Source organism: Pseudooceanicola sp. (assembly GCF_041987405.1).
Taxonomy (GTDB): domain Bacteria; phylum Pseudomonadota; class Alphaproteobacteria; order Rhodobacterales; family Rhodobacteraceae; genus Pseudooceanicola.
The window spans coordinates 224,007-271,713 of sequence record NZ_JBHIWR010000005.1; the positions used below are offsets into that span (position 1 = coordinate 224,007).

At 65.2% G+C, this 47,707-nt stretch carries 52 protein-coding genes, 1 tRNA gene and 1 riboswitch (1 of these 54 running past the window's edge); of the genes, 26 read left to right on the forward strand and 27 right to left on the reverse strand.

The window, feature by feature from the left end; translation table 11 throughout:
* Positions 1 to 31, forward strand: partial view of a sulfotransferase family protein gene (locus ACFC2Y_RS14395; RefSeq protein ID WP_375175966.1) — the end only. 788 nt of this gene lie to the left of the window's left edge; only the last 31 of its 819 coding nucleotides appear in the window; its start codon lies off the left edge, out of view; its stop codon occupies positions 29 to 31.
* A 2-nt stretch (positions 32 to 33) separates the two neighbouring features.
* On the opposite strand, the gene ACFC2Y_RS14400 is transcribed toward ACFC2Y_RS14395, so the two are convergent.
* Genes ACFC2Y_RS14400 through ACFC2Y_RS14410 form a run of 3 tightly spaced genes read right to left on the reverse strand, consistent with a single transcriptional unit; the run spans position 34 to position 2,321 of the window.
* Entirely contained in the window at positions 34 to 1,140 is a 1,107-nt protein-coding gene (locus ACFC2Y_RS14400; RefSeq protein WP_375175897.1) for a CaiB/BaiF CoA transferase family protein, read from the reverse strand.
* Positions 1,140 to 1,802 (reverse strand): DsbA family protein, encoded by a 663-nt coding sequence (locus tag ACFC2Y_RS14405; protein WP_375175896.1) that lies wholly within the window; start codon positions 1,800 to 1,802, stop codon positions 1,140 to 1,142. Before ACFC2Y_RS14405 ends, ACFC2Y_RS14400 begins: the two co-directional genes overlap by 1 nt.
* Before the next feature lie 12 nt (positions 1,803 to 1,814).
* Entirely contained in the window at positions 1,815 to 2,321 is a 507-nt protein-coding gene (locus tag ACFC2Y_RS14410) for a DUF721 domain-containing protein (protein WP_375175895.1), read from the reverse strand.
* A 105-nt stretch (positions 2,322 to 2,426) separates the two neighbouring features.
* Between ACFC2Y_RS14410 and ACFC2Y_RS14415 the strand changes: the two genes are divergently transcribed.
* Positions 2,427 to 3,512, forward strand: coding sequence for an A/G-specific adenine glycosylase (locus ACFC2Y_RS14415; RefSeq protein WP_375175894.1), 1,086 nt, complete (start codon positions 2,427 to 2,429; stop codon positions 3,510 to 3,512).
* Positions 3,513 to 3,515: 3 nt separating this feature from the next.
* Positions 3,516 to 4,643, forward strand: a complete 1,128-nt coding sequence (locus ACFC2Y_RS14420) for an alkane 1-monooxygenase (RefSeq protein WP_375175893.1) — start codon at positions 3,516 to 3,518, stop codon at positions 4,641 to 4,643.
* Positions 4,644 to 4,751: 108 nt separating this feature from the next.
* Here ACFC2Y_RS14420 and ACFC2Y_RS14425 read toward each other — a convergent pair whose 3' ends face one another.
* The 3 genes from ACFC2Y_RS14425 to ACFC2Y_RS14435 all read right to left on the reverse strand — a co-directional run bounded on the left by ACFC2Y_RS14425 (position 4,752) and on the right by ACFC2Y_RS14435 (position 7,253).
* The gene (locus ACFC2Y_RS14425; RefSeq protein ID WP_375175892.1) at positions 4,752 to 5,843 is read right to left on the reverse strand and encodes a site-specific DNA-methyltransferase; all 1,092 of its coding nucleotides are present in this window, start codon (positions 5,841 to 5,843) and stop codon (positions 4,752 to 4,754) included.
* 134 nt (positions 5,844 to 5,977) lie between these two features.
* Positions 5,978 to 6,595, reverse strand: coding sequence for a ribonuclease HII (locus ACFC2Y_RS14430; protein ID WP_375175891.1), 618 nt, complete (start codon positions 6,593 to 6,595; stop codon positions 5,978 to 5,980).
* Between the two features lie 196 nt (positions 6,596 to 6,791).
* The gene (locus ACFC2Y_RS14435; RefSeq protein WP_375175890.1) at positions 6,792 to 7,253 is read right to left on the reverse strand and encodes a hypothetical protein; all 462 of its coding nucleotides are present in this window, start codon (positions 7,251 to 7,253) and stop codon (positions 6,792 to 6,794) included.
* 63 nt (positions 7,254 to 7,316) lie between these two features.
* Here ACFC2Y_RS14435 and ACFC2Y_RS14440 point away from each other — a divergent pair, with 63 nt between their 5' ends.
* From ACFC2Y_RS14440 to ACFC2Y_RS14450, 3 genes are all read left to right on the forward strand, one after another.
* Positions 7,317 to 7,673 carry a hypothetical protein gene (locus ACFC2Y_RS14440; RefSeq protein WP_375175889.1) on the forward strand — a complete coding sequence of 119 codons (357 nt, stop codon included), beginning with the start codon at positions 7,317 to 7,319 and terminating at the stop codon, positions 7,671 to 7,673.
* A gap of 4 nt (positions 7,674 to 7,677) precedes the next feature.
* Positions 7,678 to 8,391, forward strand: coding sequence for a transcriptional regulator (locus ACFC2Y_RS14445; protein ID WP_375175888.1), 714 nt, complete (start codon positions 7,678 to 7,680; stop codon positions 8,389 to 8,391).
* A gap of 139 nt (positions 8,392 to 8,530) precedes the next feature.
* Positions 8,531 to 9,223, forward strand: coding sequence for an NnrU family protein (locus ACFC2Y_RS14450; RefSeq protein ID WP_375175887.1), 693 nt, complete (start codon positions 8,531 to 8,533; stop codon positions 9,221 to 9,223).
* 72 nt (positions 9,224 to 9,295) lie between these two features.
* Here ACFC2Y_RS14450 and ACFC2Y_RS14455 read toward each other — a convergent pair whose 3' ends face one another.
* The 6 genes from ACFC2Y_RS14455 to ACFC2Y_RS14480 form a co-directional block, all read right to left on the reverse strand.
* Entirely contained in the window at positions 9,296 to 10,285 is a 990-nt protein-coding gene (locus ACFC2Y_RS14455) for an ABC transporter ATP-binding protein (RefSeq protein WP_375175886.1), read from the reverse strand.
* Positions 10,278 to 11,285 carry an ABC transporter ATP-binding protein gene (locus ACFC2Y_RS14460; protein WP_375175885.1) on the reverse strand — a complete coding sequence of 336 codons (1,008 nt, stop codon included), beginning with the start codon at positions 11,283 to 11,285 and terminating at the stop codon, positions 10,278 to 10,280. The genes ACFC2Y_RS14455 and ACFC2Y_RS14460 overlap by 8 nt, the downstream gene beginning before the upstream one ends.
* Before the next feature lie 10 nt (positions 11,286 to 11,295).
* Positions 11,296 to 12,261 (reverse strand): ABC transporter permease, encoded by a 966-nt coding sequence (locus ACFC2Y_RS14465; protein WP_375175884.1) that lies wholly within the window; start codon positions 12,259 to 12,261, stop codon positions 11,296 to 11,298.
* 10 nt (positions 12,262 to 12,271) lie between these two features.
* The gene (locus tag ACFC2Y_RS14470; protein WP_375175883.1) at positions 12,272 to 13,258 is read right to left on the reverse strand and encodes an ABC transporter permease; all 987 of its coding nucleotides are present in this window, start codon (positions 13,256 to 13,258) and stop codon (positions 12,272 to 12,274) included.
* Between the two features lie 166 nt (positions 13,259 to 13,424).
* A complete protein-coding gene (locus ACFC2Y_RS14475; RefSeq protein WP_375175882.1) occupies positions 13,425 to 15,002 on the reverse strand; it encodes an ABC transporter substrate-binding protein in 1,578 nt (525 codons plus the stop codon).
* Positions 15,003 to 15,309: 307 nt separating this feature from the next.
* Positions 15,310 to 15,385, reverse strand: a tRNA-Lys gene (locus tag ACFC2Y_RS14480).
* Positions 15,386 to 15,548: 163 nt separating this feature from the next.
* Between ACFC2Y_RS14480 and dapF the strand changes: the two genes are divergently transcribed.
* From dapF to ACFC2Y_RS14500, 4 genes are all read left to right on the forward strand, one after another.
* Positions 15,549 to 16,385 carry a diaminopimelate epimerase gene (gene dapF, locus ACFC2Y_RS14485; RefSeq protein ID WP_375175881.1) on the forward strand — a complete coding sequence of 279 codons (837 nt, stop codon included), beginning with the start codon at positions 15,549 to 15,551 and terminating at the stop codon, positions 16,383 to 16,385.
* Positions 16,385 to 17,638, forward strand: a complete 1,254-nt coding sequence (mtaB, locus tag ACFC2Y_RS14490; protein WP_375175880.1) for a tRNA (N(6)-L-threonylcarbamoyladenosine(37)-C(2))-methylthiotransferase MtaB — start codon at positions 16,385 to 16,387, stop codon at positions 17,636 to 17,638. The genes dapF and mtaB overlap by 1 nt, the downstream gene beginning before the upstream one ends.
* 99 nt (positions 17,639 to 17,737) lie before the next feature.
* Positions 17,738 to 18,358, forward strand: a complete 621-nt coding sequence (locus tag ACFC2Y_RS14495) for an FMN-binding negative transcriptional regulator (protein WP_375175879.1) — start codon at positions 17,738 to 17,740, stop codon at positions 18,356 to 18,358.
* A gap of 70 nt (positions 18,359 to 18,428) precedes the next feature.
* Complete coding sequence (locus ACFC2Y_RS14500; RefSeq protein WP_375175965.1) at positions 18,429 to 19,034, forward strand: glutathione S-transferase; 606 nt, start codon at positions 18,429 to 18,431, stop codon at positions 19,032 to 19,034.
* Between the two features lie 57 nt (positions 19,035 to 19,091).
* On the opposite strand, the gene ACFC2Y_RS14505 is transcribed toward ACFC2Y_RS14500, so the two are convergent.
* A complete protein-coding gene (locus ACFC2Y_RS14505; RefSeq protein WP_375175878.1) occupies positions 19,092 to 19,754 on the reverse strand; it encodes an outer membrane protein in 663 nt (220 codons plus the stop codon).
* Between the two features lie 245 nt (positions 19,755 to 19,999).
* On the opposite strand from ACFC2Y_RS14505, the gene petA reads away from it, so the two are divergent.
* Genes petA through ACFC2Y_RS14520 form a run of 3 tightly spaced genes read left to right on the forward strand, consistent with a single transcriptional unit; the run spans position 20,000 to position 22,711 of the window.
* Complete coding sequence (gene petA / locus ACFC2Y_RS14510) at positions 20,000 to 20,572, forward strand: ubiquinol-cytochrome c reductase iron-sulfur subunit (protein ID WP_375175877.1); 573 nt, start codon at positions 20,000 to 20,002, stop codon at positions 20,570 to 20,572.
* A 12-nt stretch (positions 20,573 to 20,584) separates the two neighbouring features.
* Positions 20,585 to 21,904, forward strand: a complete 1,320-nt coding sequence (gene petB, locus ACFC2Y_RS14515) for a cytochrome b (RefSeq protein WP_375175876.1) — start codon at positions 20,585 to 20,587, stop codon at positions 21,902 to 21,904.
* Between the two features lie 15 nt (positions 21,905 to 21,919).
* Positions 21,920 to 22,711 (forward strand): cytochrome c1, encoded by a 792-nt coding sequence (locus ACFC2Y_RS14520; protein ID WP_375175875.1) that lies wholly within the window; start codon positions 21,920 to 21,922, stop codon positions 22,709 to 22,711.
* Positions 22,712 to 22,889: 178 nt separating this feature from the next.
* Here ACFC2Y_RS14520 and ACFC2Y_RS14525 read toward each other — a convergent pair whose 3' ends face one another.
* The 3 genes from ACFC2Y_RS14525 to thiB are packed head-to-tail and all read right to left on the reverse strand — an operon-like array spanning position 22,890 to position 26,054.
* Complete coding sequence (locus ACFC2Y_RS14525; RefSeq protein ID WP_375175874.1) at positions 22,890 to 23,582, reverse strand: ATP-binding cassette domain-containing protein; 693 nt, start codon at positions 23,580 to 23,582, stop codon at positions 22,890 to 22,892.
* On the reverse strand, positions 23,569 to 25,101 hold the full coding sequence (locus ACFC2Y_RS14530) for a thiamine/thiamine pyrophosphate ABC transporter permease ThiP (RefSeq protein ID WP_375175873.1): 1,533 nt from the start codon (positions 25,099 to 25,101) through the stop codon (positions 23,569 to 23,571). Before ACFC2Y_RS14530 ends, ACFC2Y_RS14525 begins: the two co-directional genes overlap by 14 nt.
* Positions 25,077 to 26,054 carry a thiamine ABC transporter substrate binding subunit gene (thiB, locus tag ACFC2Y_RS14535; RefSeq protein WP_375175872.1) on the reverse strand — a complete coding sequence of 326 codons (978 nt, stop codon included), beginning with the start codon at positions 26,052 to 26,054 and terminating at the stop codon, positions 25,077 to 25,079. Before thiB ends, ACFC2Y_RS14530 begins: the two co-directional genes overlap by 25 nt.
* A gap of 42 nt (positions 26,055 to 26,096) precedes the next feature.
* A riboswitch (TPP riboswitch) is annotated at positions 26,097 to 26,193 on the reverse strand.
* A 216-nt stretch (positions 26,194 to 26,409) separates the two neighbouring features.
* Here thiB and aroC point away from each other — a divergent pair.
* The 3 genes from aroC to ACFC2Y_RS14550 all read left to right on the forward strand — a co-directional run bounded on the left by aroC (position 26,410) and on the right by ACFC2Y_RS14550 (position 28,798).
* Positions 26,410 to 27,513: a chorismate synthase gene (aroC, locus tag ACFC2Y_RS14540; RefSeq protein WP_375175871.1), complete on the forward strand. Its 1,104-nt coding sequence runs from the start codon at positions 26,410 to 26,412 to the stop codon at positions 27,511 to 27,513.
* Between the two features lie 3 nt (positions 27,514 to 27,516).
* Positions 27,517 to 28,464 carry an AEC family transporter gene (locus ACFC2Y_RS14545; protein ID WP_375175870.1) on the forward strand — a complete coding sequence of 316 codons (948 nt, stop codon included), beginning with the start codon at positions 27,517 to 27,519 and terminating at the stop codon, positions 28,462 to 28,464.
* Between the two features lie 73 nt (positions 28,465 to 28,537).
* A complete protein-coding gene (locus ACFC2Y_RS14550; RefSeq protein WP_375175869.1) occupies positions 28,538 to 28,798 on the forward strand; it encodes a hypothetical protein in 261 nt (86 codons plus the stop codon).
* On the opposite strand, the gene ACFC2Y_RS14555 is transcribed toward ACFC2Y_RS14550, so the two are convergent.
* The 8 genes from ACFC2Y_RS14555 to ACFC2Y_RS14590 all read right to left on the reverse strand — a co-directional run bounded on the left by ACFC2Y_RS14555 (position 28,755) and on the right by ACFC2Y_RS14590 (position 35,401).
* Positions 28,755 to 29,165 (reverse strand): thioredoxin family protein, encoded by a 411-nt coding sequence (locus ACFC2Y_RS14555; RefSeq protein WP_375175868.1) that lies wholly within the window; start codon positions 29,163 to 29,165, stop codon positions 28,755 to 28,757. The genes ACFC2Y_RS14550 and ACFC2Y_RS14555 overlap by 44 nt on opposite strands.
* A gap of 15 nt (positions 29,166 to 29,180) precedes the next feature.
* Positions 29,181 to 29,894 (reverse strand): cytochrome c biogenesis CcdA family protein, encoded by a 714-nt coding sequence (locus tag ACFC2Y_RS14560; protein WP_375175867.1) that lies wholly within the window; start codon positions 29,892 to 29,894, stop codon positions 29,181 to 29,183.
* A gap of 78 nt (positions 29,895 to 29,972) precedes the next feature.
* On the reverse strand, positions 29,973 to 30,854 hold the full coding sequence (locus tag ACFC2Y_RS14565) for a DMT family transporter (RefSeq protein ID WP_375175866.1): 882 nt from the start codon (positions 30,852 to 30,854) through the stop codon (positions 29,973 to 29,975).
* Positions 30,855 to 30,948: 94 nt separating this feature from the next.
* Positions 30,949 to 31,236: an HU family DNA-binding protein gene (locus tag ACFC2Y_RS14570; protein ID WP_375175865.1), complete on the reverse strand. Its 288-nt coding sequence runs from the start codon at positions 31,234 to 31,236 to the stop codon at positions 30,949 to 30,951.
* A gap of 129 nt (positions 31,237 to 31,365) precedes the next feature.
* Positions 31,366 to 32,829: an AMP nucleosidase gene (locus ACFC2Y_RS14575; RefSeq protein WP_375175864.1), complete on the reverse strand. Its 1,464-nt coding sequence runs from the start codon at positions 32,827 to 32,829 to the stop codon at positions 31,366 to 31,368.
* Positions 32,830 to 33,062: 233 nt separating this feature from the next.
* Positions 33,063 to 34,010, reverse strand: coding sequence for an adenosine kinase (locus ACFC2Y_RS14580; protein WP_375175964.1), 948 nt, complete (start codon positions 34,008 to 34,010; stop codon positions 33,063 to 33,065).
* A 32-nt stretch (positions 34,011 to 34,042) separates the two neighbouring features.
* Entirely contained in the window at positions 34,043 to 34,687 is a 645-nt protein-coding gene (nth, locus tag ACFC2Y_RS14585; protein ID WP_375175863.1) for an endonuclease III, read from the reverse strand.
* 45 nt (positions 34,688 to 34,732) lie between these two features.
* Positions 34,733 to 35,401: a GNAT family N-acetyltransferase gene (locus tag ACFC2Y_RS14590; RefSeq protein WP_375186451.1), complete on the reverse strand. Its 669-nt coding sequence runs from the start codon at positions 35,399 to 35,401 to the stop codon at positions 34,733 to 34,735.
* Positions 35,402 to 35,656: 255 nt separating this feature from the next.
* Here ACFC2Y_RS14590 and ACFC2Y_RS14595 point away from each other — a divergent pair, with 255 nt between their 5' ends.
* The 4 genes from ACFC2Y_RS14595 (at position 35,657) to ACFC2Y_RS14610 (ending at position 40,871) form a co-directional block, all read left to right on the forward strand.
* Positions 35,657 to 36,508, forward strand: a complete 852-nt coding sequence (locus ACFC2Y_RS14595) for a methylated-DNA--[protein]-cysteine S-methyltransferase (RefSeq protein ID WP_375175861.1) — start codon at positions 35,657 to 35,659, stop codon at positions 36,506 to 36,508.
* A 101-nt stretch (positions 36,509 to 36,609) separates the two neighbouring features.
* A complete protein-coding gene (locus tag ACFC2Y_RS14600) occupies positions 36,610 to 37,284 on the forward strand; it encodes an OmpA family protein (RefSeq protein ID WP_375175860.1) in 675 nt (224 codons plus the stop codon).
* Positions 37,285 to 37,483: 199 nt separating this feature from the next.
* Positions 37,484 to 38,836: an aminotransferase class III-fold pyridoxal phosphate-dependent enzyme gene (locus ACFC2Y_RS14605; protein WP_375175859.1), complete on the forward strand. Its 1,353-nt coding sequence runs from the start codon at positions 37,484 to 37,486 to the stop codon at positions 38,834 to 38,836.
* Positions 38,837 to 38,978: 142 nt separating this feature from the next.
* Entirely contained in the window at positions 38,979 to 40,871 is a 1,893-nt protein-coding gene (locus tag ACFC2Y_RS14610; RefSeq protein WP_375175858.1) for a tetratricopeptide repeat protein, read from the forward strand.
* A gap of 1 nt (position 40,872) precedes the next feature.
* On the opposite strand, the gene ACFC2Y_RS14615 is transcribed toward ACFC2Y_RS14610, so the two are convergent.
* On the reverse strand, positions 40,873 to 41,718 hold the full coding sequence (locus tag ACFC2Y_RS14615) for a TIGR00730 family Rossman fold protein (protein ID WP_375175857.1): 846 nt from the start codon (positions 41,716 to 41,718) through the stop codon (positions 40,873 to 40,875).
* Positions 41,719 to 41,823: 105 nt separating this feature from the next.
* On the opposite strand from ACFC2Y_RS14615, the gene ACFC2Y_RS14620 reads away from it, so the two are divergent.
* The 3 genes from ACFC2Y_RS14620 (at position 41,824) to ACFC2Y_RS14630 (ending at position 44,003) form a co-directional block, all read left to right on the forward strand.
* A complete protein-coding gene (locus ACFC2Y_RS14620; RefSeq protein WP_375175856.1) occupies positions 41,824 to 42,648 on the forward strand; it encodes a hypothetical protein in 825 nt (274 codons plus the stop codon).
* A gap of 86 nt (positions 42,649 to 42,734) precedes the next feature.
* Positions 42,735 to 43,562, forward strand: a complete 828-nt coding sequence (gene dapD / locus ACFC2Y_RS14625) for a 2,3,4,5-tetrahydropyridine-2,6-dicarboxylate N-succinyltransferase (RefSeq protein ID WP_375175855.1) — start codon at positions 42,735 to 42,737, stop codon at positions 43,560 to 43,562.
* A gap of 189 nt (positions 43,563 to 43,751) precedes the next feature.
* On the forward strand, positions 43,752 to 44,003 hold the full coding sequence (locus ACFC2Y_RS14630) for a GlsB/YeaQ/YmgE family stress response membrane protein (protein WP_375175854.1): 252 nt from the start codon (positions 43,752 to 43,754) through the stop codon (positions 44,001 to 44,003).
* A 53-nt stretch (positions 44,004 to 44,056) separates the two neighbouring features.
* Here ACFC2Y_RS14630 and ACFC2Y_RS14635 read toward each other — a convergent pair whose 3' ends face one another.
* Positions 44,057 to 44,452 carry a rhodanese-like domain-containing protein gene (locus tag ACFC2Y_RS14635; RefSeq protein ID WP_375175853.1) on the reverse strand — a complete coding sequence of 132 codons (396 nt, stop codon included), beginning with the start codon at positions 44,450 to 44,452 and terminating at the stop codon, positions 44,057 to 44,059.
* A gap of 157 nt (positions 44,453 to 44,609) precedes the next feature.
* Between ACFC2Y_RS14635 and ACFC2Y_RS14640 the strand changes: the two genes are divergently transcribed.
* From ACFC2Y_RS14640 to ACFC2Y_RS14650, 3 genes are all read left to right on the forward strand, one after another.
* Positions 44,610 to 44,957, forward strand: coding sequence for a hypothetical protein (locus tag ACFC2Y_RS14640; RefSeq protein WP_375175852.1), 348 nt, complete (start codon positions 44,610 to 44,612; stop codon positions 44,955 to 44,957).
* 128 nt (positions 44,958 to 45,085) lie between these two features.
* Complete coding sequence (dapE, locus tag ACFC2Y_RS14645) at positions 45,086 to 46,228, forward strand: succinyl-diaminopimelate desuccinylase (protein WP_375175851.1); 1,143 nt, start codon at positions 45,086 to 45,088, stop codon at positions 46,226 to 46,228.
* Positions 46,228 to 46,896 (forward strand): DUF2064 domain-containing protein, encoded by a 669-nt coding sequence (locus ACFC2Y_RS14650; RefSeq protein ID WP_375175850.1) that lies wholly within the window; start codon positions 46,228 to 46,230, stop codon positions 46,894 to 46,896. Before dapE ends, ACFC2Y_RS14650 begins: the two co-directional genes overlap by 1 nt.
* Here the strand turns inward: ACFC2Y_RS14650 and ACFC2Y_RS14655 are convergent.
* A complete protein-coding gene (locus ACFC2Y_RS14655; RefSeq protein ID WP_375175849.1) occupies positions 46,891 to 47,613 on the reverse strand; it encodes a sulfite exporter TauE/SafE family protein in 723 nt (240 codons plus the stop codon). The genes ACFC2Y_RS14650 and ACFC2Y_RS14655 overlap by 6 nt on opposite strands.
* Positions 47,614 to 47,707 lie beyond the last annotated feature (94 nt).

Sequence of the window (47,707 nt, forward strand, 5' to 3'; positions counted from 1 at the left end):
GGACGAGGTGCACGCCAAACTGGGCGAATAGGCTCAGCGCGGCAGTTTCGGCGAGGCCCGGTCCAGCTTCAGTTCCGCGTCCGAAAAGCGGAAGGGCGCGCGGACGCCCGGCACGCCATCTGGGTCGATCCGCATCTTGCGGGCGATGACCTGCGGGTCCTCGAACACTTCGGCCATATCGTTGATCGGCCCGGCGGGGATCCCCTTGTCCTCGCATTGCGCCAGCAGCTCTGCCTTGGTGAAGCGCAGGCAGGCCTCCGACAGGCGGCGGATCATCTCCGGCCGGTTGGCGACGCGATCGGAATTGATGAGGTAGGCGGGGTCGTCCTTCATCTCCGGCAGGCCCAGCACGTCGCAGAGGCGGCGGTACTGGGCATCATTGCCGGTGGCAATGATGATATGGCCATCTGACACCTCGAAAACCTGATAAGGCGTGAGGTTCGGGTGGTAGTTGCCGGTCCGCGCCGGGGGCGTGCCGGTAGAGAGGTAGTTCATCGCCTGGTTGGCAGTGACAGAGACGGCGCAGTCCAGCAGGGCCATGTCGATATGCTGGCCCCGTCCGGTCACGCCGCGCTGGTGCAGGGCGGCGAGGATGGCGGTGGTGGAATAGACCCCGGTGAAGAGGTCGGTGATCGCAACACCCGCGCGCAGCGGTTCGCCCTCCGGCTCGCCGGTCAGCGACATCAGGCCGGACATGCCCTGGATGATGTAGTCATACCCCGCGCGATGTGCATAGGGCCCGTCCTGGCCGAACCCGGTGATGGAACAGTAGATCAGCCGCGGATTGATCGCGGCGAGGCTCTCGTAGTCCAGCCCGTATTTCTTCAGACCGCCGACCTTGAAGTTCTCGATCAGGATGTCAGCGTCCTTGACCAGGTCACGGACCTGCGCCTGCCCCTCTTCGGTGCGGAAATCACAGGTGATGCAGGTCTTGCCGCGGTTGCAGGAGTGGTAGTAGGCAGCGGTGTGATCCTCGTCCCGGTCGATGAACGGCGGGCCCCATTTGCGGGTGTCGTCGCCATCGGGGCTTTCGACCTTGATGACCTCGGCACCGAGGTCGGACAGAGTCTGACCGGCCCAGGGGCCGGCCAGGATACGGGCGAGTTCAACGACCCGAAGGCCTTGCAGTGGGGTCGTCATCAGCTCTCCAGCTTGGCGTCCAGGATGACCTTGAGATCGTCATAGGTCATGTTCGAGTGCTTCTCGCCGTCGATGAACAGCGTCGGCGTGCCGGTCACGTCATCCTCGGTCGCGTTTTCCTGGAACCAGGCGACGAGGGCGCGGGCGTTGTCCTCGTCGGAGAGGCAGGCTTCGAGTTGGTCGTTTTCGAGGCCTGCGACACGGCCGATCTTGCGCAGGCGTTCAGCGATACCCGCCGGGTCGCCGTTGCCGATCCAGGTCTTCTGCTGATCATACAGCATGTCGGAAATGCCGAAGAACCGGGTCGGTTCGCAGCGCGCGATCATCGCGGCCCAGAGGCCGAACTGATCGAAGTAGACGTCGCGGTAGATGAACTTCACCTTGCCGGTGTCGATGTAGTCCTTCTTCAGGTCCTTGAAGACGGCCTTGTGAAAGCTGGCGCAATGCGGGCAGGTGAAAGAGGCGTATTCCATCATCGTCACCGGCGCGTCGTCGCTGCCCAGGGTCATCTCGACGATCCCGGTGGTATCGGCGCCCTCGGCAGAGGCGGGGGTGATGTTGGCGATACTGGTCTGCGCGGGCTTCTGCGAAACGTACCACGCCCCGCCTGCGGCCACGATCGCGGCAGCGGCAGCGCCGGTCATGAGAGTTCTGCGGTCCATGAATGGTCCTTCCTACTTGTCGTGTTTGCTTAGAACATTCCGGGCCAGCGCCTCAAGCGCCGATCGGAGGCTGTCATCCCCCACACCATCGGCCACATCGCGCGCGCGGCTCAGCACTTCGGGCGCGGGGGGCTGTTTGGGTTGCGGGGCGGATTTCATCGTGAAGTCGACCTGACCCTCGGCAAAGCCGGTGGCGGCGGTCTGGGTCACGCGCACGCGCGAGATGGCATTGTAGCCGTAGACGGCGTTGACCTTCCCGCGCAGGGTTTCCTTCTGCATCTCGACCATCGGCGCCATGGGGCCGGTGGTCAGCAGGGTCAGCGTGGCGCCGAAACCCTGGCGACCATAGGTGACATCGACCGGGCGCGCCATCGTGGCGAGATCACCGGCGATCTCCTCCCAATGCGTCAGAAGGCGCGTCACCGCGAAGCCTCGGGTTTCCCCGGCCTGGCGGATCCGGGTTTCCAGCAGCTTGGACGCGCTCTTGAAACCATATGTCGATGTATTGCGACGGGTCATCTTTTGCCTTTCAGCGTTGCGCCCTATCCTAGTGGGATATTCGGCGGGGACCAGAGGGCCCGTTGGATCATAAACAAAGCGTGACGAGAGCGATTCAGGGGCGATATGGGCGAGGCGAGGGCAGGCGATCTTCTGGCGTGGTACGACCGGCATGCGCGCGATCTGCCCTGGCGGGTGCCGCCTGGGGCGAATGTGCGTCCCGATCCCTACCGCATCTGGCTGTCAGAGGTGATGCTGCAACAGACCACCGTTGCGGTGGTGAAGGACTATTTCACCCGGTTCACAACGCTCTGGCCGACGGTTGGCGATCTGGCCGCCGCGCCGGATGCGCGGGTGATGGGGGAATGGGCGGGCCTCGGCTATTACGCCCGGGCGCGCAACCTGCTGAAATGCGCGCGGGTCGTGGCGCATGAGTTGGGGGGCGTCTTTCCCGATACGGAGGAGGGGCTGCGCGCCCTGCCCGGCATCGGCCCCTATACGGCGGCGGCGATTGCGTCCATCGCCTTTGACCGCAGCGCTGTGGTGATGGACGGCAATGTAGAGCGGGTCATGGCGCGGTTGCATGACATCCACACCCCCCTGCCCGGTGCCAAGCCGGTGCTGAAGGCGGAGGCGGAGGCGCTGACCCCCGCCGTGCGGCCCGGGGATTACGCCCAGGCGGTCATGGACCTGGGCGCGACGATCTGCACCCCGCGCAGCCCCGCCTGCGGCATCTGCCCCTGGCGCGATCCCTGTGTGGCGCGGGCGGCGGGCACGGCGACGGAGCTGCCAAAGAAGACCCCGAAGAAGGCCAAGCCGGTGCGCCGGGGGATCGCCTATCTGGGTCGCACGCCCGAGGGGGGCTGGCTGCTGGAACGGCGGCCGGACCGCGGGCTTTTGGGCGGGATGCTGGGGTGGCCGGGCTCCGCCTGGGCCGAAGAGGTACCGGAGGAGACCCCGCCCCTGCCCGCCGATTGGCAGGACGTGGGGGCTGAGGCACGGCATACCTTCACCCATTTCCACCTGCGGCTGGCGCTGCGTGTGGCGGTCATCGACCCGGCAGCGGTGCCGGGCAACAGCGCCCTCCATGTGCTGCCGCAGTCGGAGTTCCGCCCGTCCGATCTGCCGACCGTGATGCGAAAGGCATTTGACCTCGCTCAAGGCACGGCCGACACTCTTGTCGACACTCGCCCGCATCGCGAGACGGAGTAAACCATGACCGCCAGACCTATCGCCAGTTTCAGCAGCGCCCTGCCCTTCTGGATGACGCTGGTCAATGTGCCGCTGGCAATCCTCGGCACGCTCTGGGGCGGGTGGTGGCTGCTGCTGCTTCCGGCCTACGGGCTGGTGACCGTGTCGATCCTCGACCGGCTGGCCGGGCTGAACGAGGAGAACCCGGATACCGATACCGAGGAGGCCGATCTTTTCTGGTATCGAGCGGTGACCATGGTCTGGGTGCCGGTGCAGTTCGTGCTGCTGTTCTGGATCATCGGCTATGTCGCCGCCAACCGGCACCTTGGTGTGCTGGAGGTCATCGCGCTGCTTTACGGTGTCGGCATCATGACCGGCGCGGCGGGGATCGTCTATGCGCATGAGCTGATGCACCAGAAAAGCGCGCGCGAGCGGTGGCTGGGGGACATCCTGCTGTCGATGGTGCTCTATTCGCATTTCCGGTCGGAACACCTGCTGGTCCATCACGTCCATGTCGGCACCCCGCGCGATGCGGTGACGGCGCGGTACAACGAAAGCTTCCTTCGGTTCTTCCCCCGGGTTCTTGTAGAATGCCTCGGCTCATCCTGGCGGGCAGAGGTGGCGCGGCTGAAACGCAAGGACCTCTCGGCCTTTGACCGGCGCAATCCGTTCTGGCGCTACGCGGCGCTGCAATTGGGCATGATCGCCATGGCGCTGATCGTCGGGGGGTGGTTCGGGCTGCTGTTGTTTGTCGGGCAGGCCTTCTTCGCGATCTGGCTGCTGGAGCTGACGAACTACGTCGAGCATTACGGGCTGACACGGAAATACCTTGGCAATGGCAAGTTCGAGCACGTCAAGCCGCAGCATTCCTGGAACGCGGCGCACAGGGTGTCGAACTGGATGCTGATCAACCTGCAGCGCCATTCGGACCACCACTACAAGCCCGACCGCCGCTTCCCCCTGCTGCAGACCTATGGCGAGGACGAGGCGCCACAACTGCCCCACGGCTATCCGTTGATGACCACGCTGGCGATGATGCCACCGGTTTGGCGGCGGATGATGAACCCCAAGGTTCGAAAGTGGCGGGCGATGTATTATCCGGAGATCACGGATTGGACCCCCTACAAGCGCGGGGTGCATGAGGGGCTGTGACCCCCGGGCATCGGTGCGGCCCCAAGAAAAAGCCCCGCCACTATGTGGACGGGGCATGAGTTAGGCTCCGCTGAAAGCGGTGTGTGGCGGAGCCAGGCGTTCCTTGGATCAGTTCATTTCGGCGCGGATCTGCTGACGCAGCAGGTCGATCGGGATGGTCTTGCCGTCCTTCTTGAAGTGCCAGTAAGTCCAGCCGTTGCAGGAGGGCGCGTTTTCGATATGCGCCCCGACCTGGTGGATCGACCCGTTGAAGCCGTCGGTGGCCAGCGTGCCATCGGCGCGCACTCGGGCGGCCTGGCCACGCGTGTTCACCAGCATCTCGCCCGGGCGCAGCATGCCGCGTTCGACCAGCTGGCCAAAGGGCACGCGCGGCTCGGCCCGCTTGGAGGTCGAGACCATCAGCGCCTCGCGGTCGAACTTGCGGACCTTGGCAATGCGCGCCTCGGCGACCTTGCGATAGGCCTCCTCGCGTTCGATCCCGATGAATTCGCGGCCCAGCATCTTGGCCACCGCGCCTGTCGTGCCGGTGCCGAAGAAGGGGTCAAGCACCACGTCGCCCGGGTTGGTCGAGCCGACCAGAACACGGTGCAGCAGGCTTTCAGGTTTCTGCGTCGGATGCGCCTTGTCGCCATTGGCATCCTTCAGCCGCTCGCCGCCATTGCAGATCGGCAGAACCCAGTCGGAGCGCATCTGCACGCCCTCGTTCAGGGATTTCAGTGCCTCGTAGTTGAAGGTGTATTTCGCCCCCTCGCCTTTCGACGCCCAGATCATCGTCTCATGCGCATTGGTGAACCGCTTGCCCCGGAAGTTCGGCATCGGGTTCGACTTGCGCCAGACGACGTCGTTGAGGATCCAGTAGCCCGCATCCTGCAGCGCCGCGCCAACACGGAAGATGTTGTGGTAAGAGCCGATCACCCAGATCGCGCCGTTCGGCTTCAACAGACGCCGCGCGGCGGCCAGCCAGTCGCGGGTGAAGCGGTCATAGGCGGCAAAGCTGTCGAACTGGTCCCAATGGTCATCCACCGCGTCGACCTGGGAATTGTCCGGACGATGCAGCTGACCCTTGAGCTGAAGGTTATAGGGCGGGTCGGCAAAAATGAGGTCCACGGAGGCCTCGGGGAGGGAATTCATCACCTCGATGCAGTCGCCTGCAACAATCGTATTGAGCGGCAGAAATGCCTTCGGATCGGTTCGTTTCATCCTGGTCGTGACCTTTGCTTGGGCACCGATTCTCGGGCATGTAGGCACCGTTTCTCGGTGCTCGCTGCGTTGCCCAAAGGATGATTCAAGAGTGATTCGCGGTCAATTTCTTTTTTGATTCAGTGACTTAGAAATCAGGCTTTACACAAGATATTGTGGACCGGCTTGAAGGATTTCCTATGGTGTGGGGTCACACCTAGGGATTGAAGCGCCGAAATATGGCTTTTTGACGGATACCCGGCGTTGCTGTCCCATCCGTAGCCGGGAAACTGTTGCGCCAAATCCCGCATGATCGCGTCCCGCGCCACCTTGGCCGCGATCGAGGCTGCCGAGATCGACACCGAACGCGCGTCGCCCTTGATCACGGCGGTGGCGGGGATGCTCAGGCCCCGGGGGATCAGATTGCCGTCGATCAGGCAATGGTGGGGCCGGGTCCGCAGACCGGCGATCGCGCGTTCCATCGCCAGGTGGCTGGCGCGCAGGATGTTGATCTCGTCGATCTCCTCGACCGTGGCATGGGCGACGCAGACATCCGCACTCGCCATGATCTGCTCCAGCAGGGCGAGGCGGCGTTTTTCGGTCAGCTTCTTGGAATCGTTCAGCCCTTCGGGAATGCGGGCAGGATCCAGGATCACCGCCGCCGCAGTCACCGGCCCGGCCAGGGGGCCCCGGCCCACCTCGTCGACACCGGCAATCCGCGGCATCCCTCGGGCGATCAGCCCAGCTTCGAACGAGAAATCAGGTCCATCCATGATCCCGACGTAACGGGCCACGCAGGTGTTGAAAAGCCGCCAGTTTCTTTTTGCGGCAAGTATCCCGGGGGGTCAGAAGGACGGGGCGCGCCCCCTGCGATGACAATCCCCGGGTCCACAGAAAAAGGGGGAGGGTTTCCCCTCCCCCCCTGCCCGATCCGCCGGGGTGTGGGGCCCCGGCAGGCTCAGCTCTCGCTCAGGCGTTGAAGCCGTTCCGGCGCAGGCAGTGCGGCGAATAGAAGAGGCGCGGGCCCTGGGCGTAGTTGCGGCGGACGCAATCGCTCGGCAGGGTGGCGCGGGTGGTGCGCTGTGCGCAGCGGACGGCATAGCCCTCGGTCCAGCCACGTTGACCACGCACGCTCATCAGGCACTCGCGCGACACGGTGCGGCGATGCTGCTGTTTCTTCCAGTGCGGTTTGTTGTGGTGATTGTTGCCGTAATGCTGCCGGTACCCCTGGTTATGCGGGCGGGTGGTGTAGGTGGTCACCTGGTTCTTCTTGCGCTGTTCGGCGGCGAGGGCGCTGCCGATGATGGCCAGGGCGGTGGCGCCGACGATGATGCGGGCGACATCGCGGTCTGCGGCCTGGGCGGTGCCGACGTTGACAGAGGTGACGGCGAGCGCGGCGGCGACGATGGTGGCAATCAACTTGCGGGTCATGGGGTGCTCCTTTCGGGGGCAACTTGAAATTCAGGATGAACCCGGAAGCGGGTCCGACGAGGTATGATCCAAGCCTCCCCCCGATTGCCGAAATCGGGCAATAACAGCCGCCGGTTATTCGATAACAGCCCCGCCAAGGGCCTATGGTTATTGAATGTCAGCCCTGTTGCGCGCAATGTCGCCGACATGACACGCACAGCTTTCATGACCGCACTCGCGGCCTTATTCCTTACCCTCCCAGCAGCTGCGGAGGCGGCCTGCATCGCCGAGTTCAAGGCCAAGCAGGACAATCCGCTGCGCCTGCAGCACGGGGAAATGCAGGTGTCCTCCTGCGACCGGTCCGCCGCCACCGAAGAGGTGCGCGCGAGGCTTGCGCAGCAGGGGTGGATTCTGCTCAAGATCGTGGCGTTGAAGGGATGACCATGTGAGCGCACCGACAGACAGCACGGAATTCGCCAGCGACCTGCGCCGGATCGGCACGCGGGTCGTCGCGCTTGGGATCGGGGCGATTGCCGGGCTGCTGCTGATCGGGGGCATCGTGCTGTTCCTGACCCTGCCGGATGCGGATGTCTTCAACCAGCGAGTGGAGCGGCTGTTTGTCGAGAATGACACGCTGACCGGGGATGCGGAAATTAAGCTGCTGGAGATCCTGGCCCAGTCCGGCACTGCCTTTTCCGAAACCCTGGCCAGCTACCGCATCGTGATCTTCATCCTGCTGGTCTTCGCCACCGCGATGCTGGTGGCGGCGCTGGTCTTTCTGGTGATCCTCATCACGCTGAACCGCCGCATGGCACAGATCGAACGGGCGGGGATCGAGGTGAACTCCCTGCTGATCAGCCGCGAAGAGAAGACCGTCTATCTCAACAACCACGGGTTCAAGCTGACAGATGCAGCGATGGAAACGCTGTCGATCCTGGCGGAGGCGCGGCTGGATGACGAGATGCTGTCCGGGGCGGAGATCGAGGCGATGATCTCCGGCCGACGGGTCGAGGATTGCGAGGAGGCCGCCGGGGCGACGCGGATCAAGCGGCTGCGTGATACGCTTGGCAATCAGCTGGTCAGCGAGCTGCTGGTGCGCAATATCGCGCGGCGGGGCTATATGCTGTCGGTCGGCAAGGATGTGATCCGGGTGATCTGAAACGCGGTCCGGCGTTCTGAATGGGCTGGCCAGTCCACACGCCTAAACAGTCCCTCCTCCGAGGGCTGGTCATCCGTCTGTTGCCCCCCTATGCCGTCGCCTGTCACATTGCCCGAGAGATGGAGAAGGCAGAGCGCGCATGACCGGATGGGCCGAATATGTCCTGGCTCTGGCCATCTTTGTGGCCAGCCATTTCCTGCCGCGCATCGGCGGGATGCGGGAAAGGCTGATCCGCGCGGTCGGGCGGCGGGTGTATTTCTCGGCCTATGGGGCGGTCTCGCTTGGCCTGCTGGTCTGGGTGATCGTGGCCGCGGGTCGCGCGCCCTATGTCGAGCTCTGGCCGCAGATGCCGTGGATGAGGTGGGTGCCCAACCTCGCCCTGCCCCTCGCCACCGTGCTGGTTACCTGTGGGGTGGGCCTGCCCAATCGCCATACGCTCGGCGGCCGTCGCCACGCTGCCTTCGACCCCGGCGATCCGGGTTTCGCAGCGATCACCCGCCATCCCCTGTTCCTGGCCCTCGCCCTCTGGGCCGGGGCGCATCTGGTGCCGAACGGGGATCTGGCGCATGTCGTGTTGTTCGGCAGCTTCACCGTGATGGCCCTCGCTGCCATCCCCGCCTTTGACGCCAAGGCCCGGCGCGAGTTGGGGGCGGAGGCCCCGGTGTTCTTTGCCGCCAGCGCGCTCCTGTCGCTGCGGCCGCTGACCGACAGGGGCTGGCTGGCCCGGAACGCTCGCCCGATGATGATCCGCCTCGCCATCGGACTGGCCCTGTGGGCTGCGGCGTTGCATCTGCACGGGCCGGTGATCGGCGTCTCGCCGCTGCCGGTGTGAAAGACCCAAAAGACGACGGGCTTGTAGGCGGCGCCTCATGCTCACAGCAGGATTGTCGGCTCTACATGCGCCTCAGGCCGGGATCGCCTCGTCCAGCGCGTGGCAGGCCGCCTGCCCGATCGGCGTGGTTCGGGGCTGTGGAATATCGACCCTGCAGCGGTCGAAGGCCAGCGGACAGCGCGGATGGAAGGCACAGCCCGGCGGGGGGGAAATCGGGTTGGGGATCTCGCCCTCGACCGGGCGACGGCGGCGGCCCGAGAGGGCAAGGTCCGGCACCGCATCCAGAAGCATGCGGGTGTAGGGGTGCTGCGGCTCGGAGAAGAGGCGCTTGCCCTGCGCGACCTCGACCAGACGGCCGAGGTAGAGCACACCGATCCGCGTCGCCATGTGCCGCACCACCGACAGGTCGTGGCTGATCAGAAGATAGGTCAGGCCAAACTCGTCCTGCAGGTCGCGCATCAGGTTCAGGATCTGCGCCTGGACCGACACATCGAGGGCCGAGGTCGGCTCGTCGCAGACGATGAATTCCGGCTTGGACGACAGGGCGCGCGCAATGGCGATCCGCTGTCGCTGTCCACCGGAAAACTCGTGCGGGTACTTGGTCACGTCCGAGGCCGACAGGCCCACGACCTCCAGCAGGCGCGCGGCCTCGGCGCGGGCGTCGGTGGCGTTCATCAGCCCGAAGGTGCGGATCGGTTCGGAGATGATCTCGCCCACGCGCCAGCGCGGATTGAGGCTGGCGAAGGGATCCTGGAAGATCATCTGGAACCGGCGGCGCAGGCTGCGCGGAATGCCCGCGCCCGCGTCGATCTTTTGCCCGTCGAAGGTGATCGTCCCGGCGGACGGCGGCAGCAGGCCGACCACCATCTTGGCGATCGTGGACTTGCCCGAGCCGCTTTCTCCCACAAGCGCAAAGGTCTCGCCCTTGGCGATCTCGAAACTGACATCGGCGTTGGCGGTCAGGTATTGCTTGTCGTCCCGCTCGATCACCCGGTTAAGCCAGGGTTTCGAGACGTCAAAGCGTCGGGTCAGGCCGTCTACCTTCAGAAGCGGGTCAGGCATCGTGGGTCTCTCCTGTCCGGGCGGGGTCATAGAGCCAGCAGGCGACCTCGCGTCCGCTGCCCTGGTCCATCAGGTCGGGGCGGATCTCGCGGCAGGGGGCAAAGGCCCGGTCGCAGCGGGGGTTGAAGGCACAGCCCGTCGGGATGGCATGCAGTCGGGGCATGGAGCCGGGGATCTGCACCAGGCGGTCCGTCTCTTGCGTCAGGGTCGGGATCGAGCCCATAAGGCCCGCAGTATAAGGGTGCAGCGCCTCGGTGATGACCTCGCGCACGGGGCCGACCTCGGCCATCCGTCCGGCGTAGAGGACGGCGACGCGGTCCGCGGTTTCCGCGATCACACCCATGTCATGGGTAATCAGCATGACCGCCGCGCCGCGTTCGGCGCAGATGTCCTTGAGCACCTCGATGATCTGCGACTGCACCGAAACGTCGAGGGCGGTTGTCGGCTCGTCCGCGATGACCAGCTCCGGCTCGGCGCAGAGGGCCAGCGCGATCACCACCCGCTGTCGCATCCCGCCGGAGAAATGGTGGGGATAGTCGTCGATCCGGCGGGCGGCGGCGGGAATGCCGACACGGTCGAGCAGGGCAATAGCCCGCTTGCGCGCCTCGCTTTCGGAGACGTCCATATGCGTCCGGATCGTTTCGATCAGCTGCTGCGCCACAGTGTAGAGCGGGTTGAGCGAGGTCAGCGGATCCTGGAAGACCATGCCGATCCGCCGCCCGCGCACCTTGCGCATCGCTTCGGGGCGCAGGGTGTCGATCCGTTCGCCCTTGAGCCGGATCTCGCCGCTGGCGATGCGGCCCGGCGGTTCGATCAACCCGATGATCGAGGCCCCGGTGATCGACTTGCCCGCGCCGGATTCGCCCACCATGCCCAGCACTTCACCCGGCATGATGTCGAAACTGACACGATCCAGCGCGCGCAGAACGCCGCGGCGCGTCGGAAACTCGACCACGAGATCGCGGACGGAGAGGAGGGGTTGGGTCTTTGTATCGGTCATCTTCGGTCCCCTATCGCAGCCGCGGGTTCAGCGCATCCCGCAGCCAGTCGCCCAGAAGATTGACCGACAGCGCCAGCGCCAGAAGGGTCACCGCCGGGAACAGCAGGATCCACCACTCTCCCGAGATCAGGAAGCCCTGGCCGACGCGGATCAATGTCCCGAGGCTGGGCTGGGTCGGTGGCACGCCGACGCCGAGGAAGGACAGTGTTGCCTCCGCGATGATTGCCAGCGCGAGGCTGATGGTGGCGATCACCAGTACCGGGCCCATGACATTGGGCAGGATGTGCCGGAACATGATCTTGAGCGGATGCGCCCCGATCACCTGCGCCGCCTGCACGTATTCCTTGTTCTTCTCGACCATGGAGGCGCCACGCACCACGCGGGCGAACTGTACCCAGTCGGAAAGACCGATGGCGACAATCAGCACCCAGATGGCCAGCTGGTCGCGCAGGTTGTCAGGAATGAAGCCGCGGGCAATGCCGAAGACCAAGAGCGCGATCAGGATCGCCGGGAAGGCCAGCTGTACATCGGCGATTCGCATCAGCGTGCTGTCTACCCAGCCCCCGCGCCAGCCGGCGAAAAGCCCGATGGAGATGCCCATGACCATGGCGAAGAGCACCGCCATCGCGCCGACGAACAGCGAGGTGCGCGTGCCGTACATGATGGTGGAAAGCATGTCGCGGCCCTGCCCGTCGGTCCCGAGGAGGAAGACCTCGCCGGTGAAGGCGTTCGGCTCCATCGGCGGGGTGAAGCCGTTCATCAGGTTGAGCGCGGCGGGGTTGTAGGGGTTCATCGGCGCGATCAGCGGCGCGAAGACAGAACAGAAGACCACGACCAGCACCACTAGCGTCGCCACGATGGCCACGGGCGCCGTGCGGAAGGCATAGGCCAGGTCGCTGTCCCAGGCGCGGTAGAGGCGGCCTGGGGCCTTTGTCTCGGGGATCTGCGCCTCGGGGATTTGTGTTTCGGGAGTCATGGGTGGCTCCTCAATGGCTTTGCGCTGCGCGGTCGACGCGCAGACGGGGATCGACAGCATAATAGAGCAGATCGACGATCAGGTTGATGATCACGAAGATCAGCGCGATCATCATCAGGTAGGCGGACATCACCGGCACGTCGACAAAGCGGACCGAGCTGATGAAAAGCGCCCCGACACCGGGCCAGTTGAACACGGTCTCGGTGATGATCGCGAAGGCGATGATCGACCCGAGCTGCAGCCCGGTGATGGTGATGACCGGCACCAGCGTGTTCTTCAGCGCGTGGCCGAAGTTCACCGCCCGGGCGGATAGACCCCGGGCACGGGCGAACTTGATATAGTCCGACCGCAGAACCTCCAGCAGTTCGGCCCGCACCAGCCGCATGATCAGCGTCATCTGATAGAGGCCAAGCGTGATGGCCGGCAGGATCAGCGCCAGCCGTCCGGATGTGGTGAGGAAGCCGGTCGTCCACCAGCTGCCCAGTTCCACCACCTGGCCCCGGCCGTTGGAGGGCAGCCAGCGCAACTCCACCGCGAAGACCCAGATCAGCAGGACGCCGATCAGGAAGGTGGGCAGCGACACACCGATGAGCGAGCCGGTCATGATGATGTTCGACAGCACACCCCGTCGTCGCAGCGCCGTGTAAACGCCGAGGCCAAGCCCCGTGACGAAGGCCAGCGTGCCCGAGACCAGCGCCAGTTCCAGCGTCGCAGGAAGGCGCTGCATGATCAGTTCGGTCACCGGCATCTGCAGCCGGTAAGAGATCCCGAATTCGCCCTGCAGGGCGCCGCCGATGAAACGCCCGAATTGCGTGAGGATCGGATCGTTCAGCCCGAGGCTGTCGCGCAGTGCCTGCCGGTCGTCGATCGAGGCTTCCTGACCGACCATCGAACTGATCGGATCCCCGACGAAGCGGAACAGCGCGAAGGACACCGCGGCGACGGCGACCATCACGATGATCGACTGCAGCAGGCGGCGGATGATGAAGGCTATCATTGTGCTGTCCCGTCATGTTGCGCGCGTGGCGGGGATTTGGAATTCGGGGCGGTCCTGTCCGGTCCGGGCGATCCGGACGATCGGGGAGGACTGCCGCAGGGTACCACGATTGCAAACGCCCGGCCGACGGTTATGGTCGGCCGGGCGCAGATCAAGGCTGGTCCGGTCAGTCGAAGGTGACCGTCCACATGGTCGGCGAGTTCTCGGGGTGGACCTCGATGTTGACCCCATCCTTCACCGCGTAGGCCAGCAGCTGGTTGTGCACGTTCAGGAAGACGCGGTCCTCCATCACCTGATCCCAGATCTCGCCGATGACGGCGTTGCGGGCTTCCAGATCGGTCATCGTGGCGATCTGCTCGATCTTCGCGTCAACCTCGGCGTTGGAGTATTTGCCGCCGTTGTACGCCCCGTAGGAATCCCCGCGGGTGTGCACCAGGAAGTTGAAGATATAGGCGGAGTCGAAGGTCGGCACGCCCCAGCCCAGCAGGTAGAAGTCGGTTTCCCAGTTCTCGATCAGCGGGAAGTGCAGCGAGCGCGACTGCGCGTTCAGCGACACGTCGATGCCGATCTGACCCATCATGCCCACGACGGCCTGGCAGATCGCCTCGTCGTTCAGATAGCGGTCGTTCGGGCAATCGAGCTGCACCGAGAAGCCGTCGGGATAGACCGACTTCACCAGTTCGGTCGCGCGGGCGATATCCGGCGCGTCGTAGCTGTGCATCTCTTCCGTCCAGCCGTTCACGAAGGGCGGCAGCGGCGCGGCGGAGGGCTGCGACTGACCGCGCATCACGACCTGCTGGATCGCGTCGCGGTTCAGCGCGAGCGCCATGGCTTCGCGGATTTCCGGGTGCGAGAACGGGTTGTCGTCGACATTGGAGGACCGCAGCTTTTCCGACGCCATGTCGTAGGAGAAGAAGATGTTGCGGTTCTCGGGGCCGGTGACGACTTTGACACCATCGGTCTGTTCAAGACGTGCGATGTCCTGCACCGGCACATCCTGCACGAAGTCGACTTCGCCGGACAGAAGCGCGGCAATACGCGTCGCGGCTTCGGGGATCGGCTGGTAGATCACCTCGGTCGCGGCGGGTGCGTCGCCCCAGTAGCCGTCGAATGCCTCGAGCACGGTCCGCACTTCGGGGTCGCGGGAGACCAGCTGATAGGGTCCGGTGCCGTTGGTGTTGCGGACCGCGAAGTTCTCCTCGCCCGCGGCGAAGTTCTGCGGCGCGACCACGTCGTTGGCCTCGGCCCAGTCCTTGTCGACGATGAAGAAGTTGGTCAGGTTGTTCGGATAGAGCGGTGACGGGCCGGACATCTGAACGTGCACCGTATAGTCGTCGATCGCCTCGGCGCCCTGAACGTCGGCATGGATCGCCCGGAAGCCCGAGCTTTCATGAAGCACGCGCTCGTAGGAGAAGACCACGTCCTCGGCGGTGAAGGCCGCGCCGTCCTGGAAGGTCACGCCTTCGCGCAGCTTCAGAACCCAGACCGACGGATCGTCAGGGTGGATTTCCCAGCTGGTGGCGAGGTTGGGTTCAAGCGTGCCGTCGACATTGCGCGACACGAGGGTGCTGTAGATGTGGCGCAGCAGGGCCAGGGTCGGCCCTTCGTTCTGGCTGTGCGGGTCCAGCGTCAGCGCATCGGCTACGCGGGCCCATCTGAGGGTTTCGGCCGAAGCTGTTCCGGCGGCCAAAGCCAGCGCAAGGGCCGAAGCCGAAAGGCTCAGCGCGCGTGTAAGCTTGGTCATGGTCGTCTCCTGTTGGTAATTTGTCCGTCTGTGCGGGCAATGGAATGGAGCAGACACAGGTTTGACCATCAAGTCAATTATTGCGCAAAGTAAGGCTATCTTCACGAAGCCGTGATTGCATATTTAGGGCCCGCTGCCCGCCGGTTCGCCGTCTGCTGGTCACTGACGGGATGAGGGCAGGGAACGTCTGTCGCGGAGCAGTCGCGACCTCCGGACGAATGCCCTATGGAAGAAGGAGGCACCCCTGTCGAAGAGGAATATCCTCTCGCGCGCACCGCGCGGGAAAATTGGCAATCTGTTGATTTAGTGGTGAGCCGTGCAGGATTCGAACCTGCGACCCACTGATTAAAAGTCAGTTGCTCTACCAACTGAGCTAACGGCCCACTAGAGCCGCCCTATTAGATAGGGACCGGCAGGGGGTCAACCCCGTTTTCCCGGTTTTTGGCGCGATTTTACGCGGGGTTGTCCGAGACCCGGGGGCTGGCCGTGTCGCACCGTCTTTGCTCGGGCTTTCCTCGGGCGGTCCGGGGCCTTATATGCGCGGGCATGGAACCGCGCGCGATCCCTTCTGACGGCCTTGCCTTTCGCAAGATGCATGGGGCCGGAAACGACTTTGTCATCCTCGACAGCCGGGGAATGGCCGCTGTCTGCACGCCCGCACTGGCGCGGGCCGTGGGGGACCGGCATCGCGGTGTGGGCTTTGATCAGCTGGCCGAGATCCGGAACGGGACGGATACGGATATCATCCTGGATTTCTGGAACTCCGACGGCAGCCGGGCGGGGGCCTGTGGCAATGCCACGCGCTGTGTCGCGGCGGAGTGGATGGCCGAGACCGGGCGCGATGCGGTGACGATCCGCACCACCCGGGGCGTGCTGCGGGGCGAGATGCGGGGCGAAGCTGTCTGGGTCAACATGGGCGCGCCGGTGCTGGACTGGCGGGTGATTCCCCTCGCCCGGGATGTGGAGCTGCTGCACCTGCCGATCGCGGGCGATCCGGTGGCCGTCGGCATGGGCAACCCCCATGCGGTCTTTTTCGTGGACGACATCGCGACGGTGGATGTTGCGGCGCGCGGGGCGGAGGTCGAACATAACCCGCTCTACCCCCAGGCGACGAATGTGGAGTTTGTCGAGGTCCGGTCGCGCGACGAGGTGCGGATGCGGGTCTGGGAGCGGGGCACGGGGATCACCCTGGCCTGCGGCTCCGGCGCCTGTGCGGTGGCCGTGGCGGCGCATCAGCGCGGGCTGACGGAGCGGCATATCCGCATGGAAGTCGACGGCGGGTGGCTGGAACTGGACTGGTGTGAGGATGGTGTGTGGATGACCGGGCCGGTGGCCCGGGTCTTTGACGCGCGGCTCACGCCGGAGTTTCTGGACGGGTTGTGATGAGTCAGACCCCGATCTTTGCCACGCTCGGTTGCAGGCTCAACGCCTATGAAACCGAAGCGATGAAGGAACTCGCCGCCGAGGCCGGAGTGGAGAACGCCGTCGTTGTCAACACCTGCGCCGTGACGGCGGAGGCGGTGCGCAAGGCGAGGCAGGATATCCGGCGGCTGCGGCGGGAAAACCCGCAAGCGAAGATCATCGTGACCGGCTGTGCCGCACAGACGGAGCCCGAGACCTTCGCCGCGATGTCGGAGGTCGACCATGTGGTCGGCAATTCGGAAAAGATGCAGGCGGAGACCTGGAAAGGATTTGCCCCCGACCTGATCGGCGAGACCGCGCGTGTGATTGTCGATGACATCATGTCGGTGACGGAAACCGCCGGTCACCTGATCGACGGCTTCGGGCGGCACCGGGCCTATGTGCAGGTTCAGAACGGCTGCGATCATCGCTGCACCTTCTGCATCATTCCTTATGGCCGGGGCAATTCACGCTCGGTCCCTGCCGGTGTCGTGGTCGATCAGATCAAGCGGCTGGTGGATCGTGGGTTCAACGAGGTGGTGCTGACAGGGGTCGATCTGACCTCCTGGGGGGCGGACCTGCCGAGCGCGCCGCGTCTGGGCGATCTGGTGCGCCGGATCCTCAAGCTGGTGCCGGACCTGCCGCGGCTGCGGATCTCCTCCATCGATTCGATCGAGGCGGACCCCGCGCTGATGGAGGCCATCGCGACCGAACCGCGTCTGATGCCGCATCTGCACCTGTCGCTGCAGGCGGGCGATGACATGATCCTCAAGCGGATGAAGCGGCGGCACCTGCGCGACGATGCGATCCGCTTCTGCGAGGAGGCGATATCGCTGCGGCCCGGGATGACCTTTGGCGCGGATATCATCGCGGGTTTTCCGACCGAGACGGAGGCGATGTTCGAGAACTCGCTGCGGCTGGTCGAGGACTGTCATCTGACCTGGCTGCATGTCTTCCCCTATTCGCCCCGCCCGGGCACCCCCGCCGCGCGGATGCCGCAGGTGCGCGGACCGCAGATCAAGGATAGGGCGGCGCGGTTGCGGGCGGCGGGCGAGAGCCGCGTGACGGCGCATCTGGAGTCGCAAGTCGGGACCCGGCAGGCGGTGCTGATGGAGGGGCCGCGCATGGGCCGGACCGAACAGTTCGCCGAAGTGCGGTTCGATGCGGATCAGCCCGAGGGGCAGATCATAAGCGCCGTGATTACCTCGCATGACGGAATGTCATTGCGCGCGTGATCTTTGACCGGGACAGCGCGCTTCTTCTGACCTAGCCTCGGGTCCAGTCGTCGGATGCCTCCGGCGGGAGTATTTCTGGCAAGATGAAGGGGCAAAGGCGTGCATCCCAATCCGATTTACCATGTGGGCAGTCGCGAGGATTGCCTGGGTTTCGCGCGGGAGACCGGGTTTGGCGTGCTGGCCATTTCGGACCCCGGCGGGGCGCCGCATCTGGCGCATGTGCCCTTCGTGCTGGACGGCGAGCGGGTGGAGATGCATCTGATGCGCTCCAACCCCGTGGCGCGGGCGGCGCGGGACGGGGTGGCGGCGCGGCTGGCGGTGCAGGGGCCACATGGCTACATCTCGCCCGACTGGTACGGGATGGAGGATCAGGTGCCGACCTGGAACTATGTGGCGGTGCATCTGACCGGAACGCTGTGCCCCCTGCCCCAGGAGGCGTTGCGGGGCGCGCTGGAGCGGCTGTCGGATACTTATGAGGAGCGGCTGGCCCCGAAGCCCGTCTGGAAACTGGACAAGGTGCCGGAGGAGGTGGTGGAGCGTCTGATGCGGATGATCCGGCCTTTCGAGCTGCGGGTCGAGGAGGTCGACGGCACCTGGAAGCTGGCGCAGAACAAGCCGGAAGCGGCGCGGATGGCTGCCGCCGACGGGATGGCCGCGGCGGGGCTGGGGGCGAAGACCGATGCGCTGGCCCGGTTGATGCGGGCGGCGACGGGTGTCTGAGACGGGCATCTGACAGGATGGACAGTCGCGCGGGCCGGACCTAGGGTTCGCCGCAACAGGGAGACCCATGATGAAGCTATTCTTTTCGCCCGCCTCGCCCTTTGTCCGCAAGGTTCATGTCGTGATGCATGAATGCGACCTCCTGGACCGTGTCGAGCTGATCAATACCGCGACCACGCCGATCGCAACGGACCCGGCGCTGAAGGCCTCGAACCCGCTTGGCAAATTGCCGGCGCTGGTGCGGGAGGACGGGCCGACGGTCTATGACAGCCGGGTGATCACCCGCTATCTCAACGCCGTGGCGGACGGGCCGCTGTATCCGGAGGCCAATATCTGGGACGTGCTGACCCTGGAAGCGACGGGCGACGGGATCATGGAGGCCGGCGTGCTGATGGTCTACGAGCGCCGGGTGCGGCCGGAAGACAAGGTCTTTGACGACTGGATCGAGGCGCAGTGGGGCAAGGCCATGGGCGCGGTGCAGGCGGTCAACGATCGCTGGATGGGTCATCTGAACGGCCCCGTCGACGCGGGGCAGATCGCCGTGGGCTGTGCACTTGGCTATCTGGATTTCCGGCATGGGGATCGCGACTGGCGGGCGAGCTGCCCGGAGCTGGCGGCCTGGTACGCGGCGTTCTCCGAGCGACCCTCGATGGCGGCCACCGCACCGCAGGGCTAGATCAGATTGATCGGGCGGACCGGGCTGTTGCCAGCCCGGTCGGATCAGCCAGTCACATCAGAATGTGAAGCCGACCCCGACGTTCACTGCGTTGGTGATGATCCGCGTGCTCAGGCTGCCGCCACCGGCCAGGTCGGCGGTGTTGTCGGACCAGGTGAACTGGTATTCGCCGAAGATCGACCAGTTTTCGTTCAGCTTGTAGCTGGCCCCGGCGGTCAGGCGCGCCGCGGGACCTGTCAGCTGATAGCCAAAGGTGCGGTTGGTGCCCTCGGTCACATCGACATGCGGCAGTGCGATGCCAAGGCCGCCGCTGACATAAGGGGTGACACCCACGCCCCATTTGTCGGTCCAGCGCTTGGACACATTCGCGGTGATGATGTTGTGGCCGTCGGTGAACTCCAGCCGCGTGAAACCTGCGGGCATTTCCGCGCCGGGGGCGTAGGCCTTTTCGTGGCTGAACTCGATCCCGAAGCCGATGTCGTTCGGGCGCCACCAGGTGGCGCGAACCCCATAATAGGGAGGCATAGAGAAGCTCTTGCCCTGCCAGCCGATCAGGTTGTCGAAGGGCGTGCTGCCCGAGGAGGCCCCGCGCGTCCCCGTCACACGGCTGTGCGGCGAAGTCTGGTAACCGGTATAGACACCCAGTTCGAATTCGGCGGCGGCGGGCTGTGCGCCCAGGATCACGGTGGCCAGTGCAAGGCCGGGGACAAGGTTCTTCATAGCAATCAGCACCTTCGCCTTTCAGGGTTCGGAACGCAACTGTCCCGCGCATTTCCACACCCAACTATGCATGGAATATGCCCGACACAAGCGCGACACAAGCGCACCCTTGTGCAAAGACGCCTATTGTATGCTGGACGGCACGAAAAACCGCCGTTAAACACCGGCTCGGACCGGCAGGGCCTCTCATGGCCCGGCCCCTGAGTCGTATCAGGCCACCCCGGCCGAAGAATGGAGCTTACCTCGTGTCCCACGCAGAAGATCACGCAGGCACCCGGAGGGATTTCCTCTACTACGCCACAGCAGGCGCCGGTGCCGTCGCGACCGGTGCAGCCGTCTGGCCGCTGGTGAACCAGATGAACCCCTCCGCCGATGTGTCCGCCTTGTCGTCCATCCGTGTCGACGTTTCGGGTGTCGAACCCGGCACGCAGCTGACCGTCAAATGGCTTGGCAAACCGGTGTTCATCCGCCGCCGTACCGAGGACGAAGTGGCCGCCGCCAATGATGTGGACGTGTCCAGCCTGCCCGACCCGGAGGCGCGCAACGCCAATATCGAAGCGGGTTCCCCGGCGACGGACGTGAACCGCGCCCTGAAACCCGAAGGCGAAGACACCGAGGAATGGCTGGTCATGATGGGCGTATGCACGCACCTCGGCTGCGTTCCGCTTGGTGACGGCGCCGGTGATTTCGGCGGATGGTTCTGCCCCTGCCACGGGTCGCACTACGACACCGCCGGCCGCATTCGCAAAGGCCCCGCGCCAACAAACCTGCCTGTTCCGACTGCCCGCTTCGAGGGCACCGAGATCGTTCTGGGCTGAGGGAGGTAACTGATGTCCGGCATTCCCCACGATCACTATGAACCGAAGACCAAGGGCGAGAAGTGGCTCCACTCCCGCCTGCCGATCGTCGGTCTTCTCTACGACACGCTCTTCATCCCGACACCGAAAAACCTGAACTGGTGGTGGATCTGGGGCATCGTCCTGGCCTTCTGCCTGGTGCTGCAAATCGTGACCGGTATCGTCCTGGTCATGCACTACACGCCGCATGTCGATATGGCCTTTGCCAGCGTCGAACACATCATGCGGGACGTGCGCGGCGGGCATTTCCTGCGCTACCTGCATATGAACGGCGCGTCGCTCTTCTTCCTGGCCGTCTATATCCACATCTTCCGTGGTCTCTTCTACGGGTCCTACAAGGCCCCGCGCGAAGTCACCTGGATCGTCGGCATGATTATCTACCTGCTGATGATGGCCACCGGCTTCATGGGCTATGTTCTTCCCTGGGGTCAGATGTCCTTCTGGGGGGCTACGGTGATCACCGGGTTGTTCGGCGCGATCCCGTTCATCGGCGAGACGCTGCAGACCTTCCTTCTGGGCGGGCCGGCCGTGGACAACGCCACGCTGAACCGCTTCTTCTCGCTGCACTACCTGCTGCCCTTCGTCATCGCGGCGCTGGTGATCGTGCACATCTGGGCCTTCCACACGACCGGCAACAACAACCCCACGGGTGTTGATGTCCGCAAGGGGTCCAAGGAAGAGGCCGAGAAGGACACCCTGCCCTTCTGGCCCTACTTCGTGATCAAGGATTTCGTCGGCCTGGCCATCGTGCTGCTGGTGTTCTTCGCGATCGTCGGTTTCATGCCGAACTATCTGGGCCACCCCGACAACTACATCGAGGCGAACCCGCTCTCGACCCCGGCGCATATCGTGCCCGAATGGTACTTCCTGCCGTTCTACGCGATCCTGCGGGCCTTCACGGCCGACGTCTGGGTCGTGATGCTGGCCAACTGGGTGACCGGCGGGATCATCACGGCGAAGTTCTTCGGCGTGCTGGCGATGTTCGGCGCGATCCTGGTGATGGCGCTGGTGCCCTGGCTCGACACCTCCTCGGTGCGCTCCGGTCGCTTCCGTCCGATGTTCAAATGGTGGTTCTACCTCCTCATCATCGACTTCATCGTCCTGATGTGGTGTGGCGCGATGCCGGCTGAGCCGCCCTATTCGACCATCTCGCTGATCGGGTCGGCCTACTGGTTCGCCTACTTCCTGGTGATCCTGCCGCTTCTCGGCGTGATCGAGAAACCGCTGCCGCAGCCTGCGACCATTGAAGATGACTTCAATGCGCATTACGGCCCGAAAACGCCCGCCGAATAAGAAAGGACAGAGATAATGTTCCGCAAGTTCACACTCTCTGCCCTCGCAGCACTGGCCATGACGGCCGGTGCCGCCACAGCGGCAGGCGACCAGGGTCACATCCACGACGTGGATTTCTCCTTCGAGGGGCCCTTCGGCACCTTTGACCAGAACCAATTGCAGCGCGGTCTGCAGGTCTACACCGAGGTCTGCGCGGCTTGCCACGGTCTGCGCTACGTGCCGATCCGGACGCTGGCCGACGAGGGCGGCCCGCATCTTCCCGCCGATCAGGTGCGCGCCTATGCGGCCCAGAACTTCGAAGTCTTCGATGAAGAGCTAGACGACTTCCGCCCGGCCAAGCCGCAGGATCACTTCCCGATGTCGGGACTTGAGAACGCGCCGGACCTCAGCCTGATGGCCAAGGCCCGCGCCGGGTTCCACGGCCCCTACGGCCTGGGCATCAATCAGTTCTTCCAGGGCATCGGCGGCGCCGAATACATCGTCAACATCCTGACCGGCTACACCGGTGAGGAGAAGGAAGAAGCCGGGACCACCTATTACGAGAACACCGCCTTCCCCGGCGGCTGGATCGCGATGGCGCCCCCGCTCTTCGAGGACCAGCTCGAGTTTGCCGACGGTCACTCCAATGATCCGCATCACGTGGCAGAGGATGTCGCGGCCTTCCTGATGTGGGCGGCGGAACCGAAGATGATGGCGCGCAAACATGCGGGCTTTGTCGCGGTGATCTTCCTCGTCGTGCTGGCCTCGCTTCTGTACCTGACGAACAAGAAGCTCTGGGCCCCGCACAAGGGCAAGAAACACGCCTGATCCGGCTGACGGACAGACATGGAAGACCCCGCCCTCACCGGCGGGGTTTTTTCATGTGCAGCGGCACAGCCCGAAACGATCACGCGCGCGACGCTGCCGGTCATTGAAACCATCGGGACTGGGGTCCCCTCTCCCCTCCGGGGGGAGGGACAGGGAGGGGGGCCGCCCAAGTGAAAGGCTACCCGAGGTAGTCGCGCAGCGCCTCTGTCGGGTTAGCGAAAAGGGCCCCGGTTTCCACCGGCGCGGCGGCCCGCCCCTCGGCCACGACAGAGGTCAGTCCTGCAATCCGCTGTGCGTCGCCGGGATCGTGGCTGACCATGATGAGCGTCGTACCGGTCTCCCCCGCCATCTCGGCGACGAGGTCCAGCATCTCCGCCCGCATGGCCGGACCTAGGGCAGCAAAGGGTTCATCCAGCAAGAGCAGCGGACGGTTCATCACCAGCACCCGAGCAAGGGCCGCGCGGCTTTGCTGGCCGCCGGAAAGGTTGCCGGGTTTGCGATCTGCCAGCCCCTCCAGCCCGACACGGGCCAGGGCGGCGCAGACGCGGTCGCGCTCCGCCCCGGACAGGCGCAGGTCGGGGCGCAGGCCAAGGCCCACGTTCCTTTCGATACTGAGGTGAGGAAAGAGGTTGCCGTCCTGAAACAGCATGGCGACCGGGCGTTTGCCGGGTGCGATAGGGGTGATGTCATCCTCCTGCCAGAGGATGCGGCCCCGCTCCGGCGGCAGGAAGCCCGCGATCCCGGCCAGCAAGGTGGACTTGCCCGCGCCTGACGGGCCGATCAGCGCCAGACGCGCGCCGGGGGCGAGGCTCCAGTCGGCGGTCAGCGTGAAATCCCCCTGGCGGAGGGCGAGGTGGTCAAGTCTCAGCATGGCGGCCGATCCTGTCGAAAAGGGCGAAAATCCCGAAGCTGAGCACGACCAGCAGAAGGCTGGCGGCGGCCGCCGCCTCCATCCGGTAGGCGCCCATCAGGCGGTAGATCTGCAGCGGCAGCGTCGCGCTGTCGGGCGGGGGAAAGAGGGCGATCACCCCCAGATCCCCCATGGAAAGGGCGGCGGCCAGCCCGGCGGCAAAGCCGAGCGGGCGGCGCAGGCGCGGCAGGATCAGCCAGCGCAGGCGCGACCAGCCGGTGAGGTCCAGGCTGTCGCCCAGACGGCCATAGCCTTGCTCCACCGCCGCCAGATCCGGGCCTAGACTGCGCAGGACAAAGGGCAACGCGGCCGCCGCATTGACCAGCGCCGTCAGGGCCAGGACGTGATCGCCGGGAAAGGCCACGGGGCGGATCAGCAGAAAGAGCCCCGTCCCCAGCACGAGGGGCGAAGCGGCCAGGGTCATCATTCCCAGACTGTCGGTCAGGGCATGGCGCGGCAGGGCCAGGGCAAAGCCCAGAACCACCGCGATCACGGTGGAGGCCAGCGCGACAGCGATGGAAATCCCCGCCGCCTCCCAGACCTCCGCAGGCATGAGCGGCAGGGAGGACAGCCCGCGGATCAGCAGGAGCAGGATCGGTGCCGTGACGAAGAGGCAGGCCGCGATCAGCACCGCCGCATCCATTGCCTTCAACGACAGGGTGTCGTCCCATCTCTGTACCAACCGGTCCAGCCCGGTGCCCAGCCCGTCCGACCGCGCCACCCGCAGGGCGAGAAGGGCGGCCAGGCTGACCAACGCCAGTTGCAGCAGGGCCAGGGTGGCGGCGCGGGCCAGGTCGAACTCAAACGTGAAGGCCTGGTAGATCGCCAGTTCGATGGTCGTGGCCGCCGGGCCGCCGCCCAGGACCAGAACGACCGCAAAGCTGGACAGGCAGATGGCAAAGATTACCGCCATGACGCCGGGCAGTCGCTGGCGCAGCATGGGCCATTCCAGCAGGCGGAAGACCGTAGCCGGGGGCAGGTTCATCTGCGCGGCGAGGCGGAACCGTTCGGCCGGAATGGCCCGCCAGCCCTCCAGCAACAAGCGGGTGGCCAGCGGCAGGTTGAAAAAGACATGGGCCAGCAGAACGCCATGTAGACCGAAAATCTCGATCGGCGGCAGACCGAGGGAGATGAGGCCCGCATTGATCACCCCGTTGCGCCCGAACAGCATCAGCAGACCGGTGATTGCGGCGATGACAGGCAGGATGAAGGGGGCGCCCATGGCCAGGATCAGCAACCCGCGCCCCGGAAATCGGCGGCGTGCCAGGGCGCGCGCGACGGGGATCGCCAGGATGGCACTGAAGAGGGCCGAGAGCGCGGCCTGAAGCAGGGTGAACCGAACGGCGGACCAATCACCCGGGGTCGGCCAGCCCGCCCCGCCCGCGCGCAGGAAGACCGCCGCCAGCGGCGCAAGGATCAGCGCGGCCACCAAAAGGGCCGCCGCGCCACCCGCTCTTATTGCGAAAGCGCTGCGCGCCATTCTTCCAATGCCGCGTCCCGCGCGGTCGGCACCTCCGCCTCGGGGATCAGCAGGGCGGTGTCCGGTGTCACGAGATCACCAAAGCCCTCCGGCAGACCGCCCTCCGGCAGGACAGCGGGGTACATCCAGTTGGTCGTCGGAATGACCTGCTGCGCGGCGTCGGAGGTGAGGTAGGCGAGGAAGTCCTTCGCCAATTCCGTCTGCTGCGAGCTGCCGACGACGCCCGCCACTTCGATCTGCATGTAGTGACCTTCGTCGAAGGGCAGCGCGACCTTGCTCTGATCCTCTTCGGCGATGACGTGATAGGCCGGCGAGGTGGTGTAGGACAGGACCAAGTCCGCCTCCCCGTCCAGGAACATGCCGTAGGCCTCGGACCACCCGGGGGTGACGGTGACGATATTGTCCTTCAGCCCGTCCCAGATCGACGCGGCCTCCTCTCCATAGGCCGCCTTGACCCAGAGCAGCAGGCCCAGCCCGGGGGTGGAGGAGCGCGGATCCTGGATCACGATACGCCGGTCGCTCTCGGCCAGGGCGCGGAAATCGGTCGGATGCTCTTCGCCCTTGTTGCCGACGAAGGCGAAATAGCCCCAGTCGAAAGGCACGAAGGTGTCGTCCGTCCAGTCCACGGGCAGGTCGAAGTCAGCGGTGACACCATGCTGCGCAAAAAGACCGGTGTCACGTGCGGCGGCGGTCAGGTTGGTGTCGAGGCCTAGGACCACATCGGCCTTTGTCCCCTCGCCCTCCAGTCGCAACCGCGACAGGAGCGAGGCCCCATCGCCCGCCGTGACCCATTGCAGGTCACAGCCGCAGCTCTCCTCGAACCCCTGTTCGATGGCCGGGCCCGGGCCCCATTCGGTGGCAAAGCTGTCGTAGGTGTAGATTGTGAGAACGGGTGTCTCGGCCACGGCCTGCGTGGCGAGGACAATACCCGTGGCGGTGATCAGATGTTTCATAGACATCCTCCATTGCGACGGGCGAAAGGAGGAGTGCGGATTTTGGGACCGCGTGACCTTCCCTCCGCCGGTTCTAGCCGGTTCAGGTTCAACGGGTTCGCTTGCGCATCTCAGCCCTGAGGCACCCCGAGGTGGGGCGAGTCGTAGTGCGGTGGCGGGGGGAAGGCAAGGGGCGCTATGCCTGGCCCGGCATGGGCGGCGGGCTGCGCCTCCGGCGGGAGTATTTCGGGAAAGATGAAGGGATGGCCGTGAACGCGACGCGGGGTTTGATCGGGGCGGGAGGCATCAAAGCTGGAATTGCACCTGCACAGGGGATGGGTTAGGCCCTTGCCAACAGTATTCAAAGGGCTTTGCCATGTCTCTCAACAGCTTCGGCCACCTGTTCCGCGTCGCCACCTGGGGTGAAAGCCATGGCCCCGCCCTGGGCGCGACCGTGGATGGCTGCCCCCCGGGCGTGGCGGTGGATGCGGATATGCTGCAGCGCTGGCTGGACATGCGCAAACCCGGGCAGAACCGCTATACCACGCAGCGGCAGGAACCGGACCAGGTGGAGATCCTGTCGGGCGTTTTTGAAGGCAAGACCACCGGCACGCCGGTGCAACTGATGATCCGCAACACTGACCAGCGATCAAAGGATTATTCCGAGATCGCGGAGAAATTCCGCCCCGGTCACGCCGATATCACCTACTGGCAGAAATACGGCATCCGCGACTATCGCGGCGGCGGGCGGTCTTCGGCCCGGGAAACTGCCGCGCGGGTCGCGGCGGGCGGTCTGGCCCGGGCGGCGCTGGCCGCGCTGGCGCCCGAGGTGGAGATCAAGGGCTACATGGTCCAGATGGGGCCGCACCGGATCGACCGGGACCGGTTCGACTGGGACCAGATCGACGAAAACCCCTTCTGGGTGCCGGACGCCAAGGCGGCGGAGGACTGGGCCGGGTATCTCGACGGGCTGCGCAAGTCGGGCAATTCCGTCGGCGCGGTGATCGAGGTCGTGGCCCGGGGCGTGCCCGCAGGGCTGGGTGCGCCGATCTATGGCAAACTCGACACCGACCTGGCGGCGGCGATGATGTCGATCAACGCGGTGAAGGGCGTGGAGATCGGCGAGGGCATGGCGGCGGCGGAGCTGACGGGCGAAGCCAATGCGGACGAGATCTTCATGGGGAACGACGGCAAGCCGGTCTATTCCTCGAACCATGCGGGCGGCATTCTGGGCGGGATCTCCACCGGGCAGGATGTGGTGGTGCGCTTTGCGGTGAAGCCGACCTCGTCGATCCTCAAGCCGCGGCAGACAATCACCAAGTCCGGCGAGGCAACCGAGATCGTCACCAAGGGACGGCATGACCCCTGCGTCGGCATACGCGCCGTGCCCGTGGGCGAGGCGATGATGGCCTGTGTGATCCTCGATCATCTGCTGCTGCATCGCGGGCAGATCGGGGATGCGGGCGGGCGGATCGGCTGACCCTTGCTGGACGTCCTTTCGATCACGCTGCCGGTCTTCGCGATCATCGTGGTCGGCTATCTGGTGGTGCGCTTCGGCCCGCTGACCCGGGGCACGATGAAGGCGCTTGGGGATTTCACCATGATGGTCTCCCTGCCCTGCGCGTTGTTTGTCGCCGTGGCCTCGCGCGACTTCGCCGAGGTGGTCAATGTCGATTACCTGCTCACGCTTGCCCTGGCGGGGGTCGCGACACAGACGGTCATGTGGACGATCCTGCGACTGCAGGGCACGGGGCCGAAGCGGCGGGGGCTGGCCGTGCTGGCCGCCGCCACGCCGAACACCGCCTTCATCGGCTTTCCCATATTCCTGCTGGTCATTCCGGAATACGCCGGGCCCGTGGTGGCGATGAACCTGCTGGTCGAGAATGTCGTGCTGACGCCGATCGGGCTGACCCTTCTGGGGCGGGCCGGGGCCGAGGGAGAGAAAGTGTCGCAGATCCGTCTGCTCGGGCGGATCCTGCTCTCGGTGATCCGGCGGCCGCTGATCATCGGGCTGGCCCTCGGCTTTGCCGTCGTGCTGTCGGGTCTGCCCGTGCCCGGGGAGGTGATGCGCTTTGCCGACACACTCGGTCAGGCGGCCACACCTGTTGCGCTGATCGTGATCGGCGGGTCGCTTTTCGGGCTGAACCTGCGGGGCGATCTGGGGCTGGCCAGCCAACTGGTCCTGGTCAAGCTGCTGGTGCATCCGGCGCTGGCTGTGGCGACACTGACGGCTCTGTCCGCGCTTGGTCTCGCGACGCTTGGACCGGAACTGACCATCGGCCTGATCCTGACCGGCACCCTGCCGATGTTCGCGATTTTCGTGCTCTTCGCGCAGGAAAACGGGCATGAGGGGCTGGCCTCCCTCGCGCTGATGATCGCGACCCTGCTGTCCTTCGTGACGGTCAACCTGGCCCTGCTGCTGATGCTTTGAGACCCTGGTTTGGTTGACGGTATCTTTACCTTCCTAAGCCACCCTGCCGCCGTCCCGGAGAGGAGGGCTGCGGATGCAGTATCTGGATCATCATCAATCGCTTGGGGCCGGGCTGGCCACCGTCGCTGTCTTTGCCGGGGTGCTGGCCATGGTCATGGGCTGGGTCTCCGTGCCCGTGCAGATCATGGGCGGTGCGGCACAGGATCCGCCGCCTGCGTGGTTCGCCCCGCCGCAGGCGGTCACGGTCATGCCCTTGCCGGATCGGGTGGCCGACGGATCTGACGCTCAGGTCAGGCGCTGGCCGCCGCCAGGGCGGAATCGAGCAGTTCCTTGATCTTGGCCTCACGCGTTTCGGCAACAAGGCGGCCGATCTCGGCATCGCCTTTCAGAACCACGAGGGTGGACCGGCGAGGGATGCGCAGGCGTTGCGTGAACTGGGCCTTGCGATAGGTATCCCAGTCGACATTCACGAAAGTAATGACATTCTCATAGGCCGGGTTCTCCGCCTTGAGCTTGTCGAGAACGCGTTCCTGCGCGGCGCAGGTGCTGCACCAGCTGGCCTTGAAATCGAGGAAGACGGTTTCACCGGCGTTCAGCCGCTGTTCCACCAGGCCGGGGGTGTAGTCGATGGCCATAGCGCTGGCAAAGCTGGGCAGGGTGAGGCCTGCGGCGGAAAGGGCGAGGAAAGAGCGACGGTCCATGGTGGGTCCTTTCGGTCAGAAGGTAACGGAAAGATCGATCAGCCAGGCGGGCAGTGCCTGAACGGCCCAGGCTTCGATCATGTGGTGGATACGGAAGAGGATGGCGAGGCCGGTGACAAGGAAGACCGCGCCAAGCAGCGGTCGGGAGATTTCGGCGAGGCGGCGCATCAGCGGTTGGTGGCGTTGCAGCAGGCCGCGCGCGCCATAGCCCAGGGCCAGGACGAGGGTGGCCACGCCGAGGGCGAAGGCCACCATGATCGCGGTCGCGCGGGTCAGGCTTTCGCCTTGACTGGCCAGCGAAATCGCGCCGCCAAGGGTGGGGCCGACACAGGGGCTCCACACCGCGCCGAGGAGCAGCCCGCCCAGGAACTGCCCCCGCGCGCCGGTGCTGTCGATCCGGTCGATCCGGCTGTCGGCGCTCGCGGCGATCCCGGCGGTGGCGGTGGAAAAGGCGGCGCTGAAACGGGGGACGAGAAGGATCAGGCCAAAGCCGATCATCAGCACGGCGCCGCCCTGCGCGATCTGTTCGGGATCAAGGCCCAGGGCATAGCCGAAGGCGGCCACGCCAACCCCCAGCACCACAAAGCTGAGCGCCATGCCCGCCGCCAGGGCGAGCGGCCCGCGCGGGCTGGCCTGCAGGGCCGATCCCAGGACCAGCGGCAGGACCGGCAGGACGCAGGGATTGATGAGGGTCAGCAACCCCGCAAGATATCCGAAGATCAGCTCCATGCCATCTGGATGCCGCCTGCCCCCGTTTCTGTCATCTGACGAAACCGTGAAACAGGTCACGAGCCCGCCAGAAATGTTTCACGCCGGTGCGGGTTTCACCACCTGTTTGGAGAGCTGCACGGCGAGGATGCCCACGGCGATCACGACCGCACCGGCCACGTCCAGCGGGGTGACGCCCTCGCCGAGGACGGCCCAGGCGATCATCACGCCGAAGAAGGGGTTGAGGAAGTGGAAGGTCGCGGCGCGCACGGCCCCGATGCGGTTGACGAGGACGAACCATGTCACCGTGGCCAGCAGGCCGGGGATCAGCGTGGTGTAGATGAAGGCGAGGATCATGCGCAGGGACCAGGTGACCTCCCATGTCTCCAGCAACAGCGCGGCCACGGCCAGGGCCGCCGCACCGATCAGCATCTGAAGTCCGACGATCATCAGGACATTGCCGCCCGAACTGGCCCCGCGCACCGACAGTGTGGCCACCGTCAGGGCCAGCGTGCCGATGATGCAGAGGATCAGGCCCAGCCCGTCCGCCCCGCCGCTGAGCCTGCTGCCCATGATCAGCGCCACGCCGCCAAGGCCCAGGATCAGCCCGATGATCGCCATGGGGCGCAGCCGATCGCCAAAGACGATCCAGCCGAAGAAGCCGACGAAGAGTGGCATGGCGGCGGCGATGATTGCGGCCAGCGAGGCCTCGATCCGCTGCATGGCGACGAAGAAGAGGCCAAGGTAAAGCGCGTTCTGACACAGGCCGAAGATGAAGGTCGAGCGCCACTGCACGCGGGTCAGCGTCCAGGTCTGACCCATGGCCCGGGCTACGGCGATGCCGAGCAGGCCGGAGATCAGAAATCGCAACGCCAGTGCCGTCAGAGGCGGCGCATCGGCCACGATCATTCGGGCGGAGGTGAAGGCAGAGGACCACATGAAGGCAAAGGCCAGCCCCAGTCCGATCGCGCGCAGATCCATGAGTGTCGTCTCCGGGCGGCAAAAGGAAAGGGCCGCCGTTGCGGGCGACCCTTTCGAATTCCTGTCCGGGGGGCAACCCCCGATCAGCGTAAGATCAGGAGTTCACGCTGTCCTTGAGTGCCTTGGCGATGGTCACCTTGACCACCTTGTCGGCCTCTTTCTTGATCTGCTCGTTGGTAGCGGGGTTGCGCACCATGCGCTCGGGGCGCTCACGGCAGTAGAACTTGCCCACGCCGGGGATCGCAACTGCGCCGCCGCCGGACACTTCCTTGGTGATGACGTTTGCAATGGCATCGAGAGCCGCGCTTGCAGATTTCTTGTCCGAGCCCAGTTCTTCGGCCAGAGCAGCCACCAGTTGGGTCTTGGTCATCGGTTTTGCCATTTCTGGTCTCCTTGCATGTGCCCTGTCGTTTGGGCTTGGTCTACTGAATTTAACTTGATGTAGTGGTCTCACACAAGAAATTGTAAGGCCGTTTTCCCCATGAAATGCGGGTTTTTTGCGTTTTTTCGCTCAAAGGAAGGCTGTTTCGTCGAAAGACCGCAGTTTTCGGGAGTGGATTCGCTCCAAAGGCATGTCTCTAAGGCTCTCCATGGCGCGAATCCCTATCATCAGGTGACGCGACACCTGGGTCTTGTAGAAATCGCTCGCCATGCCGGGCAGTTTGAGTTCGCCGTGCAGCGGTTTGTCGGAGACGCAGAGCAGCGTGCCATAGGGTACGCGGAAGCGGAATCCGTTGGCGGCGATAGTGGCGCTTTCCATATCCAGCGCGATGGCGCGGGATTGCGACAGACGCTGTACGGGACCGGATGTTTCGCGCAGTTCCCAGTTGCGGTTGTCGAGGGAGGCGACGGTGCCGGTGCGCATGATCCGTTTCAGGTCGTAGCCCTGCAGCGCTGTCTCGGCCTCCACCGCGTCTTCCAGCGCGACCTGGATTTCCGCCAGCGCGGGAATCGGGACCCAGACAGGCAGATCGTCGTCCAGCACCTTGTCCTCGCGCAGGTAGGCATGGGCCAGGACGAAATCGCCAAGCGACTGGGTGTTGCGCAGGCCCGCACAGTGGCCGACCATCAGCCAGGCGTGGGGCCGCAGCACCGCGATATGGTCGGTGGCGGTTTTCGCGTTGGAGGGGCCGACGCCGATATTGACCAGCGTGATCCCGGCGCTGCCCTCGCGTTTCAGGTGGTAGGTCGGCATCTGCGGCATCTTGGGCGAGGGCGGCAGATCGCCCAGGGCATCGGTGATCTCGGCGTTGCCGGTGGAGACGAAGGAGGTGTAGCCGCTGTCGGGATCGGCCAGCATGCGGCGGGCGAAGGCCTCGAACTCGCTGACGTAGAACTGGTAGTTGGTGAACAGCACGTGGTTCTGGAAGTGATCCGGGTCCGTGGCCGTGTAATGGGCGAGGCGCGCCAGTGAATAATCGACGCGCTGCGCGGTGAAGGGGGCCAGCGGCAAGGGGTCGCCCGGGGCGGTGATGTGGGTGCCGTTGACGATATCATCGTTGGTGGTGTCGAGGTCGGGCACGTCGAAGACATCGCGCAGTGTGAAGGAGGCCGCGCCTTCCTGCGGCACCGTCACCTCGCCCGACCGGGCCACGGCAAAATGCAGCGGCATGGGGGTTTCGGACGGGCCGATCACCACCGGCACGTCATGATTGCCGAGAAGCAGGCCGATCTGCTGTTCCAGGTAGTGGCGGAAGAGATCGGGCCGGGTGATCGTCGCCGCATAGGTGCCCGGCGCGGGGACATGGCCAAAGGCCAGGCGGCTGTCGACCTGGGAATAGGTCGTGGTGGTGATCCGGACCTCGGGGTAATAGGCGCGGATGCGGCCTTCGGGGCGGCCGTCTCGCAGGGCGCGGGTAAACTCGGCTTGCAGGAAGTCCGTCGCCTGATCGTAGAGCTGGTTCAACCGATCCACTGCCGCGCGCGCGTCACGAAAGGCTTCGGCAGCGGGGGCGTCGGGGGTCTGGATCTTCATGTCGGTCTCCGCTCTTTTGCCCATCTGTGGGGGAAGAGGCGGGGAAGGCAAGGGGGACGCGCCGTAAAACATGGGGTTTCCGGCGGGTTTCAGGCCCTCCGACGCGGGTTTTCGGGTCCGGACCTAGGTGCAGCGGCCAGGCGGAGGGCTGTCTGCCCCCGACCAACACTCCCAAGGCGCGAGACGGCCCCCGGGGACAGTTCAGACAAGAAGACGCCGGGTCCGGAGAAGGCTCAGATCAGCCCTTCCTTGGCGAAGAGCGTCTTCAGGTCTGCTTCGGGGCGGGCACCGTAATGCGAGATCACCTCGGCCGCGGCGACACAGCCCATGCGGCCCGAGGTCGCCAGATCCGCGCCGGTCGCCAGGCCGTAGAGGAAGCCGGCGGCAAACTGGTCGCCCGCGCCGGTGGCATCGACGGGGGTGATTTCCCGGACCGGGGCTGTGGCCTGCTCCGTCCCGCTGACCAGCACCACGTCGTTGCCCGACCGGGTGCAGACGATCAGCCCGCTGTCGCTGGCGGCCGTTTCCAGTGCGGTCGACAGATCCTCGGTCTGATAGAGGGACAGCCACTCGTGCTCGTTGCCGATCACGTAGTCGAGCTCCTTCACCAGCTTCCGGAAGTCGTCACGGTGGCGGTCGACGCAGAAGGGATCGGAGAGCGCGATGCCCGCCTTGCCTCCCGCGTTGCGGGTCAGACGTGCGGCGGTCTCGAAGGCCTGTTTGCCCTTGGGCTTGTCGTAGAGATACCCTTCGAGGAAGAGGATGCGCGCCTCATAGCAGACCTCTTCGGGCACATCGTCAGGGCCAACCTCCGAAGAGATGCCGAGATAGGTGTTCATCGAGCGTTCGCCATCGGGCGAGACAAAGATCATCGAGCGGGAGGAGGGCAGATGCCCGCCCGCCACCGGATCGTTCGGGCAATCGGTGCCGTCTGCGCGGGTGCCCTCGACATAGGCGCGGCCGATCTCGTCATCCGTGACCTTGCCGATAAAGGCGGTCCTGAGGCCCAGGTTGCCACAGCCCGCGACCGTATTGGCGACCGAGCCGCCGGGGATCTGATGATGTTCGCCCATGGCGTGATAGAGCATGTCGGAGCGGTCCAGTTCGACCAGTTGCATGATCCCCTTCTGGATCGACATTTCCGACAGAAAGAAATCATCCACCGGGGCGATCATGTCCATCACCGCATTGCCGATACCGATCACGTCATATCTCACAGGGTCTTCTCCTCGAATTCACAGAGATCGCGGATGATGCAGGCCGCGCATTTGGGTTTTCTCGCCACGCAGGTATAGCGTCCGTGCAGGATTAGCCAGTGGTGGGCATGGCGCTGGTATTCGGCCGGGACGTTGTCCTCGATGGCGCGCTCGACGGCATCCACATCCTTGCCAGGCGCGATGCCCGCACGGTTGCCGACGCGGAAGATATGCGTATCGACGGCCTGTGCCGGGTGCCCCCACCACATGTTGAGAACCACATTCGCCGTCTTGCGCCCGACCCCCGGCAGGGATTGTAGCGCCGCACGGGAGGAGGGGACCTCCCCGCCGTAGTCATCCACGAGGATGCGGGCGGTCTTCATCACGTTCTTGGCCTTCTGGCGGTAGAGGCCGATGGTCTTGATATGTTCGATCAGCCCCTCTTCGCCGAGGTCGAGCATCTTCTGCGGCGTGTCCGCGATCTTGAACAGGTCCCGCGTGGCCTTGTTCACCCCGGCGTCTGTGGCCTGCGCCGACAGCGCCACCGCCACGACGAGGGTATAGGCGTTGACGTGCTCCAGCTCTCCCTTCGGCTCGGGTTCGGCCGACTGGAAGCGGTGGAAGATCTCCTGAAGGGTCTGATAGGGCAGTTGTTTGGCCATGGACGGGGTTATGGCCGTGCAACCGGCAACCCGCAACATAAACCATTACTTGGTGATCCGGTCCGCCGCGAAGACGCTTGGATCAATGGCGGTGACAATGACCTCCGACTGACGAAGGCCGAGTTTCGTACAAAGCTTCTCCGAAGCTGTATTGCCGGGCCGGACACCCGTGCGGGCGACACGCAGGCCGTGGCGGTCGACCATCTTCGTCAGGGACATAGCACCCAGGGTCATAGCTATCCCCTGCCCGCGACGCGCCGGGTCCGTGGCGAGCATACCCCAGAAAAATGTATGTCCCATGGGACTGTCGGCACTGTAGATCCCAATGGCGGATGTACAGCCGACGATCTCCCCGTCTTTGTCGGTCGCGACGAGGCAGACGGCGGGCATGGCCTCTCCGCACAGGAAGGGGCGAATTGGCAGCAGCACTCCGCTCGCCTGGGCGAAGGTGTCGAGACGAACGATCTCTTTGTGTGGTGTGGTGGTGTCGATTTCTGTCACGGTCAGGTCGTCGGGCAAGCGGGCATGGGCAAGATGCGCTCGACAGGCCTCGATCGCATCGGTCCCGCCGCACCAGCGGTTGTTCAGGTCTATACCAAGACCGGCCGCCGTGAGCGCGGCGATGCGGGTTTCGGCCATCTCCGGCGGCACGCATTCTGCAGGGGCCACGCCCTGAATTCGTGCCAGGGAGATCTGTCGGTCAAGGCAGTCCATCGTGTTACCTGTCAGCCCCACTGACCGGCCGTAACAGTTCACATCCCGAAGATGGCCCAGCAACGTCCAGAGGTGCCAAGCCCGGCGTTGCATCGCGCGCTGTTCGTCAGATCCGAAGACGTCATGATCAAGTAGGTCCATCCCTTACAAAAGGCTTAACTCTTCGGCTCCGTCAAGATCGTTGGATTTGCCGCAGGTTCCGGGTCGCGCAGCCCCCTGCCCTGCCTTAGATTGGGCGGCGAAAGGACCACCGCCATGCTGCAAACCGATGTTGAACAGGGCTACCATTATCATGTCATCCGCCGCGCGATCGAGGAGATCGACGCAGCCGAGGCACCGCTGTCGCTCGATGCGCTGGCGGATCGCATGGGTATGAGCCCCGCACATTTCCAGAGGCTCTTTTCCACCTGGGCCGGGGTCAGTCCGAAACGGTTCCAGCAGTACCTTGCGCTCGGCCATGCCAAGGCGCTGCTGAAGGAACGGTTTTCGACATTGGAGGCCGCGGCGGGGGCGGGCCTGTCGGGGTCCGGTCGGCTGCATGACCTGTTTGTCAGATGGGAAGCGATGAGCCCGGGCGATTTTGCCAAGGGCGGGGCCGGGCTGACGATCCGCTACGGCTGGCTCGACAGCCCATTTGGCGAGGCGCTGGTCATGGGGACAGGGCGCGGCCTTTGCGGCATCGGCTTTGTCGAGGAGATGGGGCGCGCGGCGGTCTGGGACGATCTGACCGCGCGCTGGCCAGACGCCACATTGGTGGAGGACGCCCGTGCGCTGCGTCCCTGGGCCGAGGCCGCCTTTGGCCAGAGCGGCGAGGCAAGGGTGCACATGATCGGCGCGCCCTTCCAGATCAAGGTCTGGGAAGCCCTGCTGCGCATCCCCTCGGGCCATGTCTCCACCTATGGCGAGATTGCCAGGAGCATCGGGTCACCCCGCGCGGTGCGGGCGGTCGGCACGGCGGTCGGGCGCAACCCGGTCAGCTGGCTGATCCCGTGCCACCGCGCCATCCGCGCCAGCGGCGGGCTAGGCGGCTATCACTGGGGCATACCGGTCAAACGGGCGATGCTGGCCTGGGAATCCGCCCGGGCCAACGGGTTGGAGGCGGGATAGGCGACAGATCGCTTGGAACCAAATCGTGACTCAAATCGTTTTGACTTAGGCGTGGAGATCGTACTCTGTGCCATCGATTGATTGACCAACCGAGGTTCACGATGACCGCATTGACCACCGCTATCACCAACCGCAGCCGCCTGACGCGCCCGATGCTGGGCCTGACCGCAGCCGCGATGCTGTTGACCACCGCTTGTACCGAAATGAATGACGGTCGCCAGAACACCCGAGAGAACGCCGCCGGAGGTGCTGCGCTTGGCGCGGTCGCCGGGGCGATCCTGTCGCGCGACAAGGCCAAGGGCGCGGCCATTGGCGCCGCAGTCGGCGGTATCGCGGGCGCGGCCTACGGCGATTACCTCGATCGTCAGGAAGCAGCTCTGCGCGGGCAACTGGGCAACAACGTCCAGATCGTCAACACCGGCGACCGGCTGATCGTGACCATGCCGCAGGACATCCTGTTTGCCACCGACAGCGCGACCCTGCGCCCCGACCTGACCTCGGACCTGGCGGTTGTGGCCCGCAGCCTCAACGAATACCCGCGGTCCACCGTGCAAGTCATCGGGCATACCGACAACACCGGCGACGCGGCCTACAACCAGCAGCTTTCGGCGCGCCGCGCCAACGCTGTCGCCTCGATCCTCGTCAACAATGGCGTGTCCAGCGGCCGCATCCAGAGCTTTGGCCGCGGCGAGGATCAACCGCGCGCGTCCAACCTGACCCCCGAGGGGCGTCAGCAGAACCGTCGCGTGGACATCGTGATCCTGCCGACCGCCTGACGTCTCGGAACACATCAACATTCAAACGCCCCGCCCGATCCGGCGGGGCGTTTTCTTATCGACGATCGCTTCGCCCTCCCGTGCGACGCAAACCCGCCTTCGCAAGCGGCTGGCGCATTTCCCTTCGGTACGCGCACGCATGGCACTGGACACCGGCCAGCTTCGGCGTAGCCTGAGAGGACAGACGGAGGTGACCCCCATGAAAGACGACAATTTCCTCAAAGAGCATAACGCAAGGGCGCTGTGGCATCCCATGGGCGCGCCGGGCGACAGCCTGGCCACGCCTCCGACCATCATCACCCGGGCCGAGGGGTCGCGGATCTTCGACATCGACGGCCATGCCACGGTGGACGGCGTCGGCGGGCTGTGGTGCGCCAATCTGGGCTACTCCAACGATGCGGTGAAGGAGGCGATCTCCAGGCAGCTCTATGATCTGCCCTATTATTCTGCCTTTGCCGGATCGACCAACCCGACAGCGATCGAGGCCTCGGTCGCGGTGCAGGAATTCTTTGCGGAAGACGGGATCGGCCGGGTCTTCTTCACCTCCGGCGGGTCGGATTCGGTGGAAACCTGCCTGCGCCTGTCGCGGCAGTATCACCGGATCAAGGGGAAACCGCAGCGCACCAAGTTCCTGTCGCTGAAGAAGGGGTATCACGGCACGCATTTCGGCGGGGCCAGCGTAAATGGCAACGCCCGGTTCCGCACCGCCTATGAGCCGTTGCTGGCGGGCTGTTTCCACATGACGGCCCCCTACCCCTATCGCAACCCCTACGACGAGACCGATCCCGCCGCGCTGGCGCAGAAGATCGCGGCAGAGATGGTCGACGAAATCGAATTCCAGGGCGCCGACACCATCGCGGCCTTCATCATGGAGCCGATCCTGGGTGCGGGCGGCGTCATCGTGCCCGACGCTTCGTTCATGAAGCTGATGCGGGAGATCTGCACCAAATACGGCATCCTGATGATCGCGGATGAGGTGATCTGCGGTTTTGGCCGGACCGGCGACTGGTCGGGGTCGCGCCACTGGGGCGTGAAGCCGGACATGATGTCGGTGGCGAAGGGCATCACCTCGGCCTATTTCCCGGTCGGCGCGGCGCTGATTTCCGAAGAGGTGGCGGAGGTCTTTGAACAGGCCGACAGCGCCGCTGCGGGGATCTACCACGGCTACACCTATTCGGCCCACCCCGTCGGTGCCGCCGCCGTCACCGCCTGTTTGAGCGAGACGCTGCGCCTGGACACCAAGACCAATGCGGCGGCGCGCGGTACGCAGCTTTATCAAGGGTTGCTGGGGTTGAAGGAGAAATACGACATCATCGGCGATGTCCGCGGCGGGCATGGGTTGATGACGGCGATCGAGTTCGTCTCCGACCGCGCGAGCAAGACGCCGATGGATGCCGCGACCGTCAAGAAGATCCAGAAGGGCGTCTACGAGGCCGGTGCCATGGTACGCCCGGCCCCGCCCAATATCATGATGTCACCGCCGCTCATCATCACCGAGGCAGAGGTGCAGATCATGATCGACGCCTTCGACACGGCGATCGGGGCGGTGTGATCCGGGCAGGTCTTCCGGACAGGGCGGCCATCGGTGCCGCCCTTTCACGGTCCGGAACCCCGGGAACGGCGGGTGAGGCAGAGATGGGCCGAAACGCGATTTCCGCGGTGATGCGTCTCTCCGATCATCGGGAGACGGGGGGATGAGCCGGGAGGCGCCGCCAGAGACCATCGAAGTGCTCATGGCGCTCTGCCGTCAGGGGCAGTTCGCGCAGGCTGTCGAGGCGGGGGAACCCTTGGTCGAGGCGTTTCCGAAATCCTTCGCGCTATGGACAATCCTCGGCGGTGCCAGCCTCCGGATCGGGCAACTGGACCGGGCTGAAGCTGCCTTTCAAAGCGCCATAGGGATCGAACCGGGACATGCGGGAGCGCAGTACAACCTCGGCCTCGTCCTGCAGGCGGCCGGGCGTCTGCAGGAGGCGAAGACCGCTTATGCCCGGGCCCTGCGGCGCGATCCCGGTCACATCGAGGCCCACATCAACCTCGGTAATGTGCTGATCCAGCTAGGGCAGCCCGAGAAGGCCGAACAGTCTTATCGGCAGGCTTTGGCGCTGCGACCTGAGGATGCGAATACGTTGAGTAACCTGGGTGGCGCGCTGCGCGAGTTGGGGCGGCAGGCAGAGGCGCTGGAAGTCTGGACCCGCGCCTTGCAGATCGCTCCGGACCATGATGTTGCGCGGAGCCAGAAACTGCGCCTGCAATGGGAGAGCTGCGACTTCAGCGCCCATGACGACTTTCAGGCGCAAGCCGAGCGTTTGGGGATCACAGGGTCCGCCGTGCCTCCGTTCCCCTTCCTGTCCGGCGAAGATGATCCCGCACGCCAACGTTCGAGGTCGGAAAAGTGGGCGCACCAATTCATAGCGCAACCCCGCCCGAACTGGACGATCCCTGACGCGCGGCCCGCGAAACTGCGGATCGGGTATTTTTCAGGCTGTTTCCACGACCACCCCACACTGCGCCTGATGACCGGTCTGCTGCGTGAGCATGACCGCGCACGGTTCGAGGTCTTCGTCTACAGCTTCGGCCAACAGAAAGGCGGGGACCTTCGGGCGTGGCTCAGCCGGACGGTGGACGAATTCCACGACGTGGAACAGCTGTCCACCCGTCAGATCGCGACAGTGGCGCGGCAGCACAACCTGGACATAGCCATCGACCTGGACGGCCACACGCGCCAAGCGCGGGCAGAGGTCTTTGCCTGGCGCCCCGCCCCCGTCACCATCAGTTTCCTGGGCTATCCCGGCACGACCGGTGCGGCGTTCATCGACTATCTGATCGCCGATCCCGTCGTCATCCCGGATGCGGAGCGCGCGCACTACAGCGAGAGCGTGATCTACCTGCCCGACACCTACCAGCCGAACGACGACAGGCGGCCTGTGCCGCAGGTGACGGACACGCGGGCCGATCACGGCTTGCCGGACGAGGGCTTCGTCTTTTGCTGTTTCAATGCCGCGCGGAAGATCGGACCGCGCGAGTTCGATCTATGGATGCGGTTGCTTGGCCAGGTCGACGGCAGTGTGCTCTGGCTGCTGCGCGCGGGTCCGCAGATGGAGGCGAACCTGCGACGCGAAGCCGACCGGCGCGGGGTGGATCCGGATCGCCTGATCTTTGCCGACAAGGTTTCGCAGGACAGGCACCTCGCCCGCCACGCCCATGCCGGTCTGTTCCTCGACACGTTTCACTATAATGCCCATACCACCGCCAGCGATGCGCTCTGGGCCGGGCTCCCGGTCGTCACGATGGCGGGTCGGCAATTCGCCGCGCGGGTCGCGGCCAGCCTCCTGTCGGCGGCGGGGTTGCACGATCTGGTGACAGACAGCGCGGCGGAGTATGAAAGGCTGGCGCTCGACCTGGCGACGGATCCCGCCAGGCTGGTCCGGGTGCGGGAGAGGGTGCAGGCGGCACGGCAGACAAGCGCCCTGTTCAGCTCGGACCCCTTTGCCCGGAATTTCGAAGCCGCGCTCGACGCCGCATACGAAGGTCACAGGCGCGGGCAACCACCAGGGGACATCCGGCTAAAGGCCCGAAGCTTGGGCTGAGTCACCGTCCCGGAATGTCCCGCCGCTTGGTGCCCGCGCCGTCCCAGGTGTCGATGGCTTCCATCGCTTCCTCCGCCGTCTCGACAAAGCGAAACAGGTCCAGATCCTCGCGCGCGATGGTGCCCGCCTCGGCCAGGGCCTCCCAGTTGATGATCCTCTCCCAGAAGTCGCGGCCGAACAGCAGGAAGGGCACGCGTTCCATCCGGCCGGTCTGGATCAGGGTCAGCGCCTCGAAGGTTTCATCCATCGTGCCGAAGCCGCCGGGGAAGACGCAGACGGCCCGGGCGCGCATCAGGAAATGCATCTTGCGGATGGCGAAGTAGTGGAAATTGAAACACAGATCCGGCGTCACATATTCGTTCGGGGCCTGTTCATGAGGCAACACGATGTTCAGCCCGATGGACTGCCCGCCTGCGTCATCCGCCCCGCGGTTGCCGGCCTCCATCACGCCGGGTCCGCCGCCGGTCACAACGACCCATTCACGGCCATAGCTTTCCATCGAACGGGCGGTGACCGCGCGGGCCAGTTTTCGCGCCTCCTCGTAATAGCTGGACAGCGCCGCCAGCGTGGGGGTCTTGGCGCTGTCCTTCCGGGCAGGCTCCGGTATCCGCGCACCGCCGAAGAGGACGACGGTGGATTCAATCCCGCGCTCGTCCATCACCATCTGCGGTTTCAGAAGCTCCAGCTGCAGCCGCACCGGGCGCAATTCCTCCCGGCAGAGGAATTCGTCATCGGCGAAGGCCAGACGATAGGCCGGGGCCCGGGTCTGCGGCGTGTCGGGCACATGATGGGCGGTTTCGATGTCTGTATGGGCATCGCGAAAGGGCGACTGGCGATCTTGGGTCATGAATGGCGTCTCGGATGAATGGATTGAAGGGCGAGCGTTGATCGACACGTCGCAGGCGATATGGTCGGAGCCGTAGCCTGCGGAGTGCAACAAGGATGTTCAACCATGTTTTTCCCAATTCCCATTTTTCGAGCCAAGCTATTGACGGTTCTCCTGGCGCTCGGCGTGATGCTCTCACCGCTGCCGGCCCGTACTGAAATTGCCGCCTTCGCCTGGCAGGGCCGTCTGATCTACGACCCTGCGCGGGTGATCGCCCCGGGCGGCGCGACGCTTGGCCAGTTGATGGCCGAGCTGTTCGAGACCAGCCCGCAGGCGACCGAGGCGGTGATCCGGGGCCGGGTGGAATACGACCTCTCCACCCCGGTCACCACGCAGAACCCGGCCGTGGCCGCCTATCGCGATGCGGTCACCGGCATGCAGGCCATCTTCGGCGGGGCGCCGGTCATTGCGGATATTGCGCTGATCCAGGCCAATGCGGGCAGCAGCGAGGTCGGCATGCTGACCCATCCAAGCGGCGGCTTCTGCAGCGAAAAGGTACATTGCGAGGCCTTGGGTCAGAAGAACCCGAACTGGGGCAACTATGCGGGCGCGCTGAACAATTTCGACCACTTCCTGATGGATGAAACCGGCACGACCACCCTGACCGGCGACGTCATTGCCATCTTGCTGGGCCGCACGGATGCGCCGGGGGAATTCAAACCTGCGATCCAGACGCAGTCCGTCGGCGCGGTCAGTCTGGACGGGCTGGACCTGCTCTGGTTCACCGCGCCTGACCGGCAGTTCGTCGATGACCTGTCCCTACCGCATGTGAAGGTCATCGACCCGGAGGAGGTCGGCCGATCGGAGGTCTGGTTCTTCCTCGAAGGGGAGGCCCTGCCGGAACGGCTGCGGATCGAAGGGGTCGTCGACGAGATCACGGTCCTGCGCTAGTCCCTTGCGGGCGCATTCATCCGCGATTGCACGACCGGCGCGTTTGGTGTCTAACGCCCGCGATCCGGAACCGGAAAGGAGCCCCGATGTCAAACGCCCAGCTTGAGACCGCCATCGAAGCCGCCTGGGAGGCGCGCGATACCATCACCCCCGCCACCACCGGCGAGACCCGCGAGGCGATCGAGGATACGCTCAACGCGCTCGACAGCGGCGAGCTGCGTGTTGCCGAACGCGGCGCGGATGGCACCTGGCAGGTGAACCAGTGGGCCAAGAAGGCCGTGCTTCTCGGCTTCCGCCTCAAGGACATGGAAGAGCAAGCCGGCGGGCCACAGGGTGGCGGCTGGTGGGACAAGGTCGACAGCAAGTTCAAGGGCTGGGGCGACAACCAGTGGAAGGCCGCGGGCTTCCGCGCCGTGCCGAACTGCATCGTGCGCAAATCGGCCTATGTGGCGCCCGGCGTGGTGCTGATGCCCTCCTTCGTGAACCTAGGCGCTTATGTCGATGAGGGGACGATGGTCGACACCTGGGCCACCGTCGGCTCCTGCGCGCAGATCGGCAAGGGCGTGCACCTGTCCGGCGGCGTCGGCATCGGCGGCGTGCTGGAACCGATGCAGGCCAATCCGACCATCATCGAGGACAACTGCTTCATCGGCGCGCGCTCCGAGGTGGTCGAGGGCGTGATCGTGCGCGAAGGCTCCGTGCTGGGCATGGGCGTCTTCATCGGCCAGTCCACCAAGATCGTGAACCGCGAAACGGGCGAGGTCTTCTATGGCGAAGTGCCGCCCTATTCGGTCGTGGTCTCCGGCTCCATGCCGTCGAAGAACGGCGTGAACCTCTATTGCGCCGTGATCGTGAAGACGGTGGATGCGCAGACCCGGTCCAAGACTGGCATCAACGAGTTGCTGCGCGACTGACCTTCTTTTTGCCGCAAATATCCCGGGGTCCAAGGGGCAGCGCCCCTTGCCGGACATGACGTGCGGGGGGCCAATGGCCCCCCGCGCCGCTTCTTCGATGTCGGAAACCTGAGAGGCCGCGCCGGAACCAGAGGAGTGCTTTCGTCGTTGATCCCGCAATGGACACAGCAACGAAAGAGATTTGATCCCATGGAAGGACTTGGCTGGATAGCAGCGATCATCGTCGGCGCCCTCGCAGGCTGGATCGCGGAAAAGATCATGAAGGCGGACCACGGACTGCTGACCAATATCGTCCTCGGCATCCTGGGTGCGCTGGTGCTGAACTTCCTCCTGATGGCCATCGTCGGTTCGACGCTTGGCGGGTGGATCGGACAGCTGATCATCGGCATCATCGGCGCCTGCCTGCTGATCGCCGGCTACCGGGCGATACGCCGAGCCTGATCGCATCCTAGCAGATTAAAGAACGGCCGGGCGCTGTCCCGGCCGTTTTGCTGTCAGCTCTTCTTCGAGGGCTTCTCCCCGACTGGTCCGCCGGAGGCCTTCCAGCCCGAAAAGCCGTCCGAGATATGGCTGACATTCTCCAAGCCCATCTCCTGTGCCGTACGGGCCGACAGGGCCGACCGCCAGCCGGAGGCGCAGTAGAAGACGAATGTCTTGCCGCTCTGGAACTGCGGCTTGGCATAGGGGCTTTCGGGGTCGATCCAGAATTCCAGCATACCGCGCGGGCAGTGGAAAGCGCCGGGGATCATGCCCTCGCGCTCCAGCTCCCTGGGGTCGCGCAGGTCGACGAACAGCACATCGGGCGTGTCGTGCAGCGCGATCACCTCCGCTGCGGGGGCGTGGGTGACAACTGCATTGGCCTCGGCCACCATATCCTTGATCCGTTTCATGCCGCCTCCTGCTATCCGGGTCGTGCCCAGAAAACGTGGTTGCCCGGCAGAGTGCAAGGGTCGGTTTCGCCCGCGGGCTGGCGCGCAGGGCGAAGGACCGCTTTACTCGGGCCGCGGAGTCTGAAACCGATAGAGCGACGAATTTGGGGAGCCCGCCATGGCAAAAGAGAAAAAGCCCGCACGCCAGCAACAGGTGTTCACCCTGTTGGTCGAGGTGGGACGGTCGGGCGGCGACGGCCTGCCCAAGGACTGCACCGGCGCCGCGCTGATGTGCTACGCCAGCGGCGTGGACGAGGCCGAGGCGGTGCGCGAAACCGTGGCTATCCTCAAACAGGCGGAGATGGCGCCGCTGGATGTCACCGGCTACGGCACCCTGGACGAACGGTTGGCCGAGGGGCATGAGATCCCCGATGAGGAACGCGCGCTGATGGCCCGGGCTCTGGAGGAAAACGCCGTGATCGTCGCGCAGGTGACACCCTTTTTCGACGATCAGCGCGACAGCTGATCCGGCAGGGTCGCGGCCCCTCATTCGGCTGCTTCGGGGGTCAGCGCATGGTCCGACACCCGCGCATTGAATTGCGCTTTTCCGCGCCAGGGTCTAGCCAATGTGCACCCAGAGAAGGAGTGCCCGCCGTGAGCGTCGATCCCGTAGCCCTGACCGCCGATCTGATCCGCTGTCCCTCTGTCACGCCCGAGGACGGGGGGGCGCTCGTGCTCCTTGAAGAGCTGCTCGGCAAGGCGGGGTTCACCTGCACCCGGGTGGATCGCAACGGCACGCCGAACCTCTACGCCAGATGGGGCCTGCGCGGGGCGAACCGGAGCTTTGGGTTCAACGGGCACACCGATGTGGTGCCGGTCGGGGATGAGGCCGCCTGGACCGTCCCGCCCTTCGGCGCGGTGGAAAAGGACGGGATGCTTTGGGGGCGCGGGTCGACGGACATGAAATCCGGGGTGGCGGCCTTTGCGGCGGCGGCGATCGACTTTGTCACCGAAACGCCGCCCGACGGGGCGGTCATCCTGGCGATCACCGGCGACGAGGAAGGCGATGCGACCGACGGCACTGTCGCCCTGCTGGACTGGATGCGCGAGAACGGCGAGGCGATGACCGACTGCCTCGTGGGCGAGCCGACCTGCCCTAACAAGATGGGCGAGATGATGAAGATCGGGCGGCGCGGGTCGATGACCGCGTGGTTCGACGTCACCGGGGTGCAGGGCCATTCCGCCTATCCGCATCGCGCCAGGAACCCCCTGCCCGCGCTGGCGCGGCTGATGGATCGGCTGGCGTCGCACGAGTTGGATCAGGGGACAGATCATTTCGATCCTTCCACGCTGGCCATTGTGACGATGGATACGGGCAACCCAGCCACAAATGTGATCCCCGCCGCCTGTCGCGGCACAGTCAACATCCGTTTTTCCGACGCCCATTCCGGCGCCTCGCTGAGCAGCTGGCTGGAGGAGGAGGCGGCGCAGGTCGCGGAGGAGTTCGGGGTGAAGATCGCCGTCCGCATCACGATCTCGGGCGAGAGTTTCGTGACCCCGCCGGGCGCGTTGTCGGCAATGGTGGCGAAGGCCGTGTCGGCAGAAACCGGTGTCACGCCGGAGCTGTCGACCTCCGGCGGCACTTCGGACGCGCGCTTCGTCAAGGATCACTGCCCGGTGGTGGAGTTCGGCCTTGTCGGTCAGACGATGCATGCGGTGGATGAACGTGTGTCGATCGAGCAGATCCGCCAGCTCAAGACGATCTACGCCCGCATTCTGAGCGACTATTTCGCCTGATGCGCCGCCGATTGGTGGTCATGGTGAAGGAGCCGCGCGCCGGGCTGGTGAAGACCCGGCTCGGGCGGGAAATCGGCATGATCGCGGCGACCTGGTGGATGCGGCACCAGCTGCGCGCGCTGCTCCAGCGGCTGCGCGACCCGAGGTGGGATCTGTGGCTGGCGGTCTCCCCCGATACGGTGGTGGCGAGCCGGATGTTTCCCGGCGATCTTCCACGGGTGGCGCAGGGGCCGGGCGATCTGGGTGACCGGATGGGACGGGTCCTGAGGCGGAGGGCTCCGGCTGCTGGTTCGCCCGACGGACATGCCGGGCCGCGCCGATCCGCCTGCCAGGGCGGTGCGATTGTGCCACCCTCGGGTCGGACGCGACCCTCCTCGCTTCACAGCCCCGGCCCCATCTGCATCATCGGCGCGGACATCCCCGGTATCACCCGCCATCACATCTGGCGCGCCTTTCGCGCCCTCGGCCAGGCGGATGCGGTCATCGGCCCCTCGACCGACGGCGGCTATTGGCTGATCGGCACCCGCCATGCCGCGCCGCAAGGCATCTTCGACAAGGTCCGTTGGTCGACCGAACATGCGCTGGCGGATACGCTCGCCTCCCTCCCCGGTCTGCGGGTCGCGCTGGTGGATGGGCTGTCGGACGTGGACGAGGCCGCGGACCTATAGATACCCGGCCAGCCCACGCCACAGCAGATTGAGCGAGACCAGCGTCAGGATGCCGTAGCAGATGGCATAGAGCCTGCGCTGATCCAGACGCCCGTGCAGCCGCCAGCCCAGCCAGATCGCCAAAGGAACGGCCGGGGTACAGATCAGCATCAGCCAAAGCATGCCCGCATCCGGCGGCGTGATCAGCAGCCAGGGCACGACCTTGGCGATATTGCCGAAGGTGAAGACGATGGAGGTGGTCCCGGCAAATTGCGCCTTGGGCAGCCCCCGGCCCAGCAGGTAGATCGCCAGCGGCGGCCCGCCCGCATGGGCGATCATCGAGGTCGCGCCAGAGGCGGTGGCCGCCGTAAAGGCAAACACCGGCCGCGCCGCCCAGCCCCGGTCCGACATTCCCCCGGTCAACCAGTAGAGGGCGAAACCTACGCCCAGAGCGCCCATCAGCGTGGCAACGCCCCTCTCGTCCATCCCGGTCAGCAGCCAGGCCGCCAGGGCCGTCCCGATCAGTGTGCCGGGGATCAGCCAGATGACATCCGCCCGCGACCAGGTTTTGGGGGACCAATGGCGGAGGGCGAAGGCGTCCATCACCAGCAAAAGCGGGGCAAGAACTGCGCCCGCGACCAGTGGATCCATGGCGAGCGACATCAGCGGGATGCCGATCATCGCGACGCCCCCGCCAAAGGCGCCTGCAGTGTCACGTTTGAAGTGCAACGGTTTCATAGAAGACTTCGTCCGGAGTTTTGTAGCCCAGGCAGCGCCGGGGCGTCGAGTTGTAGGCCTGGATGACACGAGCAAGGTCAGCTGGACCCAAGGT

Coding starts and splice junctions, on each gene's coding strand:
- ACFC2Y_RS14400 (WP_375175897.1), bottom strand. CDS start 1,140: ATGACGACCCCACTGCAAGGCCTTCGGGTCGTTGAACTCGCCCGTATC.
- ACFC2Y_RS14405 (WP_375175896.1), bottom strand. CDS start 1,802: ATGGACCGCAGAACTCTCATGACCGGCGCTGCCGCTGCCGCGATCGTG.
- ACFC2Y_RS14410 (WP_375175895.1), bottom strand. CDS start 2,321: ATGACCCGTCGCAATACATCGACATATGGTTTCAAGAGCGCGTCCAAG.
- ACFC2Y_RS14415 (WP_375175894.1), top strand. CDS start 2,427: ATGGGCGAGGCGAGGGCAGGCGATCTTCTGGCGTGGTACGACCGGCAT.
- ACFC2Y_RS14420 (WP_375175893.1), top strand. CDS start 3,516: ATGACCGCCAGACCTATCGCCAGTTTCAGCAGCGCCCTGCCCTTCTGG.
- ACFC2Y_RS14425 (WP_375175892.1), bottom strand. CDS start 5,843: ATGAAACGAACCGATCCGAAGGCATTTCTGCCGCTCAATACGATTGTT.
- ACFC2Y_RS14430 (WP_375175891.1), bottom strand. CDS start 6,595: ATGGATGGACCTGATTTCTCGTTCGAAGCTGGGCTGATCGCCCGAGGG.
- ACFC2Y_RS14435 (WP_375175890.1), bottom strand. CDS start 7,253: ATGACCCGCAAGTTGATTGCCACCATCGTCGCCGCCGCGCTCGCCGTC.
- ACFC2Y_RS14440 (WP_375175889.1), top strand. CDS start 7,317: ATGATCCAAGCCTCCCCCCGATTGCCGAAATCGGGCAATAACAGCCGC.
- ACFC2Y_RS14450 (WP_375175887.1), top strand. CDS start 8,531: ATGACCGGATGGGCCGAATATGTCCTGGCTCTGGCCATCTTTGTGGCC.
- ACFC2Y_RS14455 (WP_375175886.1), bottom strand. CDS start 10,285: ATGCCTGACCCGCTTCTGAAGGTAGACGGCCTGACCCGACGCTTTGAC.
- ACFC2Y_RS14460 (WP_375175885.1), bottom strand. CDS start 11,285: ATGACCGATACAAAGACCCAACCCCTCCTCTCCGTCCGCGATCTCGTG.
- ACFC2Y_RS14465 (WP_375175884.1), bottom strand. CDS start 12,261: ATGACTCCCGAAACACAAATCCCCGAGGCGCAGATCCCCGAGACAAAG.
- ACFC2Y_RS14470 (WP_375175883.1), bottom strand. CDS start 13,258: ATGATAGCCTTCATCATCCGCCGCCTGCTGCAGTCGATCATCGTGATG.
- ACFC2Y_RS14475 (WP_375175882.1), bottom strand. CDS start 15,002: ATGACCAAGCTTACACGCGCGCTGAGCCTTTCGGCTTCGGCCCTTGCG.
- dapF (WP_375175881.1), top strand. CDS start 15,549: ATGGAACCGCGCGCGATCCCTTCTGACGGCCTTGCCTTTCGCAAGATG.
- mtaB (WP_375175880.1), top strand. CDS start 16,385: ATGAGTCAGACCCCGATCTTTGCCACGCTCGGTTGCAGGCTCAACGCC.
- ACFC2Y_RS14500 (WP_375175965.1), top strand. CDS start 18,429: ATGAAGCTATTCTTTTCGCCCGCCTCGCCCTTTGTCCGCAAGGTTCAT.
- ACFC2Y_RS14505 (WP_375175878.1), bottom strand. CDS start 19,754: ATGAAGAACCTTGTCCCCGGCCTTGCACTGGCCACCGTGATCCTGGGC.
- petB (WP_375175876.1), top strand. CDS start 20,585: ATGTCCGGCATTCCCCACGATCACTATGAACCGAAGACCAAGGGCGAG.
- ACFC2Y_RS14520 (WP_375175875.1), top strand. CDS start 21,920: ATGTTCCGCAAGTTCACACTCTCTGCCCTCGCAGCACTGGCCATGACG.
- ACFC2Y_RS14525 (WP_375175874.1), bottom strand. CDS start 23,582: ATGCTGAGACTTGACCACCTCGCCCTCCGCCAGGGGGATTTCACGCTG.
- ACFC2Y_RS14530 (WP_375175873.1), bottom strand. CDS start 25,101: ATGGCGCGCAGCGCTTTCGCAATAAGAGCGGGTGGCGCGGCGGCCCTT.
- thiB (WP_375175872.1), bottom strand. CDS start 26,054: ATGAAACATCTGATCACCGCCACGGGTATTGTCCTCGCCACGCAGGCC.
- aroC (WP_375175871.1), top strand. CDS start 26,410: ATGTCTCTCAACAGCTTCGGCCACCTGTTCCGCGTCGCCACCTGGGGT.
- ACFC2Y_RS14550 (WP_375175869.1), top strand. CDS start 28,538: ATGCAGTATCTGGATCATCATCAATCGCTTGGGGCCGGGCTGGCCACC.
- ACFC2Y_RS14555 (WP_375175868.1), bottom strand. CDS start 29,165: ATGGACCGTCGCTCTTTCCTCGCCCTTTCCGCCGCAGGCCTCACCCTG.
- ACFC2Y_RS14560 (WP_375175867.1), bottom strand. CDS start 29,894: ATGGAGCTGATCTTCGGATATCTTGCGGGGTTGCTGACCCTCATCAAT.
- ACFC2Y_RS14565 (WP_375175866.1), bottom strand. CDS start 30,854: ATGGATCTGCGCGCGATCGGACTGGGGCTGGCCTTTGCCTTCATGTGG.
- ACFC2Y_RS14570 (WP_375175865.1), bottom strand. CDS start 31,236: ATGGCAAAACCGATGACCAAGACCCAACTGGTGGCTGCTCTGGCCGAA.
- ACFC2Y_RS14575 (WP_375175864.1), bottom strand. CDS start 32,829: ATGAAGATCCAGACCCCCGACGCCCCCGCTGCCGAAGCCTTTCGTGAC.
- ACFC2Y_RS14580 (WP_375175964.1), bottom strand. CDS start 34,010: ATGGACATGATCGCCCCGGTGGATGATTTCTTTCTGTCGGAAATGTCG.
- nth (WP_375175863.1), bottom strand. CDS start 34,687: ATGGCCAAACAACTGCCCTATCAGACCCTTCAGGAGATCTTCCACCGC.
- ACFC2Y_RS14590 (WP_375186451.1), bottom strand. CDS start 35,401: ATGGACTGCCTTGACCGACAGATCTCCCTGGCACGAATTCAGGGCGTG.
- ACFC2Y_RS14595 (WP_375175861.1), top strand. CDS start 35,657: ATGCTGCAAACCGATGTTGAACAGGGCTACCATTATCATGTCATCCGC.
- ACFC2Y_RS14600 (WP_375175860.1), top strand. CDS start 36,610: ATGACCGCATTGACCACCGCTATCACCAACCGCAGCCGCCTGACGCGC.
- ACFC2Y_RS14605 (WP_375175859.1), top strand. CDS start 37,484: ATGAAAGACGACAATTTCCTCAAAGAGCATAACGCAAGGGCGCTGTGG.
- ACFC2Y_RS14610 (WP_375175858.1), top strand. CDS start 38,979: ATGAGCCGGGAGGCGCCGCCAGAGACCATCGAAGTGCTCATGGCGCTC.
- ACFC2Y_RS14615 (WP_375175857.1), bottom strand. CDS start 41,718: ATGACCCAAGATCGCCAGTCGCCCTTTCGCGATGCCCATACAGACATC.
- ACFC2Y_RS14620 (WP_375175856.1), top strand. CDS start 41,824: ATGTTTTTCCCAATTCCCATTTTTCGAGCCAAGCTATTGACGGTTCTC.
- dapD (WP_375175855.1), top strand. CDS start 42,735: ATGTCAAACGCCCAGCTTGAGACCGCCATCGAAGCCGCCTGGGAGGCG.
- ACFC2Y_RS14630 (WP_375175854.1), top strand. CDS start 43,752: ATGGAAGGACTTGGCTGGATAGCAGCGATCATCGTCGGCGCCCTCGCA.
- ACFC2Y_RS14635 (WP_375175853.1), bottom strand. CDS start 44,452: ATGAAACGGATCAAGGATATGGTGGCCGAGGCCAATGCAGTTGTCACC.
- ACFC2Y_RS14640 (WP_375175852.1), top strand. CDS start 44,610: ATGGCAAAAGAGAAAAAGCCCGCACGCCAGCAACAGGTGTTCACCCTG.
- ACFC2Y_RS14650 (WP_375175850.1), top strand. CDS start 46,228: ATGCGCCGCCGATTGGTGGTCATGGTGAAGGAGCCGCGCGCCGGGCTG.
- ACFC2Y_RS14655 (WP_375175849.1), bottom strand. CDS start 47,613: ATGAAACCGTTGCACTTCAAACGTGACACTGCAGGCGCCTTTGGCGGG.